The following is a 57,671-nucleotide window of genomic DNA, read 5'->3' as shown; positions in this document are numbered from 1 at the left end:
AACCTTTACATGATCCCCACCGATGCGTTCAGCGAAGTACTGTAATGGGTAAACCGTTGTATAAATAGACAATGCGCTGTCCGTATCCTTTGAATTATGTTCCTTCTCCTTCTTGTCTCCGCCACATGCAGCCAGCACAAGGGCTACAATTGTCAACAGCAGAAGGGATAAAAGCTTTTTCATCTTATTCACCTCTTAATTGTAATTATTACGATTTAAGTTCAACATTGATTATAATACAGGAACGGATAAAAAAAGACAATAAAAAATAGCCTTCGAAATTATTTTTTTTTCGAAGGCCATTCTTCAGGCACAGGATCAAACCCGCCAGGATGAAGTGGCTGGCATTTTAAAATACGGATTGTTGTTAAAATGATACCTTTTATTGCGCCATGTTTTTGGAATGCTTCCAATCCATAGCTTGAGCAAGTCGGATGGAAACGGCAAGACGGCGGAGTCATCGGAGAGATATATTGACGATAGAAACGGATCAGCCAGATAAATGGATATTTCATTATTTATCTTCCTCCTTCTGATAAGTCTGCTCCGGTAGCGGATCAACGGTCTGCTTTATAGAAAAGTTATTTTGTTTGGCTGCTAAAAAGATCGCAATAGCAAAAATCAAAACGATTGTTAAGATGATAATTAAAATTAATGGCAAACTCAACTTTCTCACCTCATTGTCTATTATAAAGGTTTTCAAGAGTTTTTGTTCTATAATATCTTGAACAGGTGATAGACCTTTAAAAAATTCTACAACTATTCATTTTAAGAGTTGGAAAAGTGGGTATAATACCTATGATAATTAATTAAATTATCCACTAACTTAATGAGGTGATTGTATGGCTAAAAAATCATTAAACGAACAATTAAACGAATTGGTAGCGACATGGTCTGTGCTTTACACGAAGCTACATAACTATCACTGGTATGTAAATGGACCATCCTTCTTTACATTACACGCAAAATTTGAAGAATTATATAACGAGGTAACATTGTCGCTGGATGAAGTTGCCGAACGTATTTTATCAAAAGGCGGCAAGCCGGTGGCAACTATGAAAGAGCATCTTGAACTTTCATTAGTGAAGGAAGCAACAGGCTCAGAATCGGCTGAGGAAATGGTACAGTCGATTATTAATGACTTTGATGTATTAAAGAAAGCACTGAAAGAAGCAATGGAAACGGCATCTGAAGAAGGCGATGACAGAACAGAAGACTTGTTAAATGCTAAAGTTCAAAGTCTTGAAAAACATTCATGGATGCTGTCTGCATTCCTTGGCAACTAATCAGCTTATTCATATCGAGTATAAAAAATGCGGCCTCTGAAAGGAGGCTGCATTTTGCGTATAATCTATATAGCTGCTACTTATACTAACAGCGAGGTGGTCTATATGGAAAAACAAATATACTATATATCCGTTCCGAATTTAACATGCACAGCTTATCCGGGTATGAGACCATATGATTTTAAAATGGAGCTGGAGCCTCAGAAGGCCCGGGTATTCCAAAAGTTATTTGGTCATATTTATCAGTTGGAAACATCTAATATGGTTCGAGCCCACTTGCCATTTATTCCTTACCATATGGATGAGCTGAATCATGATATCGACCAGCGTTACAAGCAAATATATGCGCTTATTCATGAATATGGTGATGAGCAAACAAGAGAATTTGTTGAGCAGATGCCTTATTTTAGTTGAAGCGCTGACATCCCTTCGCTACACTTGAAATTAGTTAGGAGTTGAAGGGATGTTTACATTTATAGATGAAAACGGGCTGCAGGTAGTTTTGCGATTCGACGAAGGCCCATTTGAAGTAGAGCCGCGACATGTGCTGGCTTTAGTAAAATATGAAGATAAATGGCTCTGTACAGAGCATTATACGAGGGGCATTGAATTTCCTGGAGGAAAACAAGAAGAAGGAGAGACGCTTATGGAAGCGGCAATCCGTGAAGTATATGAAGAAACGCAAGTGAAAGTAAAGGATGCCAGGTGGTTTGCTTATTATGTAGTGTATGACGAAATACCATTTTGTAAGGCTGTTTTTACAGCCAGTGTTGATCAGATAGAAGAATTTGTCGGAGAATATGAAACACTCGCAAGGTACTGGCTGACGGAAGAAGAATTGCTTTCACATCCAAACTTAAGTTTTTATATGCGTGATGACGGAATGAAAAAGATGTTACAGGAAGTGAAGACACATGAAAGACGATGGTAAAATCGCATCCATTCGCAAGTATCCTTCACCAAATTCCCATATCCGGCTGGATGAGATTACATACTGGTCGAATGGGCTTCGAGTAAAGGGGCTGCTGGCAAGACCAAAAGCGGAAAAGCCTGCTGAAGCAATGCTGTATCTGCGGGGGGGCATGCAATCTATCGGCATGGTAAGACCTGCAAGAATCGCTCAATTTGCCATGCAGGGCTTTGTTGTATTTGCTCCTTACTATAGAGGAAACCGCGGCGGTGAAGGAAAGGATGAATTTGCGGGAGATGACCGTTATGATGCTGTTTTCGGTGTTGACGTACTAAAACAGTTTACCGACTGTGAGAACGTTCATGTATACGGCTTTTCCCGTGGAGGGCTGATGGCGTTATGGGCAGCGATTTTAAGAGAGGACATTGCTTCTGTCGTGACGTGGGCAGGGGTATCGGATGCTACAGCGACCTATTGGGAAAGAATTGATATGCGCAGAGGGCTGCGGCGCGTCATTGGAGGAACCCCAAAAAAAGTACCGGAGCGTTATGATGACCGGACACCTTTATTTGAAATAAAAAAAATAAAAGCACCCGTTCTTATCATTCATGGTACGAGTGACCAGCATGTAGATATCGAACACGCTTATCAGCTCGAATACTGTCTTCAGGATGCAGGTAAATTTCATGAAACATGGTATTCCTATGGATTAAAGCACCATTATCCGCCGGCTTTGAATAGAGAAACGGTCCGTGCTCTTTGTGGATGGATGAAAGGTAAGAGAGTAGAAGAAAATAAGTAAAAATTTCAGATGATAAGCAGGGGGGAAGGTGTCTGCATAGTTTTTTTTACAGGGGACGCTCCTCAAAGCTTGAGGCTAGTTTTAGAGAAGCAAAATAGAAGAAAACAAGGAGCAGCCGAAATGGCTGCTCCTTGTTATTTAGAAGAAGACTACTGCAGGGCCGAAAAACAAATCCTGCTTATACTAAAGGGCCGCCTTTTTTTACGATCTCTTCAGAAACATCTTCAAATTTTTTGAAATTATTTTTAAATAGCTCAGCTAGTTCGTTTGCCTTTTTATCATACGCAGCTTTATCCGCCCAAGCTTCACGTGGAGTTAAAACTTCTGTAGGAACACCTTCAACAGCAACAGGAATGTTTAATCCAAATACGCCGTCTTGAATTGTTTCAACGTCGTTTAGCTTGCCATCAATGGCAGCACGAACCATAGTGCGTGTATAAGAAAGCTTCATACGGGAACCTACACCATATTCGCCGCCAGTCCAGCCAGTGTTAACTAGGAACACTTGTGAACCGTGTTCATCAATTTTCTTACCTAACATTTCAGCATAAACTGTTGCCGGAAGAGGTAGGAATGGTGAACCGAAGCATGTTGAGAATACTGGTTCTGGCTCTGTAACACCGCGCTCTGTACCAGCCAATTTTGAAGTAAAGCCGCTTAAGAAGTGGTACATTGCTTGTTCTTTCGTTAATTTTGAGATTGGAGGCAATACGCCAAAAGCATCTGCAGTTAAGAATACGATTGTTTTTGGATGGCCTGCAACAGATGGTGTAACAATATTATCAATGTAATTGATTGGATAAGCGACACGTGTATTTTCAGTTAATGAACCGTCATCATAGTCGCAAACGCGTGTTTCTGGATGTACAGCAACGTTTTCCAGTACGGCACCAAACTTGATAGCATTATAGATTTCAGGCTCTTTTTCAGCGGAAAGGTTAATTGTTTTCGCATAGCATCCGCCTTCAATATTGAACACACCATTGTCAGACCAGCCATGCTCATCGTCACCGATCAGTTTACGGTCGGCATCTGCTGATAAAGTCGTTTTACCAGTACCTGAAAGACCGAAGAATAATGCTACATCGCCTTCCTCACCTACATTGGCTGAACAGTGCATTGGGAAGATCCCCTGTTCTGGTAATAGGTAGTTCATAATACCAAAGATTGATTTTTTCATTTCACCAGCGTACTCTGTGCCGCCGATAAGGATGATTTTCTTTTCCATTGATGTAATGATGAACGTTTCAGAAGCCGTACCATCAACTGCTGGATCAGCTTTAAAAGATGGAGCTGATACAATTGTGAACTGTGCAGCGTGACTAGCTAATTCTTCAGCTGTTGGACGGATAAATAATTGATGACAGAAAAGATTATGCCAAGCATATTCGTTTATTACTTGGATTGATAGCTGAGAGTCTTTGTCAGCTCCTGCAAATCCTTTAAATACGAATAACTCGTCTTTTTCTTTTAAGTAGTTGATCACTTTTACGTAAAGATTGTCGAAAACTTCTGTCGAGATAGGTTTGTTTACTTTACCCCAGTCAATTTTATCTTTTGAAGTTTCTTCTTCAACCATATATTTATCCTTAGGGGAACGGCCAGTATATTTACCTGTTTCAGCTCGTAAAGCGCCGTCTACTGTAAGTGTTGCTTCCCCGCGTGATGTAGCTTTTTCAACTAGTTCTGGTACAGATAGTTGAACGTTAATATTTGCCCCGCTTAATAATTCCTTCAGTTCGTTGTTGATGTCTACTGAATTCATTGATTAAATACCATCCTTTTTTATATAGTTCCCCTATGTGAGGGAGTTAGTGACTAATTCAAAAATAGTATAACACATTGATGCTAATAATCTATACTAATTCTGAATTTATTTTGTGATTTTTTTATATTCCATAAAACCATTATAAATCGTTTGACAAGATGAAACAAATTTCGTACCATTTAAAACTGAACGGATACTCTTATCCCGAGCTGGTGGAGGGTCAGGCCCTATGAAACCCGGCAACCTGCAATACGATTTTCGTAACGTGTTGGTGCCAACCTGATGCAAGGATAATTCCTTGAACGATAAGAGTGAAAGGTAACGAAAACATGACTCCTTTCCTCATAACATGAGTGAAGGGATTTTTTTGTTTTGCATTTGAAAAGAGCAGGCTGAAGTTTCATTTTTTATACCGTCCTCCTGAAGGATGACGTGTAAGCGGGACATGCTTCTCTTCATTACTTTAGGCCTTTCTAAATCCTCGTGTAAAAGTTAGCAGCGGCTTTTTTAATCCGTACGGGTAGACATACATGGGTAATGAGTACCGTATCAAATACGCGCTTTCGCGCAAGGTATTTTTAGGAGGAAGACAAATGACAAACCGTCGACTGTTTACATCAGAAAGTGTAACAGAAGGGCATCCAGATAAGATTTGCGACCAAATTTCTGATGCCATTTTAGATGCTATTTTAGCAGAAGATCCAAATGCACGAGTAGCGTGCGAAACAACTGTCACTACAGGACTTGTATTAGTTTCCGGTGAAGTAACAACATCTACATATGTAGATATTAAAGGAATTGTGCGTGATACAGTAGAGAAAATTGGCTATACACGCGGTAAATATGGCTTTGACGCCGAAAACCTTGCTGTACTTGTAGCTCTTGGGGAGCAATCGCCTGATATTGCCCAAGGTGTAGACCAAGCACTTGAAGCTCGCGAAGGCGCGATGACTGATGAAGAACTAGAAGCAATCGGCGCGGGAGACCAAGGTTTAATGTTTGGGTATGCCTGCAATGAAACACCAGAACTGATGCCGCTACCTATCAGTTTGGCACATAAGCTGGCTCGTCGTCTAACAGAGGCCCGCAAATCAGGGGAACTACCGTACCTACGTCCGGATGGAAAAACACAAGTGACTGTAGAATATGATGAAAACAATCATCCTGTACGTGTTGATACAATCGTTTTATCTACACAGCATGATGAAGACGTCACATTAGAGCAAATCCAAAAAGACATCAAAGAAGTAGTAATCAATAAAGTAGTACCCGCAAACCTAATTGACGTAAACACAAAATATTTCATTAATCCAACAGGCCGCTTTGTAATCGGAGGACCAAAAGGAGATGCAGGTCTTACCGGCCGTAAAATCATCGTAGATACGTATGGTGGATATGCCCGCCACGGCGGTGGTGCCTTCTCTGGAAAAGATGCTACAAAGGTTGACCGCTCAGCGGCTTATGCAGCACGCTATGTTGCCAAAAATATTGTAGCAGCAGGACTGGCGGAACGTGCAGAAGTGCAGCTTGCTTATGCAATTGGTGTAGCCCGCCCGGTATCGATTGCGGTCGATACATTCGGTACTGGCAACGTAGAGGAAAGCAAAATAGTGGAATGGGTACGTGAATTATTTGATTTACGTCCTGCAGGGATCATTAAAATGCTTGACCTGCGCCGCCCGATTTACAAACAAACAGCAGCTTATGGACATTTTGGCCGTACAGACCTGGATGTACCATGGGAAAACACGGACAAGGCTCAGGCGCTTCGTGAAAAAGCTGGCCTATAATGGACTGAAGCCATGCCGGATTGTGAAAAAGGCCGTCACTTACTGTGACGGCTTTTTTAGCGGGTAAGAAAGAAGAAAGGCGCTATAAGAGACACTAGGGGCTTTCACTTTAGCTGTGTACGGATGACATTAGGCACAGAAACCTAGTCAGTTTGATAGCTTAAAAATATTCTCTCGTCTTTCGATAAAAGGATGCTATCTTGCTTACTTTTGTCCCTGAGATGTCGTTTAATATATTATATAATAGAAAAAAGCCCTCAGTATATGGGCTTGCTGGTTATTATTTTTGAAGTGATTTATAATATTTTCCTTTTTCTACATACTCACGAATAATCCGGTCCATATCTGCACGGTCCTCAGGGCTGATGTCACGGATGACCTTTGCCGGGCTGCCCATTGCCAGGGAGTTGGGAGGGATTTTTTTGCCGGGCGGGACAAGGCTGCCAGCTCCGATAAATGCACCTTCTCCAATTTCAGCACCATCAAGGATAATGGAGCCCATACCAATAAGCGCCCGTTTACGGATTACACAGCTATGTAATGTCACCTGATGGCCCACAGTTACTTCATCTTCAATAATAAGAGGATTATTAGGACTTTGGTGAAGGCAGCTTAAATCTTGAATACTGACACGGCTGCCTATAATCGTCGGGGCTACATCCCCCCGGATGACGGTATTAAACCAGACCGTTGTGTCAGCTCCAATAGTAACGTCACCTGTAATGGTAACATAATCTGCAATAAAGACAGATGGATCTATGTTTGGAGTTTGATCTTTATAAGGGTAAATCATATTCTTTCGCCTCATTTCAAGCTAATATATATAATAATCGTACCAAATAGTAAGAAGGAAATAAACAAACTTGTCAAATAACTATGAATGAGAATTTTAGGAGGAAGGCTAATGTGGAAATGGGATGCTGAGGGGCAGCCAAAAGCGGTTGTAGCAATTTTTCATAGTGCTTATGAGCATCACGCCTGGTATGCGTGGCTTATTGAAAAGTTACGCGGCTCAGGATTTCACGTTGTAATGGGAGATTTACCGGGGCATGGGGAGCAGGCGAAAAATCATCGCTACCATGATGAGGATTTTCAGGAATACTATACTTATGCAAAACAGTTAATCCAAGTTGCCCAAACTGAAGATTTACCGGTGTTTATAATAGGAAATGGATTAGGAGCGACAATTGCCGCGCGTGCAATATATCGTAATAAGCTGGACTGTGCAGGTCTTATCATGGTGTCACCTTGGCTTCACCTGAAACTTGAGCCCGGGAAGCTTTCGAAAGCCTTATCAAGCCTTAGCGCCATTACTTCTAACGTCAAACTAAAACATGAAATCACCTATAATACGTTGACACGTAATTTTGAAGTATACGAGGAGATGAAAGATGAAGTACCGTTTAATACTGTTGTGACTGTAAAATGGTACCGGGAATTACAGCATCTGATGAAAATGTGGAAGGATGCCGAGGTAAGGCTGCCGTCATTGCCGGTACTCCTCATGACAGGGGGACGTGATAGTATTACAGATACGGCAGCTTCAAAGCAATGGCTGATGCAGCAAAACCTTACCCACTTTCAATATAAGGAGTGGAAGGACAGTTTGAGTAGTCTCTTTTTCGAGATGGAGCGCGAAGAGATTTTCCAGCTAACAAGAGATTTTATGAATAATAGTTTAAGATCCCTCGGGTATATTATTCCGTAAAGAAAGCGCAGTGAACAGATAGTTCATTGCGCTTTTTATTATTCTTTGATTTGTCGGATATGGAATATTGCAAATATTTTAAAAATTAGTTGAATGAAGGAGTATTTTGTAATATAGTGAACTTCAAAATAATAAAATATTTCAAAACAAAGGGGGGCGTTATATGGGAGATGTTGTTGGTTTTCTGAATAATTTTTTCTGGGGACCTTGGTTCATCTACGGAATCATGTTGATTGGTCTATTTTTCTCTGTTATTACTAGATTCCTTCAGGTTCGCCATATTAAAGAAATGTTCGTATTAATGTTTAAAGGGGAAAAATCGGAAAAAGGTATCTCTTCTTTCCAAGCTTTAGCCATCGCACTTTCGGGGCGTGTGGGTACTGGTAATATTGCGGGAACAGCTACAGCTATCGGGATGGGGGGACCCGGTGCAGTATTCTGGATGTGGCTGATTGCCTTTATCGGAGCTGCCACGGCTTATGTTGAGTCCACGCTAGCTCAAATCTATAAGGAAGAAAAAGAAACGGAGTATCGTGGCGGACCGGCCTTTTATATCGAAAAGGGAATGGGACAAAAATGGTTTGCGGTAATCTTTGCCGTAGCAGCATTGCTGGCAATGCTTATTTTAATGCCTGGTGTTCAATCCAATGCTATTGCTGGTGCAATGAACAATGCATTTGGTATTGATAATTGGATTATTGGTCTTATCATTGCTATTTTACTAGGTGTTATTATTATCGGCGGGGTTAAATCCATCGCAAACGCAGCCCAGGTGATCGTGCCATTCATGGCATTGGCTTATATTTTAATGGCTCTTATTATTATTGTTCTTAATATAGGCGAGGTACCAGGCGTTATTGCCCTGATCTTCTCCAGCGCATTTGGGGCACAGGAGATATTCGGCGGTATCATCGGTTCGGCTATTGCTTGGGGTGTCAAGCGCGGTATTTATTCAAATGAAGCAGGTCAAGGTACAGGTGCCCATCCTGCTGCTGCTGCGGAAGTGTCACACCCGGCAAAACAAGGGCTAGTGCAGGCCGCTTCCGTTTATATCGATACATTATTAATCTGTTCAGCTACGGCATTTATGATTCTATTTACAGGCATGTATAATGTACATGACGAAGGTGCTGATAAAGTACAGGTAATGGTGGATGGCGAGGTGCATAAGGTAGATGGCGAGCCATATGAAATTTATCCTACCATTTTCACTGGTGAATTTGGTAAGGATGAGTATACAGGTGAAGCCCAAGTTTCTTATGCTCAGACAATAAAGGAAGGGGCAGCATATACACAATATGCCGTTGACGAAGCGTTACCAGGCTTCGGAGCTCCATTCGTAGCCATTGCGTTATTCTTCTTTGCCTTTACAACGATTATGGCGTATTACTATATTGCTGAGACAAATGTTGCCTATCTGTTCTCAGGCGGGGCAGAAAAAATAGGAATTTGGATCGCCAAAATCGCTATTATCGTAGCAGCCTTCTATGGTACAGTACGTACGTCTGATCTAGCGTGGGCAATGGGTGATGTCGGTCTTGGTCTCATGGTATGGATTAACGTCATTGCGATTCTTATTATTATGAAACCTGCTATTGTTGCTCTAAAAGATTACGAGAAACAAAAGAAAGAAGGCAAGGATCCAGTATTTGACCCTACTAAGCTAGGTATCAAAGGGGCGACATTCTGGGAAGAACGCAATAAAAAATAGAGAAATAGCAGCTGCTTCGTTTAGAAGCAGCTTTTTTTATGTTGAAGATTAATAGACAAATAATAGGCGTTAATAGACAAATAATAGGCGTTAATAGACAATTTAGGTTAACTAATAGACAAAATAACAGGGTTTATAGACAACATACGCCTATTAATAGACAATAAGGGCCCGATAATAGACAAATGGGAAATACCTCATACATTTTGAACGATTTTGTAAAGAACGCTGTCTAATACATAAAGGGGTAAAGAAGGTGTAGTATGGAGCAACTGGCAAAAAGGGCAATCAGCGGGGATGAACAGGCCATTTTATCTCTTCTTGAGCACTATGAAGAAACATTATACAGGACGGCGTATGCTTATTTACGCAATGAACAGGATGCTCTTGATGCGATGCAGGAGCTTGCGTACCGTGCATTCAAGAAAATCCACCAAGTTAAAGAGCCCGCATATATCAACACGTGGCTCGTGCGGGTACTGATCAATATTTGCCTGGATATAAAAAAGAAGCGAGTGGAATATGTACCTGACTATGCAGAGCCGAGCTACGAACAGAAAACGGACTTTGAAATACTGGATATGATTAGCGGCCTTTCGGAGCAAGAGCAGCAGGTTATATTTCTAAAATATGTGGAGCAGCGAACAAACAAAGAGATTGCAAGCGTGCAAAATATCCCGGAAGGCACGGTGAAATCACGTGTGCATCATGCATTAAAGAAATTAAAGCTGCTTTTCGGACAGGGAGGGACAGATTGATGACTAACCCATTTGATTTAGAAAAGTTAAATAAAGAGTTAAATCAAATCAACGTACCAAAAGAACAATTAGCGAAAACCCGGCATAGAGCCTTCCAGAAAATACAGAAAGAAAAGCAGCGAAGAAACAATTGGCGTTATTATCCGGTACTTGCAGTGACAGTTGCTTTGGCATTCGTTCTGTCTGTCCGTTTTATTCCACCTTTTGCTGAGACAGTGAAGCTTGTCCCGGGCTTTACTGACGTAGTTCCACTCATTACAGATGATCAAGAAGCAGATGAATATGAAAAACTAGATATCAAAGAAACGAAAAATAATTTAACCCTTACAATAAAAGAAGTCATGGTCGATGAAACAGGGATAAAAATCCGTTATTCAATTGAAGCCCCATATAATATTGCAGAACTCTTTATACGGAAGGTAACAATTTTACAGAATGGAAAAGAAATAGAAGGGGCATCCAGTTACGGCTGGGCGAAAGATGGAACGGTGAAAAAATATATAGAAGATACCATCTTTTACAATGTTGAAGGCAAAAACTTGCCTAATAAGAAAAACTTTGAACTTCAAATAACGTTTGATGATAAAGAGAAAACAACATTTGAAATTCCTTTTACGATCAAAAATGACGTAGTAAAAAAGCAAATATATGAGATTGATCAAACGATTTCTTATGAAGGGCAAAAGCTGATCATAAAAGATATCACGATCGCACCGACATCGACTCGTCTTCGCCTAACGACCGATGAGGGCAATTCAATGCAAATTTTAAATGTTGGTCATGTACGGATTTTCAATGAGCAAGGCGAGCGAATAAATACACCGGAGAATGGATTAACAGGGTTAAATAATCTTTCATATGGTGAAGTCATTTACTTATTTGAAAGTGATGCAGTCAACTCAGCAGATTCCCTTACAATTGAAATTGAAAATATGGATGTACTGCCGAAAGATGATAATTATGTGGAAGTGGATTTCAGCAAGCATATAGTTCTCAAGCAGCCTTCGATAGGAAAAGCGAAGTTTAAAATAAGCCAGGGAGGCATTATTACGATTGAAGAAGAGGAGGGGGCAGAGGTTCGATTAAGTCATGCGATTGATGCAGATGGGAAACGCTTTGACATGAAATCCTTCTCCAGCACATGGAATCAAGTGGAGTATACGTATCCAACAGAAATGAAAGCTCCTGTAAAAATTTATTTTTACGACTATCCAAATACAATCTTTTTTAAAGAAAAAATTACTGTGGATAAATAAAACAAGGATGAGGGCTAGCCCTCATCCTTTTGTTTATAATTCCTGGCGCAATGCCTGGATCACTTCGATTTTCGTTGCTTTACGTGCGGGACGCCAACCGGATAAGATTGCTACTACCAGGCTGATGCCTCCTGCAATCAGCACAAGGCTGAATGGAATTGTAGAAAACGTTAGTTCATAGCCTGTTAATTCTTCCTCCGATAAAGCATAGGCGAGTACGTGCGGTAAAATAGCGTTTGCCCCAAAACTGATGGCGTACGAAAGAATAATCGCCAAGCCTGTACCTAACAGGCCGATAAATGCGCTTTCCATTAAGAACAGACGCTGAATCAATGCTGGAGAGGCACCGATTGCCTTTAACACACCGATTTCACGTGTACGCTCTGTCACAGCCATCGTCATTGTATTGAAAATACCGATAGAGGCGATTAATACAGCAATCGTTCCAATGAAAATAAGTCCAATTTTGAAAATCAGGAAGAATAAATCCATTTCCTCCAATTGCTCGATAACCGAATACACTTGGTAGCCCTGTTCTTTTAGGTGATCTAATACAGGGATGACATTTTCAAGTGAGTCTACAAAAATAGTTGTTGTAGGGTATGTTTCTAAAGATGGGAATAACGTTTGTACACCCTGTCCAAAGAGAATGGAGGAATCAATATACCAATCATAGGAAGGCTTCTTTAATATACCCACAATAGTGAATTCTCCGGATTGTGTCTCTTGATCACCTTCATTATTTTCAAACTTGAGCGTTACTGTCTTTCCGATGATATCTCCTTTATAGCCTTCTTCCTCACCGTTATACCATGTTCCATTTGCTTCTGCTTCTCTTGACTTACGGTCTATTTCTGTTTGGTCTGCTTCATTTAATAAGCTTTGAGCGTAATGATAACCAACAACTATTTCATTTGGTTTCTTTGGTAAACGTCCTTTGCTTAAGTTCGAAGGCAGTTTTGATTGCGCCTCCATATCAACTATTGCAGCCTGTGAATAGCCTGTACGGTCTTCAAATGACGATAAGACGGAAGCTCCGACGTCCCATTTTTTTAACACAACATTGACATGCTCTACGTTGTTTATCCGCTTTTCGTCCTCGGCAGTTAGGCTTTCATCACCCCAAAGCTCGATTTCCGTAATTTTTTCTTGATTTAAAATTTCGTTGCGCATCGTCTCCTGAATCCCAAACCCGATTGAAGCCAGGACAATTAAAAAGGCACAGCCGATCATCGCGGCCAGTACGGTAGTTGTGACGCGCAGCTTATTCTTTTTCATATGCTGCCGGACAAATTGTAATTGATCTTTAAATAACATGCTGCATTTCCTCCGTTAACAATCCATCAGTCATGCGTAAAATACGGTCTGCAATCGAAGCTACTTCCTCATCATGTGTAATGATGATAAAGGTTACATTGCTTTCTCTATTCAACTGCTGCATGAGCTGGAGGATTTCTTGTTCTGTCTGCATATCCAAACTTCCGGTCGGCTCGTCCGCCAACACGATAGGAGGGTCGGTAATCATTGCGCGGGCAATCGATACACGCTGCTGCTGGCCGCCTGATAGTTCATTTGGATAATGGTCTGCCACTTCTGTCAAACCAACTCTTTTCAGCATATCCTGGACTTTTTTCTGGCGGATTACAGGACTGACCCCTTTAAGTTTGAGGGGAAGCTCGATATTCTCCACAACATTTTGCCCGGGGAGAAGCTGGAAATTTTGAAAGATGAAACCGAAGTGATCTAAACGAAAGGCAGCGCTTTGCTTTTCCGTAAAAGCGGCAGTCTCTGTCCCATTTACATAAACAGAGCCGGCGTTTGGCTTTAGGAAACCCGCGATGACCTGTAAGAGGGTAGATTTTCCGGAACCGCTCTTTCCAACGATAGAAACAATTTCACCCTGTTGTACATCGAAATTAATGCCTTTTAATACATCCACCTTCTTTTCTTTGCCTTTTTTTCCGATCAGGAAGGCGTGGTGTAGTGATTGAACTGTAATCATATGCTCATTCCTTTTTATGTTGATAAATTAAGTGTAAAAGGCAAATCTGAAGATATAGGGTCTGTGTTTCTGAAGATTTTCTTAAGAAAAGGAAACTGCCTGAACGTTTAGGAAAATAAAAGAGCTGAGGATACGTTCCTCAGCTCTCAAATGGATATTCTTTCACCTTTTCTAGTGCAATAACAAAGGGAGGGTCATTTTTCTGATTTAAAAATTCATAGCGCAGGACATGGATAGATTTCTGTGGAAGCGCGCTTACAAAGCGGATTACTTCATCCCGCTCTTCCTTCCCGCCTTCATGGCCGTGATAAATGACAAGAACGACGATACCTCCAATTTTCAAGAGCTGCAGCAGGCTTTCTAAGGCCTGGATTGTCGTGTTTGGACGGGTAATCACTTCATGATCGCTGCCCGGCAAGTAGCCCAAGTTAAAAATGGCGCCTGAAACAGGCTTGTCTACATATTTTGCCACATTTTCATGGCCATCATTCAGTACAATGGCCCTGTGTTCAAGCGCATGGTCAAGGAGACGGTGAAGTGTTGCATCAACTGCCTGCTTCTGGACATCAAATGCATAGACAAAACCGTCATCGCCGACAAGTTCGGCTAAAAATAGTGTATCGTGTCCATTGCCTGCTGTTGCATCGACTGCAATATCACCGTTGCCGACTGCTGATTGTAATAATGTTTGTGCGTATTGTAACACTCGCTCCAGCCTCATTTTGTCACTTCCGCCACATAGTGCTTACCTTGCCAAGATCCACGCCGTTCAAGCTCTGCATCAATTCCATTCAGCACTTCCCATTTATTCACCGACCACATAGGGCCGATCATGAGATCAATCGGGCCATCTCCTGTAATACGGTGCACGATCATTTCAGGCGGCAGTACTTCCAACTGGTCGGCTACAAGGTTGATGTATGCGTCTTTTTCCATAAATTCGAGCATTCCTTTTTCATACTGCTTTACAAGAGGTGTCCCTTTTAATAAATGCAATAAATGAATCTTGATGCCTTGGACATCCAGCTTCGCCACTTCCCGTGCTGTTTCCATCATCATATCGTAGTCTTCCAGCGGCAGACCGTTGATAATATGTGTGACGATCCGGATATTGTGCTTGCGTAATTTTTCTACGCCTTCAACATATGTTTGATAGTCGTGGGCACGGTTGATTAAGTTCGCTGTTTTTTCATGAACAGTCTGGAGCCCAAGCTCCACCCAAAGATAGGTGCGTTCATTCAGCTCTGCCAAATATTCGACAACATCATCCGGCAGGCAGTCAGGTCGTGTGGCAATGCTAAGCCCCATTACCCCTTCACAAGCAAGAGCTGCTTCAAACTTTTCCTTTAATACTTCAAGCGGGGCATGTGTATTTGTATAAGCTTGAAAATAGGCCATTGTCAGGCCGTCTTTCCATTTATTCTCCATTTTTGCTTTGATTTTTTCAAACTGGATGGGAATCGGATCAACCTTATCACCAGCAAAATCTCCAGAACCGGCTGCTGAGCAGAACGTACAGCCCCCGAATGCTACGGTACCATCCCGGTTAGGACAATCAAAGCCAGCATCCAGCGCGACTTTGTATACCTTTTTTCCAAATTCATTCCGCAAATAGCGGTTCCATGTATAATAACGTTTTCCGTCTGACGGGAAAGGGAAATTTACTTCTGTCATATATGTCACTCCTCTAACGCCCTATTTTAACACGCATATGACACTCTGACATAACAGAAAATCTTTTTCTTGTACATTTTGCGAATTACGCATAGACTTACTGTTTGGAGTTTGAAATTAATGGAGGATACTTTATGCCGAAAAGTGTTTGGTTTTTAGTTGTAGGGATGTTCGTAAATACAGTGGGAAGCTCGTTTTTATGGCCTTTGAATAGTATTTATATCCATGATTATTTAGGGAAATCACTTACCATTGCAGGGGTTGTATTAATGCTGAATTCGTTAGCAGGTGTATTTGGCAACCTGCTTGGCGGTTATTTGTTTGATAGATTGGGAGGATATAAGACAATTGTTTTTGGGGTTGTATGCAATTTAGTGACATTAGCCTTTTTGACAGTATGGCACGAATGGCCGCAGTATGTCATTCTACTGACAATGGTAGGGTTCAGCGGGGGAATTGTCTTTCCTGCTATGTATGCTCTCATTGGAAGCGCCTGGCCGGAAGGAGGAAGAAAAGCCTTCAACACATTATTCCTGGCAAATAACGTAGGAGTGGCGATTGGTCCTGCATTAGCCGGAGTAATCGCAGATATTAATTTTGAATATGTTTTCATCACGAATTTGGCGACATATGCCGTGTTCTTCTTCATCGCTGTTTTTGCATTCAAACGATTTGAGCAGGGAAGCATTGCACCGAAAAATGTAATAGCAGAAGGGGCAGGCCCCCAATCAAAAGCGCCGTTATTTGCTATATTAATACTATGTATCTCCCTTGTATTATGCTGGATGTCGTATTCACAGTGGAGCGCGACGATCTCTTCCTATACACAGGAGCTGGGAATGAGCCTTTCTCAATATAGTTTATTATGGACGATTAATGGATTATTAATAGTAGCATTGCAGCCATTTATTCGACCGATTGTCCGGATGTGGGAAGAGAAACTGAAGAATCAGCTAGTATTAGGACTAGTATTAATGTCTGCATCAATCGGTATGGTGTCGATTGCAGGAGATTTTAAGATGTTTGTCGCTGCTATGGCTGTTCTGACATTAGGGGAAGTATTCTTTACGCCGGTTATTCCGTTGGTAGCAAACAAACTGGCACCAGAAGGAAAGCAAGGTTTCTATCAGGGCATCGTGAATAGTGCAACGACAATCGGCCGTATGGTAGGGCCGCTAATTGGCGGTATTATGGTAGATGTGTATGGTATGCAGGTACTTGCCATCTTCCTTGCTATCGTACTTATTGTCGCCATCATTCCGTGTTTATTGTATAATCTGCCATTGAAACGGATGAAGTATGAATAAACACTTGTGCTTTTCCATTGTTTCCATTAAAATAAATGAAAATATTAAGAACGACTGTGATGAGGAATAGTAGGTCCGGTAATCTTCAAGAGAGCCTGCGGTTGGTGAGAGCCGGCAGATGAACAGACTGAACTCGCCTCGGAGTATGCTTTTGGTGAAAATAGTAGCCGGAAGCCGTGTTTTCGCGTTAAGAAATCTAAGCTGAGTGCTGTGTCACTAATGTGGGTGGTACCGCGGGAGTTGAAATCCTCTCGTCCCTTTCTATTACGAAAAGGGGCGAGTTTTTTTGTTTTTTAAAAATTCCGTCAATTCTGCTTAAATATGTGAAAACAGGTCGACAATGAAACTTTAAGGAGGAAATACCATGAGCTTCAATCACCAGGAAATCGAAAAAAAATGGCAGAATTATTGGGCCGAAAACAACACGTTTAAAACAGGAGATGACGAGTCAAAACCTAAATTTTATGCGCTGGATATGTTTCCTTACCCGTCAGGTGCAGGTCTGCATGTAGGGCATCCGGAAGGCTATACGGCAACCGATATTTTATCCCGCTACAAGCGCATGCAAGGGTTTAATGTTCTTCATCCGATGGGATGGGATGCATTTGGTCTTCCGGCAGAACAGTATGCTTTAGATACAGGGAACGACCCGGCTGAGTTTACAGAGAAAAATATTGCGACGTTTAAGCGTCAAATCCAGGAACTTGGCTTCTCCTACGACTGGGAGCGGGAAATCAATACAACAGACCCGAAATACTACAAATGGACACAATGGATTTTTACAAAATTAGTAGATATGGGCTTGGCGTATGTAGACGAAATCCCTGTAAACTGGTGCCCGGCATTAGGTACAGTGCTGGCAAATGAAGAAGTGATTGATGGCAAATCAGAGCGTGGCGGCCACCCGGTAGAGCGCCGTCCAATGAAGCAATGGATGCTGAAGATTACAGCATATGCCGACCGTCTGCTTGATGATCTGGAAGAGTTGGATTGGCCAGAATCCCTTAAAGATATGCAGCGCAACTGGATCGGCCGTTCTGAAGGAGCACAGGTGAAATTTACTGTTGATGGCACTGATGCGTCATTTGAAGTATTCACTACACGTCCGGATACATTATTCGGTGCGACATACTGCGTTCTTGCACCGGAGCACAAATTAGTAGCCGACATTACAACACCAGAGCAAAATGCTGCAGTGGAAGCATACTTGGAGAAAGTAAAGCTGAAATCAGATTTAGAGCGCACAGATTTAGCAAAAGAAAAAACAGGTGTTTTCACAGGCGCATATGCGGTTAATCCAATCAACGGAGAAAAAATGCCAATCTGGATTGCTGATTATGTTCTTGCAACATATGGCACAGGAGCGATCATGGCAGTGCCGGCGCACGATGAGCGCGACTATGAGTTTGCAAAGGAATTCGGCTTAAATATTAAGCCTGTTCTTGAAGGCGGCGACATTGAGAAAGAAGCATTCGTTGGAGATGGAGCGCATATTAACTCTGATTTCCTAGATGGCTTAAATAAAGAAGACGGTATCAAGGCAGCAATTGAATGGTTGGAGGAAAATGGTGTAGGGGAGAAGAAGATTTCCTATCGTCTACGTGACTGGCTGTTCTCTCGCCAACGCTATTGGGGGGAGCCAATCCCAGTAATCCATTGGGAAGATGGCACAATGACGACAGTGCCGGAAGACCAGCTGCCATTGGAGTTGCCGAAGACGTCCGATATTCATCCATCCGGTACAGGGGAATCACCGCTTGCCAATATCGATGAGTGGGTGAATGTAGTGGACCCAGAAACAGGGAAAAAAGGTCGACGCGAGACGAATACAATGCCGCAATGGGCAGGTTCCAGCTGGTACTTCATTCGCTACATCGATCCGCATAACGAGGAAGCAATCGCTGATCAGGAATTATTGAAACGCTGGCTGCCTGTAGATATTTATATTGGCGGGGCAGAGCATGCAGTACTTCACCTGCTATATGCGCGCTTCTGGCATAAAGTACTTTACGATTTAGGCGTAGTGCCGACGAAAGAGCCATTCCAAAAGCTATTCAACCAAGGAATGATTCTAGGCGAAGGCAATGAAAAAATGTCTAAATCAAAAGGGAATGTTGTAAACCCTGATGAAATTGTTGCCTCTCATGGTGCTGATACACTGCGTTTATATGAAATGTTCATGGGACCGCTTGAAGCTTCTGTAGCTTGGTCTACAAACGGATTAGACGGCGCTCGCCGCTTCCTGGATCGTGTTTGGCGCCTGTTCGTAACAGAAGAGGGCACGCTAGCCGAAAAGGTTCAGCAATCAGAAGATAAAACATTGGAGAAATCCTACCACCAGACAGTGAAAAAAGTAACGGAAGATATTGAAGGCATTCGTTTCAACACGGCTATTTCACAAATGATGGTATTTATAAATGATTGCTATAAAGCAGAGGTTGTACCGACACAATTTGCTGAAGGATTTGTGAAGCTTCTTGCCCCGATTACACCGCACGTAGCAGAAGAGCTATGGAATGTCTTGGGCCATGAAGGAACAATTACGTATGAGGCGTGGCCGACATACGATGAATCAAAGCTTGTAGATGATGAAGTAGAAGTTGTTGTACAAGTGAATGGCAAAGTCCGTGCCAAAGTAAAAGTAGCAAAAGATGCTTCGAAGGAAGAACTGGAGCAAATTGCTGTTAATGATGAAAAAGTAAAAGAATTTATGGATGGAAAAGAATTAGTGAAGCTAATCGCTATTCCAGGTAAATTGGTAAACATTGTAGTGAAATAAACATACATTATATAGAAAAAAGCTGCGTATGGAGAGAAATCTTCATACGCAGTTTTTTTATAAAAAAAGAAGCTATTGATGAATGAAGAACTTTTTTGAAATGTAAAAAAACTTTTAAAACATAGTTGACTAATAGGTATTATATGTTTATAGTGGTTTTAATATTTCCTTCTACATTCTAGGGTATAGCCATTAGGAGTTGAAATAACATAGAAAGGGAACGGCGGATCTGCGATCATGAGGAAAAGCTGGAAAGTCGGCTTGCGCTATTTAAAGTTTCCCTGCCTATAAAAGATGTATAAACGAGCTCAAAAAAAAAGAAATCTACACTTTAGCAAGTCATCTTACTAAATAAAAAGTGCTATTTTCATATAAATAAGATGACGAACTTTTGAGATGAAGAAATGTCCGGCATTTACACAAAATAAACAGAATAATGCGATTATATATGGTGCAAGCATCATGGAGAAATGCCATTTAGTGCTTGTCATACTAAAAGAGTAAAAGTGTTTTTCTTAACATATATGAAGGAGGAGCTGTGATGGGGAAAGTATATATTGTAGGAGCTGGACCCGGTGATCCAGATCTGATTACTGTCAAAGGACTGCGGGCGATTAAGGAAGCTGATGTCATTTTGTATGACCGCCTGATTAATAAAGAGCTTCTTACTTATGCAAAGCCGGATGCTGAACTGATTTTTGTTGGAAAAATGCCGAATTATCATGGGGTCATACAGGATCGCATTAACACATTGCTTGTACAGCATGGAAAAAAAGGCAAGGTAGTGGCACGTCTAAAAGGGGGAGACCCGTTTGTATTTGGCCGGGGGGCAGAAGAAGCGGAAGTGCTGGCTGAAGCGGGAATTCCATTTGAAATTGTCCCGGGTATTACCTCTGGAATCGCTGCACCAGCTTATGCAGGCATACCTGTCACACATCGTGATTACGGTTCAAGCTTTGCCATCGTAACGGGTCATATGCGCGAAGGGAAGGATGACTCTATTAAATGGGAAAGTTTAGCGACAGGAATTGATACGCTGGCTATTTATATGGGAGTAGGAAATCTCCCGTATATTTGCCAGCAGTTAACGAAGCATGGAAAATCGGGAGATACACCTGTAGCCCTTATCCATTGGGGGACTACGGATGTGCAAAAAACAGTAACGGGAACACTAAATACGATTGTGGAGCTTGTACAACAGGAAAACATAGAAAATCCAAGCATGATTATTGTCGGTGAGGTTGTGAAAGTAAGGGGGAAAATCCAGTGGTTTGAAAAAGAACAATATTTACAAAAGCTGCGTCAGGAAATTTCAGTGTAAGTAGGTGTCATCAATGCAAGCAGTATTATATGTCGCACATGGAAGCCGCGTGAGGGAAGGTGTTAATGAAGCCCTTGCCTTTATTAAGGGAGTAATACCACATATTAATGCACAGATTCAGCAAGAGAGCTTTCTAGAGCTGGCAGAGCCGACAATTATGCAGGGCGTCGCTGCATGTGTAGAACAAGGCGCGACAGAAATTGCTGTAGCACCTATCTTGTTGTTAACGGCAAATCATTTGAACGAAGATATTCCCCGGGAGATTCAAGAAGCTAAAAGAAAGTTCCCGGAAGTAACGTTTTCCATCGGTCAGGCACTAGGAATTGATGACAGGCTGGTGAATGTACTTGAGCAAAGACTAAATGAATCAGGCGAGAGTTATACAGGAGCCAATGTTCTACTAGTTGGCAGGGGAAGCAGCGACCCTGCGGTAAAAAGGGATTTGACCCAGATTGGGGGCTTACTTCAGAAAAAGGCAGGGCTGAATAAAGTATCGACCTGTTTTCTATATGGAAAAGGCGTTTCTTTTGAGGATGCTCTGCAACAGCTGGTAACAGAAGATAAAAAAACATTTATTATACCCTATTTACTATTTACAGGTTTATTAAAACAGCATATCAGAGAGAAAATTGCTAATATTCAGAATTTTAATCAAGCTGTTCATTTATGTGATTGTCTGGGGTATGACGAGCAGGTCCAACATGTCTTTATCAATCGAATCACACAGTTGATGAAAAGGGGAGATGAGCAATGAGTACACGTAAAGACAACCTTGAAACAGCATTGGAAAATGTGAAGAAGATAGTTAGTTCCATGAAATATGGCTCTGTTACACTCATTATCCAGGATAACTATATTGTACAGATAGAGAAAAACGAAAAAATTCGTTTGAAATAATTTGAATGAGGGGCGAACAAATTGACACTACAAGTAATTAATAGTCCGTTTACTGAAAAACAAGTAAAAGTTTTAAATGAGTTATTACCACATTTAACAACTCAGCAAAAAATTTGGCTGACAGGCTATTTAACAGCCACATCGGCAGAAGAGCCGGCTGCAGGGCGGGAGCCGGTTCAAGCTCCTCAGCAAATAAAGGAAATCACAATTCTTTTTGCTTCGCAAACAGGGAACAGCGAAAAGGTAGCAAAAAAACTCGGCAAAGCATTAGAAGATCCTAATCATCAAGTAACGATTACATCGATGGCTGATTATAAGGTGAACAATTTAAAAAAATTGGATCATTTATTTATCATAGCAAGCACACACGGCGAAGGTGAGCCGCCTGATAATGCAATCAGCTTTTATGATTACTTACATAGCAAACGGGCTCCGAAGCTTGATGGCGTAAAATATGCTGTACTCTCTTTAGGAGATAGCTCCTATGAATTTTTCTGTAAGACAGGGATTGATTTTGATGAGCGGTTAGCGGAACTTGGAGCGACGAGCATCGTACCACGTGTAGACTGTGATGTGGATTTTGAAACAGATGCAGCCGGGTGGATCCAGCAGGTAAAAGATACATTGGCAATAAGCACTTCGGCTTCTCCAGCAGTTCAGAACGTCCAAGTGCCGGCTGGGACGGCTGAGTATTCAAGAAGTAATCCCTTCTATGCAGAAGTACTTGAAAAGATCAACCTGAACGGCCGTGGCTCTAATAAGGAAACCCTTCACTTAGAGTTATCACTTGAAGGTTCCGGGCTTACTTATACACCAGGAGACGTATTAGCAATTGTACCGGAAAATAGCGATCACCTTATTGCCTTGCTATTAACCGCGCTGGGCTTTGATGGCACACAAAAGGTAACGGTAGATGGCACGGAGACAGCATTGCAGGATGTTTTAAAGAATCTTGATATTACAGCATTATCAAAAACACTGTTAAATAAGTTAGCCCCTTTTACACAAAACGCAGAATTAGCGGCGCTTATTGATAATCGGGATGCATTGAATGCGTATGTGTATGGCCGGGATGTTATTGATATTGTTGAAACATATGGTCCATGGACTTGGACTCCGCAGCAATTCATCGAGCAATTGCGTAAAATCCCGGCACGTGAATATTCCATTTCAAGCAGCTATACTGCTTACCCGGAAGAGGTCCATCTGACAATCGGCAAAGTATTTCATGAAACTGCCGGTCGTTACCGTGAAGGTATTGTTTCGGGGAATATTGCATCAAATGTGGAAATCGGTGACAAATTGGCCGTCTATATTAAACAAAACCCGAATTTTAAATTACCAGCCGATACTAGGCCAATCATTATGATCGGTGCCGGAACAGGAATTGCACCATTCCGTTCCTTCCTGCAAGAACGGGAAGAGCAGGGAACAGAGGGGAAAAGCTGGCTGTTTTTCGGTGACCAGCATTTCGTCACGGACTTCTTGTATCAAGTAGAATGGCAGCGCTGGCTGAAAGAAGGGACATTAACTAACATGAATATTGCCTTTTCCCGTGATCAGCAGGAAAAGATTTATGTGCAGCATCGATTGCTTGAGAATGCCAAAGAAGTATTCGAATGGATCGAGCAAGGGGCTAACATCTACTTATGCGGTGATGAAAAGACGCTGGGACATAGTGTAAACGAGGCGCTAATTACAATTTTTGAACAGCAGAAACAAATATCACGCGATGAGGCGGCCGATTATTTAAAGGAATTACAAAAACAGCAGCGTTATCAACGTGACGTGTATTAAGGGGGAAGTAAAATGACAGACAAAATCGTACTGCCACCACAGGAAGGGCCATTTAGTGATGTAGAGAGAATTAAAGAAGAAAGCAATTATCTACGTGGAACGCTTGAAGAAACTATGAAATATCCAATCAGTTCAGGTATTCCGGATGATGATAACCGTCTTATGAAATTCCACGGAAGTTATTTGCAGGATGACCGTGATCTGCGTAACGAACGCGCCAAGCAAAAGCTTGAATCGGCTTATCAATTCATGGTACGTGTACGTACACCAGGTGGCGTAGCAACACCGGAACAATGGCTGACAATGGACCAATTATCTGATGAAGTCGGGAACGGTACACTGAAATTGACAACGCGTCAGGCATTTCAGCTGCACGGAATTTTAAAATGGAATGTCAAAAGCTTTATGCAAGGCATCAATGAAGTACTGCTTGATTCACTGGCTGCATGCGGGGACGTAAACCGGAATGTAATGTGTAATGCCAACCCTTATCAATCAAAGCTTCATGCCGAAGTTTTCGATTGGTCAGCAAAATTAAGTGAGCATCTCCTGCCGCGCACAACGGCTTATCACGAGCTATGGCTGAACGGTGAAAAAGTAGTAGATACGCAGGAAAAGGAGATCGAACCGATTTATGGGTCATTGTATCTTCCGCGTAAATTTAAAATCGGTATTGCAATTCCACCTCATAATGATGCGGATATTTATTCACAGGATATCGGATTTATTGCGATCGTGGAAGATGGCAAGCTGGCAGGCTTCAATATACTCGTTGGCGGCGGAATGGGTATGACGCATGGTGATGATGCGACATATCCGCAGCTTGGTCGTTTGCTTGGCTTTATCACACCAGATAAACTGCTTGAAACAGCTGAAAAAATCATGACGATTCAGCGCGATTATGGAAATCGGAAAGAGCGTAAAAACGCGCGCTTTAAATATACAATTGATAAATACGGTCTTGATTGGTTCAAAGAAGAGCTGCACCGCCGTCTAGGCTGGAAAGTACAGGATGCCCGTCCATTCCAATTTGACCACACAGGTGATCGTTATGGATGGATTCAAGGTGAGGACGGCAATTGGCATTATACATTGTTTATCCAAAACGGGCGTGTTAAAGATTTCGAAGGCTATCCATTAAAAACAGGCCTGCGTGAAATTGCAAAGGTGCATACAGGAGAGTTTCGATTGACAGGTAACCAGAACCTTGTAATCGGCAACGTATCACCGCAAAAAAAGGAAAAAATTGATGAGTTAATCAAACAGTACAATATTACGGCAGGCGAGTTCTACTCGGCTCTGCGCCGTAATTCGATTGCGTGTGTGTCATTGCCGACATGCGGCCTGGCAATGGCAGAGGCAGAGCGCTATTTGCCTTCATTAATCGATAAAATTGAAGTGATTCTAGATGAGGTCGGCCTGCGTGATGAAGAAATTGTCATTCGTATGAGCGGATGTCCAAATGGCTGCTCCCGTGCAGCCATGGGGGAAATCGGTTTTATCGGTAAAGGTCCAGGCAAGTACAATATGTACCTGGGCGGCGGCTTTACAGGAGATCGTTTAAATAAAATATACCGTGAAAACATCGGGGAAGAGGAAATCTTAAAAGAGCTCCGTCCAATACTGACACGCTACGCAGCGGAGCGTTTAGAAGGAGAGCGCTTTGGTGACTTTGTCATCCGGACAGGGTATGTAAAGGCTACAACAGACGGTACAAACTTCCATACAGTCTAGGAGAAAGTTATGCTCCCTATAACAATCAATCTTAAAAAGCGTAAGTGTATTATCGTGGGCGGTGGAAAAATTGCCTATCGAAGAACGAAAACACTGCTGGCGGAAGGAGCGCATCTTGTTGTTATCAGTCCGGAACTGCTTCCGGAGTTAGCTGTACTTGTTGAGAAAAAACGGGTAGACTGGTTACCACGCACGTTTGAAAAACAGGATACCCGTGATGCGTTTTTAGTTGTTGCAGCAACGAATAAACGTGAGGTGAATGCAGCTGTGGCACAAAGCTGCAGCCCTAATCAATTGATTAATATTGCAGACGATCCGGAAAATAGTTCATTCTATTTTCCGGCAGTCGGCAGGCGCGGGCTGCTGTCAGTTGCTGTAGGGACAGACGGGGCAAGCCCGATCCTTGCTAAAAATATTCGGAATGAGATCATGTCACAATTTGATGAAACATATGAATTATATTTCGCCTTTGTGAAAATTTCCCGGGAAAAGATACTACATCTGCAAATTGAGGAAACAGAAAAACGGCAATTATTGACGGAAATTGTAGATAAAAAATATTTAGATATCCGGCTGCAGAGAGCCTTTTTGGAGCAGCTGAAGAAAAAACAACGGTAGGGAATCATGACGGTTCCCCTGCCGTTTTTTATTTCTTATTTTTCATGTAAGCTATACATAACTATAACTAGAGGAGTAAACCGATGATTTATTATGAAGCAAACTGCATGTATTGTAAAAAGCCGTTTAAATTGCTTGAAGGTACAAGGAAATACCAACAGTACAAACAGAACAGAAACGGGAAGTTTGCCTGCGATGGTTGTGAACGGCGCATTGAGGCAGATGCGCGGAAGTATTTGTTTGACCGTGATTAGAGATGCGTCCTGTTTGTAACTATTTGTCTGGTTCCGTTAACGTAACGGAACCAGACGTTTTTTATGGATTTTATATTTATTTGGGGAAATGAAACCGATATGTAAAAAAATGCGACTATAAGATAAAGGGGTGAAATGATGAACAGCAAGCTGCAGGAAGCAATGGAACAATACGGTGAATACTGTATCCGTGTTGCCTATTTATATGTAAAGGAGTGGACGGCTGCCGAAGAAATTGTGCAGGATGTCTTTTTGGCCTACCATTTCCAGCAAGAGCGTTTTAGGAATGATTCATCCTTGAAAACATATTTAGTGAAAATAACGATACATAAAAGCTATGACTATCTGCGTAGCTGGAGTGCAAAAAAGCGTCAGTTCGTCGAATCGTTTCACCTTAGGACTGCAGAACGTTCCAGCGAGTATTTGGTCATGATAGAAAATGAGCGGCAAATACTTGTTGATGCATTGTGGAAGCTGCCGTTGAAATATCGGGAAGTATTAATCCTTCATTATTATGATGACTATAAAATAAAAGAAATAGCAGAAATCATAGGAAGTAGTGAAAATACAGTAAAAACAAGAATAAGCCGTGGACGATCAAAATTAAAGGAGCTTTTGGGACCGGAACAGTGGGAGGTGCTGCTGCATGACTAGGTGGAAGGAACAGATTGACCAGGAGATAGGTTCAGAATCGAAATTCACTTTGGCAACAAAAGAGAAAATTATGCAAAAGGCTGCAGCCCATGAGCCAAAAAGGGACTGGAGAGCGGGAATGGCCATTGCAGGAATTCTCTTCATCGCATTACTGCTTGTTTTAAGTAGTCCTTATGGGCATGAACAGCAAATTCAGCCAGGTAAAGATCTGGAGCAGGTACTCGAGGAGACGGAAGTGAAAGAGTTTTTTATTAGCGGTCTACCATTCAATGAAGAAAAATTCACTGCAAAGGATTCGGAATTTTATATCGGAAATAAAAAATATGATAAACAAGAAGATGTACAATTCATACAGTCACTCCTTAAGAGTGTAAGCGTCTATGAAGGGGATGAATTTTCTGAAGGAAAAGATATTCTTATAAATATGGAAAACGGTGATCAGCTGAAACTGAAATTATATCCTTACGATTCATTGACTAATATGGGTTTGAAGGATATGGAAACCGGTTTATTTTATACAGTAACAAATGATGATATATGGAAATTTTATTTTGATTATCGGCCAAAGTTTGTTAATATAGCAGGTTTGTATATTTTAGCAATTCTATTAGCAGGTCTTAAATTATTCGTGGAACGTTCTTTACTAAAACGTAATAACCTTCAAAAGAGAAGAAAGCGATTTATGAATAAAAGGCATATGATTATAATGGTGATTCTAACTGTCTCCATCTTGTGTACTGGAGCAAGTATTCTCTTGACAGGATGGATGGCTGTTCATAAAGGTGGTATTTTAGCTGGGCTGCTGTTGATTCCGAGTGTTAACTATGCATTTGAAAGAAAATATGAATTGAATCCAACTTATCGGAAAATCGACCTTTTTCACTACTTGGCTACGGCGGGTATAACAGCTTTAATGATTTTATGGCTATAGAAATGTAGGTATAAAATAGTATAGGTCGTATCTCAAAACTACTGAACTTTAAAGTATGAAAGGCGAAAATAACTATTTTCGAATCGAAGGTTTTTAGGTAAACTGTAGGTGAAGTGAAAGAAAATAGTAGAAAGTTGGCATAAAAATGGCACAAGCATCACACACAGTAACCGTTCCGACGAATATTGAAAACGTATGGGAATTCGTAAGTAAAATTGAACAATGGGCTACACTCGTACCGGCATATAAAGAGCATGAGCAGATTGACGAAACAAAATCGATCTGGACATTTGAAGGAAGCATGAAAGGTCTGAAAAAGACGGTGAAAATGGAGCTGGTTATTATCGAATTTAATGGACCGAATAACATTAAATTCACGCTAAAAGGCCTGACAGATAACTTTACAGGCAGCGGCCAGTTCCAAGCGGAGGAAACAGCAGGCGGCACAGAAATGACAGGAACAGTGGAAGTGAACGCCGGCGGGATTTCCGGTGCTGTCCTAACACCGATGATTAAAATGGTGCTGCCGAAAGTAACGACACGCCTTACTGAAAAAATTGCACGTACAATCCAAAGTACAGTCCCAACGGCATAAATGAGAAGGAACTTGGTCCAAACCGGGCCAAGTTTTTTTTATCTAAGTGAAACTTTTTGTAGATAAGTTCTGTCTAACGGCTAGCTAGAAAAAAGGAGGGAGATTGTGGAATCTGAGGAGCGAGAACAGAGATTAATAGAAACGATGGATCTGTACGGTGATGATATCGTAAAGCTTTGCTATACATATGTACGAAATTGGCAGACAGCCGAGGATTTAACGCAGGAGAGCTTTCTCAAGTTTTTTCGTTCCCTGCATACATTTCGTGGGGAAGCAAGCGTTAAGACATACTTATACCGTATCGCGATCAATGTCTGCCATGATTACTTATCAAGCTGGAAATATAAAAAAGTGACGATAACCAATGCTTTTCATAAAATTTTGCGTACGGAAAGGTCGACAGAACAGGTCGTCATGGAGCTGGATGATTCAAAAAGGCTTGTGCTGGCAATCGAGCAGCTGCCTCCAAAATATAAGGATGTTATTATCGTTTTTCATTTTGGTGAAATGTCACTGGAGGAAACAGGGAGTATTTTAAAGCTGCCGATTAATACCGTAAAGACAAGGTTAAGGAGAGCAAGACAAATGCTGGGGATATCTTTACAGGAGGGAGTGGAGTAGTATGGATCCGATTCGTAAAGCATTGAATGAGGTGTATGATGAAAAGCATTTTTCCATTCATAAAAAGCAGGATACAGTGAAGCTGGCGAGAAATGTCAACAGGAAAAAGAGGGGAGCTGCTGTAACTGTAGCAGTGACAGTTATGGCGGCGATTATGTTATTTCTTTTAGTCCAACCAGCCGAACAGCATGTTTCCGTCAGTACAGAGAAGGCTCCTGAAACAGTGGAAGAAGCATACATGGAACGGTTCGCTGCTGCTATGGTGACGGATGATAAAGAGGCGGTAATGACGTACTTATCAGAAAGTGATTGGTTGCTGCAGTGTGCTATTGAAAGTGGGGATAGCGCCTTTTACCGTTCACCGGAGCTGACAGCAAAGGAGCGGAAAAACTTATCCGCACTGCTGTATTATATGTATTTATGGAGAATAGAAGTATGGGGAGCAAAGCCGCCTATTCCCAACGTAGCAAGCTTTGATGAACTTCGCAGGCAGTCTGCTTCATTTGTGGAAACTTATGAAGAGTTTTTTCCTGATAAGCCTTTCATCTCAAGTAAAGAGGAGCATGGCTTGCTTTCAAATACGTATTTCGGCACGATGTCAAAGAACAATCAATGGGGTTTAATAGGAATGATGGCCATATTCGGTATACTTTTCATCCTCAATATCAAAGTGAGGGGCAATCTTTTTTTCAAGGCAATTCCACTAGTTATTATTTGCATATGTTTAGTGCCGTTCGTTATGCCTGCTGCGGAAAAATACGCCTATGATGAAACATCCATTATGGAGGCTGTTTTAAATGAAGAGGAACTGAAAGGGGCACATTTGACGGATGCCGCCACTTTTGGGGACAACCGTTATGCCCTAATCACGACAGCAGAAGGAATTCATTATTTTGCCCATTTCTTAAAAAATGAGAACGGTTACGTCTTGTGGTACACGAAAACAGGGAAAGAATATATGATGGATGCTTCACAACCTCAGTGGAGACGCCAGGTTGTCGCTGTTCATGAAGGACATGATATGTCGAAAATTGAACTGGTGGGAGAGTACGAAAGTGAAGGGACAGTTATTCCTGTGGATTTAGAGGCAGGCAAACCGACGATACGTGCTATTGTGAAGCCGGAATTCTTCAAGTCGTTTCATTATGAATACTATAATGCCAACGGAGAGAAAATGTATTGAAAAAGAGCGGCTTGCTGTCATAGGCAAGCCGCTCTTTTTAATTAGTAAACGCACCAGCACTCATCCCGGCAATTCGGCCTGTTACAAGGGCAGAGGTAATATTATAGCCGCCTGTATAACCGTGGATATCAAGTATTTCTCCACAGAAATAGAGACCTTTTTTCATTTTGGAAGCCATTGTTTTTGGGTCGATTTCCTTCACGGAAACGCCTCCCCCAGTAACAAAAGCTTTTTCGATTGATTGCGTCCCGTGCACATCCATTGTAAAGCCGACGAGTTCCCGTGCGAATGCCCGTAGCTTTTCCTGAGAGAGCTCAATGCCTGTCAAGGAGGTATCGATGCCTGCCCGTTTCAATAAGAAGAGCAGCCATCGTTCTGGAACAAGAGATTTCCATAAGTTTTTTACAGCCTTTTTAGGCTCAGCCTTAATGGATTTATTCAACATTTGTAAACATGTCTCTTCATTATAATCAACTAACGATTGAATTCGTACTTGGACAGGGGCACCACCATTTTTCTTTCTTTCCTTCACAATAAATTGGCTGCAGCGTAAAATAGCAGGACCGCTCAAGCCGAAGTGTGTAAAGAGCATGTCCATTTGATGGGTAATGATCGGCTTGCCTTTTTTATTCAGCACAGAAACGGCCACATCCCGCAGTGCAAGCCCCTGCAGCTCCCGTGATTGGATAAAGGGTTCCTTTGAAGTGACAGGCACCTCTGTAGGATATAATTCTGTGACCGTATGGCCGGCGCGTTCTGCCCATGGGTAACCATCGCCTGTAGAGCCTGTCTGCGGCACGGCTTTTCCACCGACTGCCACCACAACCGCTTTAGCCCGTATTTCCGTCCCATCTTCTAAGCGGACACCGTAAATTTTCTCATCATCCATCAACAGTTTACTGACAGAAGTGTGAAGACGTACATCCACCTTTAGACGCTTCATTTCATGGATTAAAGCGTCGACCACATCCTGTGCACGGTTGGATACCGGGAACATCCGGCCATGATCCTCTTCTTTTAATTTCACACCTAGACCTTCAAAAAATGCGATAATATTTTCGTTATTATAAATAGTAAATGGGCTATATAAAAAACGGCCATTTCCTGGGATATGCTTGACGATTTCTTCCGCGGACAGACGGTTGGTGACATTGCACCTGCCTCCGCCGGAAATAGCCAGCTTCTTCCCGACTTTTCCTCCTTTTTCTAACAGCATTACTTGTTTATTTTGCTCGGCAGCAGCAATAGCAGCCATCAAGCCAGATGGACCTCCACCGATTACAATTACGTCTATCATAAGTATGGCTCACTTTCCTTGTCGATTTGTGTAATTATTATTATACATGAATAGAAGAAATGAATTGAGTAAATGTGTTCATACATGTAAACTAACAGATGGATTGTTTTTTTACAAAATAGTAACTCCATATAGATTGGAAGGATTTTATGTCTTCATTGATGAAAGGCACGGCCATTTTAACAGTCGGCCTATTTTTATCGAAAGTATTAGGCCTTGTTTATATTTTTCCGTTTTATGCCATAGTGGGAGAGGAAAATATAGGGCTGTACCAATATGCTTATATTCCTTATAACATTATGTTGTCGATTGCTCTTTCGGGACTTCCGCTCGCTGTTTCCAAGTTCGTCTCAAAGTACAATGCACTAGGTGACTATGAAACGGGGAGAAGATTACTTCGTTCTAGTACAAAAATGATGATTTTAACCGGGATTGGCGGATTTTTACTGCTGAATTTACTATCAACCCCAATTGCCCATATTGTTATTAGTGACGATGAGCAAATCTATAGTGTTGGGGAAGTAGCCGACGTGATCCAGTGGGTCAGCTTTGCCTTGCTTGTTGTTCCGTTTATGAGTTTAATCCGCGGATTTTTCCAGGGATACGGCCATTACCTGCCAACTTCTGTATCGCAGCTTATTGAACAGATCGCCCGCATCGTCATTTTGCTGGGAGGCGCCTTCATCGTTATCGTTCTTCTAAAAGGTACGCCGGCAACAGCCATTAATTTTGCTGTATTTGCAGCGTTCATTGGAGCGATCGCCAGTCTTTTTGTGCTGCAGTATTACTGGAAAAAGCACAAGCCGGAGTTTGACAATAAGCTTGCTGTAAGTGTTGCTTCGGAGGAAAGGGTACCGTTGTCGAGTTTGTACAAGGAACTGCTGAAATATTCGATTCCTATCGTCTTTGTCGGGTTGGCTAACCCTTTGTTCCAACTGGTCGACATGCTAACATTTAACAGCACAATGACATCGATTGGTCTTGCAAAAGTGACGGATACATACTTCACGATGCTGAACTTTTTAACCCACAAAATTGTCATTATTCCTGTCATGCTGGCAACAGGCTTTTCAATGGCATTGATTCCGACCATTACAGAATATTATACACTTGGAAAATTAGGCTCCTTACGAAATGCCATGGATAAGACTTATCAAGTACTGCTATTCATCACGGTCCCTGCTACGGTCGGTATCATGATTTTGGCCCCGTATATTTACCAAATTTTATATGAGCAAAGTGAGATGGGGACACGTGTTCTTGTCCATTATGCACCGGTTGCCATTTTGTTCGCACTGTTTACAGTGACAGCTGCACTTCTACAAGGTATCGATTATCAAAAATGGATCGTATTCAGTTTATTGACTGGTGTATTGGTGAAGCTTGTACTGAATATCCCATTGATTAAATGGCTTGAAGTGGACGGAGCAATAGCAGCAACGGCTCTTGGATACGGGGTAACAATTGCTATTAATATTGTCGTCATTCATAAAACATTGAATTACAAATCAACAATGGTGAAGCGCCGAATTTTGCTTATTTTTATTCTATCGGGCATTATGGCAGCAGGCGTTGCCGGAGTGACGGCTTTGTTGAATACTTTCTTAACTGCTGATTCAAAAATGACGGCCCTTATCTACTGTTTAGTAGGTGCGGGTGTTGGAACAGCCATTTACGGGCTTATTTCACTCCGGCTGGGGCTTGCGCAAAAGCTGCTCGGTGCGAAGGTGCTGAAAATTGCCAATAAATTAGGGTTCAAATAGGAGGCTGCGGTATGCGTTTAGATAAATTATTAGCAAATATGGGCTACGGTTCACGGAAGGAAGTCAAACAGCTGTTAAAAGAGAAAGCTGTTACGGTAGATGGAACCGTTGTAAAAGATGCTGCGATGAAGGTAAATCCCGAGCAGCAGGATGTTTCGGTATACGGTGAGCGGGTTATTTATACCGAGTTTATTTATCTTATGATGAACAAGCCGCCAGGGGTCATTTCGGCAACTGAGGATCGTTATGACGAAACGGTTATAGACTTGCTTGATCCATTGGCACAGCATTTCAAGCCGTTTCCAGTTGGACGCCTGGATAAGGATACGGAAGGGCTATTGCTTATTACGAATGACGGCAACTTATCCCATAACCTTCTTTCACCGAAAAAACACGTGCCGAAAACATATTATGCAACAATAGACGGGATCGTAACAGAAGCGGATATTGAAGCTTTTCGGCAAGGTGTGGAATTGGATGATGGCTATGTGACAAAGCCCGGGGAATTAGTTATTTTACAATCCGGCGATATATCAGAGATTGAATTAACCATTCAGGAAGGGAAATTCCACCAGGTAAAGCGGATGTTTGAGACAGTCGGTAAAAAGGTGACATATTTAAAACGGCTTTCGATGGGACCGCTTGTGCTTGATGAGGAACTGGCACTTGGGGATTACCGGGAATTAACGGAAGAAGAGCTTGCGTTGTTAACTGCACATAAAGAATCATAGTAAAAAGAATGCTCCCCGACGAAAGGAGCATTCTTTTTTATTTCATGGTTGTGTTTTCTTATGAAGTTAGCTTTACTTTTTTATTCGTCGTTGTCCATTTGCCTCGACTCGGGCTCATTACCAAGTCATTAAAGGCTAACACATTCAAATCTCTTTGAATGGTGCGAGGAGTGATGTTGAACTCTTCGACTAAATCCTGTGTAGACACTTCTCCTTTAGTAAGAATAAACATGTACACGTCTTTAATACGATTAAGCATTCTGTCAGTAGTTGGTTTCATCATTAATGAACCACTCCTTCATCTTAGTTCTCATGCCAAAGACTAGCGGACGACAAGTTGCGTTTGGGTACGCAAAGGCTTTAGATTTCTGCCTTAGACAGCCCCTTTTCATAAAGATTTATTTCAGAACAAATATTCTGATACCAACATTATAGCGAAAAATCAATAAAATTTCTATATATAGTATGTAAAGATTAAGAATTTTCATTTGATAACACAAGTTTAGAACAACTATTTGATAAACAGAATATAAAGAGAATATTAGCGGATAAAGGTTGTATTTTCGCTGAATAGGAGTAAAATAGCGATATTAGTAAAAGAGGTGTTAGAAATGGATTGGTACACATTAGCGAAAAATCGAGAAAAAGAGTTGATTGAAGAGCTTCGCGAATTGCTGCAGATTGAAAGTGTGCTGGACGAAGAGAAAGCGACTGCAGACGCGCCATTTGGCCCTGGTCCTCTAGCTGCTCTAACGTTTATGTTGCAAAAGGGCGAGGAGCAAAACATGACGGTGAAAACTGTCGATAACATGGCGGGACATATTGAAATGGGACAAGGAGAGGAACTGCTTGGCATTTTGTGTCATGTAGATGTAGTGCCGGCGGGAGATCCTGCGACTTGGACTTATCCTCCGTTCAAAGGTGAAATAGTCGATGGAAAATTGTACGCACGGGGTGCAATTGATGATAAAGGGCCGACAATGGCAGCATGGCTTGCGATGAAGCTGGTGAAGGATGCAGGTGTACAACTGAACAAACGTGTAAGACTGATTGTAGGCTCTGATGAAGAGAGTGGATTCCGCTGTGTAGACCGCTACTTTGAAAAAGAAGAGATGCCGACAATTGGTTTTGCGCCTGATGCCGATTTCCCGCTTATTAATGCAGAAAAAGGGATTGCCCATCTAGTCTTTTCGCAAAAACAACCACGTGAAGTAGAAGAAAACCTATTATCTTTTACGGCTGGAAAACGGATTAACATGGTGCCTGAAACAGCGACAGCTGTACTTAAGCAAGCATCAACAGATACGGGATTGAAATTTCAGAAATTTCTATCGGAAAATAACGCAGAAGGTACTTTAAACTTAGAAGGTGACCGCTATATAATAAGTATTAAGGGAAGATCTGCTCATGCGATGGAGCCTGAAAAAGGACGGAATGCAGCTGTACTTCTTGCTAAGTTTTTAACAACGGAGCTAAAGACAGGGACAGGTGCACAATTTGTTCGATTCGTGACTGAAGTGTTTGAAGGGGATCATACAGGCAAGGCATTAGGCTTTGATTATTATGATGATATGTCTGGGGAAACAACATTAAACCCTGGCCTTGTAGTGTTTGGAGAAAATGGCGGTACGATTGAAGTGAGCATGCGCTATTCTGTAACATACCCATTTGAAGAGAAAATAACGGGCGTACAGCAGCAGATGACTGAAAAGCCTTTTATGTTGGATGTGGCAGGCAATTCGAAACCGCATTATGTGCCGGAAGATGATGCACTAGTCCAAACACTGCTTTCAATATATCAAAAGCATACAAACGACTTTTCAAAAGTCCTCTCAACAGGGGGAGGCACTTATGCCCGAGTAATGAAAAAAGGTGTAGCATTCGGCATGCTGTATCCAGGGGAGCCGGATGTTGCGCACCAGGCAGATGAATATGTGGTCGTAGAAAACTTAGTAAAAGCAGCTGCTATTTATGCAGAAGCAATTGTAAAATTAGCAGGTAAATAAATTCAATCAGAAAAGGATGATTACAGTTGGGCTATAGTTTATGGAATGACCGTATCGTAGCGGACAATGAAGTAGTAGTAGATAAAGAGGACCGTGGTTACCAGTTTGGTGACGGCGTGTATGAAGTTGTTAAAGTGTATAATGGTCAATTATTCACTATGGAAGAGCACGTAGATCGCTTCTACGCGAGTGCAGAAAAAATCAAAATTACCATTCCTTATACAAAGGACAAATTATATACACTGCTTCATCAATTAGTAGAAGCAAACGAAATTAATACAGGCCACATTTATTTCCAAATTACGCGCGGTGCCTGCCCGCGTAATCATATCTTCCCTTGCGATGATGTACAGCCGGTATTAACGGGGAATGCAAAGGAAAACCCGCGTCCGATCGCTAACTTTGAAAACGGTGTGAAAGCAACGTTTGTGGAGGACATCCGATGGCTTCGCTGTGATATTAAATCACTGAATCTATTAGGGGCGGTACTTGCAAAACAGGAAGCACATGAGAAAGGCTGCTATGAAGCGATTTTACACCGCGGCGAAACTGTAACAGAAGGCTCCTCTTCAAATATTTACGGAGTAAAGGACGGCGTTTTATATACGCATCCAGCTGATAATTTAATTTTGAACGGAATCACACGCCAGGTAATTTTAAAGTGTGCAGAAGAAATTGGTATGCCGGTAAAAGAAGAAACATTTACGAAAGAGCAAATGCTTGCGATGGATGAAGTCATCGTATCTTCTACAACTTCAGAAGTAACGCCAATCGTTGATATTGACGGCGCGGTAATTAGCGGAGGAAAACCGGGGGAATGGACGCGCAAACTTCAGGCGCAGTTCGAGACAAAAATTCCACAACCAATCAATGCATAATGAATAGGGGTGGCTCTGCTGGCCGCCCCTCTTTTTTATGCCATTAGAGAGCTCCGCTTATCATTGTTATAGAAGCAAGTTTAGCAGATTCATATTATTTTCGTGCGAGCTTGGTTTTTCTAATGTACAATAAGCACAATAACAACTAGAAAAAAATGGAGAGTGTGTATATGGCTCAATTAGTGAAGCTGCAGGATTATATTTCACGCTATCAAATTGACCTGACCCGGTATCCAACTCAATTTGTCCGCTTGAAGAAAAATCAATGGGAACGTGTCAAACATCAATGGGAATCGGGAGAAGAAATCCAAAAATGGGAGCATATTGAGACAGAGGTTGCCGAAGAAACGATCGGCAAGCAGCGTTTTTCTTTCTTAAAACGATTCCTGCCAAACCAGCGTCAGCAGGAGGTAGAAGAGGAGCAGGATGTTGAAAGCATAGATGTATCGAATGAACTTGATGAGGACTATATTCCTGAGGAAGACACAATGCTTGAATTTGAGCCGAATATTGTCTATAACCCACAAACATTGGAAGAATTAAAACGGATGTTTATAGATCAGTTTTTCCATTTCCAGTTAAAATGGGCAAGCTCGACAGTGCGTGAAAAATCGTATGTTGATCCAAAATACGTTCGGGACTCTTTATTGCGTACATTGTTGCAAGGACTTCCAGACAGCTATCTTGTGTTTTATCTGCCTATTTTACGAATTAAAAAAGCACCGATTGAGCTGGATATTCTCATCCTGACACCAACGGATTGCTATATCGTAAAAGTACTGGAAGAGGAAAACCTTGCTGTGTATGTAGGAAGCGGTGACCGCTTCTGGACAAAAAAAGTAGGAAAGAAAGAAAAGAAAACCCTCAGTCCTATGATAGATTTAACTCGTACGGAGTCCATTGTGACACAGCTGTTCCAGCAGGAAGGGATTGAGATGCCGATACGTAAGGTCATTTTATCAAGAAATGGCTATATTGATTACCCTGGCTCTGGATACGGTGTACAGCTTGTAGATAAACGCAAGTTCCCGGAATGGATGCAACAGTTGAAGCGTTCTGTTTCCCCGATGAAGCATATCCAGATCCGTGCTGCCCAGTCTATTTTGAAATCGGCAGAAACGACCTCATTTAATCGGGATATTTGGAGTGTGGAGGAATCAAAAGAATAGTGAAGCTAGTATTCATCCTAAATAAAACGGCGGGTAATGGAAAAGGGCTGCGTATGTGGGAAGCGATAAAGGAGAAATTGACAGTACCATATGACCTGTATGTAACCGGCTATCCGGAACATGCCTATAGGCTAACTTGCCAGCTGGCTGAACAGGCAGCAAAAGAAAAGCAGTATGTTTTGCTCATTGTCATTGGCGGGGACGGGACAATCCATGAAGTCGTCAATGGATGTGCGGATTGTGAATTTCTTCTGCTTAGTAGTATACCTGCTGGATCCGGTAATGATTTTGCACGTGGATTCCAGGCATTCCGTCAAGTAACGGAAATCGAAGCTTACTTGCAAAATCCTGAAATAGAACATGTAGATTTAGGGCAAGTCGAATATACAGGTAAACAATCCTTCATCAATAATTGCGGCGTTGGCTTCGACGCATTTGTCGGGGTGAAGGCGAATCATTCGGAAATAAAAAAATGGCTTAATCAGTTAGGGATTGGGAAGCTTGCCTATGTATACTATGCCATTTTAGGACTGGCAAGCTTCAAGCCTTTTTCCTTATCTGTCAGTTGCGATGAAAAAATATATAAGTTCGACCGTGTATGGCTCGCTACCATAAGCAATCAGCCCTATTTCGGCGGTGGTATGAAAATTTCACCTTCCTCCTCTACGAACGATGGAAAATTAGAAGTAACAATTGTACATAATCTATCAAGAATAAAATTTCTTCTTATGTTTTTAAGCGTCTTTTGGGGAGGCCATACGCGGATTAAGGGAGTGGAGCAGATGACGGGGGAACGTTTTACACTTCGTTATGATCGTGCTTTACCATGTCATGCAGACGGCGAAGATTTATCCAATCATACGTTGCAGCTGCACGCAATAGTTCAGAATGCATCGTTGAAAATAGCAAAAATAGTGCCGTGTTGAAGCAAAATAGAGAGAATTACGCTATAATAGCGTATATATGTATTTTATAGAAATGAGGAACATGAAGTGAGATTAAGAAATAAACCTTGGGCAACGGAATATATAGAGGCACATCCAGATGTCATCATTCCCAATCCTGAGGATTATAAAGGCAAGTGGCACGAAGTTTTCGGCAATCCCAACCCTGTTCATATTGAGGTAGGTACAGGGAAAGGCCAGTTCGTTTTAGGCATGGCTAAACAAAATCCTGATATTAACTATATCGGTATAGAGTTATTTGACAGTGTCATCGTTTCTGCGTTGGAACGGGTTGTAGAGGCTGAAAAACCAGCAAACTTACGTCTATTGAAAGTAAATGGGGCGAAGTTACAAGAATATTTCACAAAGAACGATGTAAGTCGTGTATATTTGAATTTCTCGGATCCTTGGCCGAAAAAACGACATGCAAAACGTCGTTTGACGCATGAAGGTTTCCTGAAATTATATGAGTCGATTTTAATCGATAAGGGGGAAATCCATTTCAAGACGGATAACCGTGGGCTTTTTGAGTATTCATTAGTGAGCATGAATCATTACGGCATGCGCTTGAACTATGTATCACTGGATCTGCATGCGGAAATGCCTGAGGATAATATTATGACGGAATATGAAGAAAAGTTTTCCGCAAAAGGGCAGCCTATCTACCGGCTGGAGTGTCAATTCACGGCAAAATGACGACTCTTGAAAAAGGGGCTAATCATGTTTATGCCAAAATCCGATACCAGCCTATCGATTAAAATCGTATCTTCACATTAACGAAAAGAGCAGGGGGATTTTAAGATGGATGAACTTTTATTTCACAACATGAAACTTACGTGGCTTAACGGGGGTGTAACGGCTTTAGATGGGGGAGCCATGTTTGGCGTTGTTCCAAAGCCGTTATGGTCGCGTAAGTATCCGGTAAACGAAAAAAACCAAATTGAATTAGCGTGTGAACCGATTTTGATTCAGTATGAAGGAAAAAATTACTTGATTGATACAGGAGTAGGCTTTGGTAAGCTGAATGAAAAACAGCTTCGTAACTTTGGTGTATCGGAAGAATCAACTATTTTTGAAAGCTTGAAAGAAGTAGGCCTTTCAGCGGGTGATATCGACGCTGTATTAATGACGCATCTGCATTTCGACCACGCAGGCGGCTTAACTTACTGGGAAGGAGAGCGGCTCGTCCCGGCTTTCCCGAATGCTGATATTTATGTAACACAGATTGAATGGGATGAAATGCGTAATCCGAATATTCGTTCACGCAATACTTACTGGAAAGAAAACTGGGAGCCTGTACAGCATCTTGTAAAACCTTTTGAAGGTGAGCTGGAAGTGGTCCCTGGTATAAAAATGATGCACACAGGCGGACATAGTGAAGGGCATGCCATTATTAAGCTGGAGCAAAACGGGGAAGTACTGTTGCACATGGCGGATATCATGCCGACACATGCACATCAAAACCCATTGTGGGTGCTTGCTTATGATGACTATCCAATGACAAGTGTATTTGCCAAAGAACGCATCATGAAAGAAGCGCTTGAAAACGGCTATAAATTCATTTTCTACCATGATGCCTACTATCGCATGATTCAGTGGGATACAAGTGGAAAAGAGATCACTGACAGCCTAAAGCGCTCAAACGAAGCATTGATTCAATTTAATTAAGAAAAAGAGATGGGGCATAATTGTGTCCCATCTCTTATTAAAGGGTAAGTTGTCAAAGACGACTTACCCTTTGAATTTTTATGAAAAAACGAGGAGATTACAACCTTCACAGTGTGTACTTTCTTGCGTTGCGGCTATAAATATATGTAAAATTCATTTCATTTTTAGACTTAATTGCCGTGTACAGGAAATCGCATGAAGCCTACATTCCTATTCATACATGTTAAGCTGTCGCACAAACCTTTTCTTGTAAGTCCATTTCTACATGGAATGGTCAAATTAATGAATGCTCTTTTTTTTTATTGTAAAACTTTTAGTAGAAATAGATGAAAGTTGTTTGTAGTGGAGGACGTGACTATTACGGGAACAGCACGAGAGATCCATTTTCACGCGTCTTTGAGGAAAAATCAGCTGGAATCGTGCCCGAAAAAAGCCTCAGCCGGAACGGAGAACAACATTTTCCTAGAAAACAAAAGGCAACCATGATGGAAAAATCATGATTGCCTTTTCTTATTCAGCTTGGGTTTTGTCCCAGCCTCTTTTTTACTGTCTAGCGACAGATAGGTTATGATTAGCCTACTAATTGTAAATCAACAACGGCACCAGTTCGTGCGTCGGCTGCAAATTCGTATGTTTCCATTTCGCCATTTTTCAGACGGGAGATTCCTCCACGGTAAACAGGAACTTCAGTAAAGCCGTTCGAGAAGTTTTCGGTTTTCATGTAAATCCAAGAACCGTCAATTGGTGAATCCTTTTTGAAATCCGCCTTAATATTTTCCAATATTTCATTTGCGGATTTGTAAGGCGACACTTTCTCTGTTACTTCTTTAATGATGACTGCTGCAGCCAAACCTGTTACTACACCCAACATAAAATCACGTAATTTCATCTTAAGTCCCTCCTTTATTTCTCTTATTTACTTTATCACACATAAAAAAACTTGTAAAAAGCAAGAAGGTTTCCCCAGTCTCTTTCATTGTCGTATGAGGTATCTTTTTTCGGAATACGAAATATTCTGGAATCATGCTATAATAAAAAAGCCATACTATCAATAAGGAGTTGGATCTACATGAATCAAGAGACGTTACAGCTGTTTCAAACGTTGACAGAGCTGCCGGGTGCACCAGGCAATGAGCGGGCAGTCCGTAATTTTATGCGGACAGAGCTAGAAAAATACTCGGATGAAATCATCCAAGATAATTTGGGCGGCATTTTCGGTGTCCGCTACGCAGAAGATAAAAATGCGCCAAAAATTTTAGTGGCAGGCCATATGGATGAAGTAGCGTTTATGGTTACCTCTATTACAGAAAATGGGATGCTTCGATTCCAGACACTGGGCGGTTGGTGGAATCAGGTCATGCTTGCTCAACGCGTTACGGTATATGCAGGAGAGCAGGAAATCCCAGGGGTCATTGCTTCCATTCCCCCTCATCTATTAACAGATGCAGAGCGTTCAAAACCGATGGATATTAAAAATATGCTTATTGATATCGGAGCAGATGATAAAGAAGATGCAATGAAGATGGGTGTTCGACCTGGCCAATCAATCATTCCTATTTGTCCGTTTACACCAATGGCCAATCCAAAGAAAATTATGGCAAAAGCCTGGGATAACCGTTATGGATGCGGCCTTGCCATTGAGCTGCTTAAAGAGCTGAAAGGCGAGAAGGTAGCAAGTCATCTTTATTCAGGTGCTAACGTAATGGAAGAAGTGGGCCTTCGTGGTGCACAGGTTTCTGCCAATATGATTCAGCCTGATTTATTCTTTGCGCTTGATGCTTCTCCTGCCAATGATACTTCCGGTGATAAAACACAATTCGGACAGTTAGGAAAGGGCCCGCTTCTCCGTATATTTGACCGGACGATGGTGACGCATCGGGGTATGCGTGAGTTCATCCTCGATACGGCGGAAACAAATAACATCCCGTATCAATATTTTGTTTCTCCGGGAGGAACAGATGCAGGGCGCGTCCATACGGCAAATGATGGTATTCCTTCGGCCGTTATCGGAATCTGTTCCCGTTATATCCATACAGCCGCTTCCATTATTCATGTAGATGATTATGCGGCAGCAAAAGAATTACTTGTGAAGCTGGTACAAACTGCAGATAAATCTACCATCGATTCAATCCGTGCGAACGTATAGGTAGGAAGAAAAGGTGCTCACTAAGAGTACCTTTTTCTATTTCACACCTCTATTAAAAGGTGATATAATTTAAAATTGGATAAAATTTAATATTGCTAACAGCAAAGCTTATCTCAATCGTAAGCGGGCGAGATCATGCTGCGAACCGATGGCTGTATGCTGTTAAAAAGAAAAGCAAGTGGAGGTAATTACGTCTAGACGTAATAGATTGGAGTTGAATGGTTTGCAAATCGCAATAGGAACAAAAAACAAAGCAAAAATAGCTGCTGTGGAAGAAACGGCAAAGCACTACTTTGAAAATCTAGCTTTTGAATATATTAGTGTACCGTCTGGTGTATCAGAGCAGCCTTTTTCTGATGTGGAAACGCGTCAAGGTGCTATTAACCGTGCTATTAATACAAGAAATGCAACAGGTGCAGATTTAAGCTTTGGCCTTGAGGGCGGTGTGTATGAATTAGACGGGGCAATTTACTGCTGCAACTGGGGAGCGGTAGCTATGAAGGATGGCCCTGTTATCGCAAGTTCAGGCGCGTCGTTTGTTTTACCAGAGGAAATAGCAGAACAGTTGCGTGCTGGAAAAGAGCTTGGTCCTGTAATGGATGCATTTACAAAATCAAAGGATATTCGTCAGCATGTAGGAGCAATCGGCATATTCACGGATGGAGTGGTTGACCGCAAGAAAATGTTTGAGCACATCGTGGCATTGCTCGTCGGACAAGTACGCTATCGGCTGAACCAATAGCAACATAGCGTGATGGGAAATGAAACAGAAATCTCCAATGGGTACAACGAGAAAAGCATCTCTAATATAAAAAGAAAATGAAAGTGAGGAAATGGAATGAACCGCAATTGGATTCATGTAGTTCTTGCCGCAGCATTAGGGCTGATGCTCGCAGGATGTGGTAAAACAATTGAAGAACAGATTACAGAGGGCGTGGCATCTGCGGCTACTACATTTGAATCAAAAGCACCGGCTCCGACGACAGAGGTCGGCAAAATTAAAGTGTATCTTCCTCCTGCCTATCATGTGGAGGAAGGGGCAAATGAAATGAATTATATTTTCACCAAAGGCAGAGATTCCTTTATTTTATTTGTCAATACGATAGAAGCAGAGGATAGCCGGTTGTATTATGACAATCTGATTAATGATACAAGTTTAAATATTATAGAAAAAGAGACATTTGAATTTAAAGAGGCATTTGGCTTTACGGCAGTTATTGAACATAGCGAAAAGGAATATGAGCTGATTGTATCGAGCGGCGGCGTGAAGATGACAACCATTGCCGAAGATAAGAAAATCGATGAGAAATTGACCGAAATGATGGAAGTTGTGCGCTCAGTCCAAGTGCAAAAATAATACAACGCGGCAATTTTTTGATACAATACGTGTAAACACAACGGTTCACAGTAGTGAACCGTTATTTCTATGTAAGGAAGTGATCTCAATGAAATCACCACAGCTAGTAGAAGAGCTGAAAAAAAGACTCGGTGAAGACCGATTTGATTGGGCGTTTGATAAGGAAAAGGATAAGGTACGTCTGGAGCATAAGGTACTAGGACGGGGTATGGATATTTCACTGCCGGAAATCCTGGCTAAATATACACAGAAGAAAGAAGCTGCAATCGAAGAGGTAGTATACACAATCGAGCAGACCTTCCAGGCGATGGAGCGTGAACAGCAGGAAGGTTTTGGCGGATTGGCACAAGTGTATCCTATCATCCGTTCTACCTCCTTCCCGCAGACATCTAAAGAGGGGTATTCGTTTGTTACGACAGATCATACAGCTGAAACCCGTATTTTTTATGCATTAGACCTAGGTACGACATATCGTTTAGTTGATGAGTCTATGCTGCCGAAGTTAAATGTTACTGCAGAGCAGGTGCGGGAAGCAGCACGGTTTTCCGTGAAAAAACTGCCAACTGACTATAAAAAAGATGAAGTAGCAGGCAGCATCTTCTATTTTATTAACCATAATGATGGCTATGATGCAAGCCGTATATTGAATGAAGGCTTCCTAAAAGATATGCGTGCAAAAATTGAAGGGGATATGACAGTTTCTGTACCTCACCAGGATGTACTGATTATAGGTGATATTCGTTCGGAAGTAGGTTATGATGTATTAGCACAGCTTACAATGCATTATTTTGCTGTAGGCACTGTGCCGATCACGTCTCTGTCTTTTGTTTATGAGGATGGGGAGCTTGAGCCGATTTTCATTTTAGCAAAAAACAAAGTGTCAAAGGAGCAAGAAAAACAATGAACGCAGCGTATAACAAAGAGCATGTTGGAGATGTACTATTAATCCAACTAACAACAACGGCAATCGAAAAGACAGTTGTAGAGAAAAAAGGAGACTTCGCCTTACTAAAAGAAGAAGCAACAGGTGAAGTAAAAGGATTTAACTTATTTAATGCAAGCAAATATATCAGTCTGGATGTACAGGGAAATGTAGAAATAACGCCTGAATTAGTAGACAAATTACAAGTGGCATTGAAAGAAAATAATGTAGAGTTGGCGCTAGATGTAGACTTTTCTCCAAAGTTTGTAATCGGGTACGTTGAGGAAAAAGAAAAACATCCAAACGCAGATAAATTAAGTATTTGTAAAGTAAACGTCGGCGATGAGACATTGCAAATTGTCTGCGGCGCTCCAAATGTTGAGGCAGGCCAAAAAGTAGTAGTGGCCAAAATCGGCGCGGTTATGCCTTCAGGTCTATTAATTAAAGAAGGAAATTTACGTGGGGTTGATTCGTTCGGAATGCTTTGCTCAGCTCGTGAATTAGCTATTCCAAACGCACCTCAGGAAAAGGGAATTCTTGTATTGGAAGACAATGCTGAAGTAGGGTCAGCCTTCCAAGTTCCAGCGCAATAACAAGGACAAACCAGCAGAGGAGGATTTTTACTCCTTGCTGGTTTTTTTCATTTTTTAGAGCAGGCTTTCATTCTGTTGAGGAAGAAAAACAGGAATGGTGTATGGCATCGAGCGGCGATGATTGGCTGATTAATATATTCTAAAGCCGAGCGTTATGTTGGATAAACTCCATGGATGCCGCAGTCTCATAGAAATATATTAGGTATGATATGCTTATGGTTACAAAATTTGTTTAAAATATATGTGTATTGGATTAAGCAATACTATGTATTTTTTCGTAAACGCAGTTTTTATGAGGTGTGAACACGAAATTTATTTTATAATAAAAGAGCTATGCCTTTAGTAGAAAGAAGTGAGACGAAATGAACTGGTTTAAAAAGAAAATTAATGAATTATTTCATAACGATAATGAACAATATGATGCATATGAGGAATATGAAGAGGAAAATTTTGAAGAATATGAAGAGGAGCAGCCAACGGAGAGAAAATCTTCTTTCCGCTTCCCATTAATTGCGGATGAAGAAATTATTCCTTCCGCTATGCAACAATCCCATAAAACAAAAACAGCACCGGCAGGATCCGGTGAGGAAAAGCCGCTTGAGCTGCCAAAACATCTACAGTACGCTAGCTCGAAAGTATACGATGTAGAAGTGCAGGGGATTCGGGATTTACTGGAGCAAAGACAGCAGCGTACAGGTCATTCGAATGTGCTGCGTAGTCCGGCGAAAAGCGCTCGGAAGCTGTCAGTTAGGAAAGAAGAGCCGGAACTTCCTCCGAAAAAGCCTGTCTTGAAGGAAAAAGAGGTCGACCGGGAATTTATCAATCCATTAGAAAATCGGAAGCGCTTTGTCCCAACAGAGGTCCCATCGCCGGTGTATGGCTTTAAAAAGCCGAAGCCGATTGAACAGCTTATGGCAAAAAAGCAGGCTGAAACAGCCAGTGTGACAGAGGAAACGCCTATTGTGCATGAGGATAAGGACAACGTAGAACTGACTCAGCCGTTAAGTGAAAGAGAAGAATATACGCAGTTAAGTAGTGAAAGGGAACAGGCTGTAATTTCTGTAGAAACGAAAATGTACGAAGAAAAAGCATCGATCGAAGCAGCTGCAGCGATTTTGGATGAACCTTACGCAAAAACGATTAATTTAACGATGGAAGAAACAGAAGAAGATACACCGGTCGAAGCAGACTCAGCCATTTATGAAGAAAATGATTCTTTGATAGTGTTGGAAACTATCGAGGATACTGTAACTCACCAATCAGAGGAAGAACCAATTCAAGCGCCGGTTACGGAAGTTCAAACCCATGAAGCAGAAGAAGGTACAGATGCATTATCAGAGGTACAGGTAAAGCATGTTAAAATTGAAAACTCCACTATTCATATCGGTCAATTGAATGTAGAGCAAGCACAGCAAAATGAATTTGTGCAAATGAAAAATGAGGAGCAGAAACCAGCTTCACCAGGCAGCCGCTTGCCTTTCAATGTATTGATGCTGAAATCGGATAAAGAAAAACTGCTGGCAAAAGAAATTTTACAAGAGCAGCTTCGAACGAAAGAGCAGGAAATACAAAAAATAGACAACGCACCAAGTGAACCGACCGTGAGAAGCGCTCCTCAAGTCCAAGAGGAGAAGAGTTCTGTCCAGCTAAGCAGCATGGACAAGGAAATCGCTCTGGAATCAGCTTCAAACACAGTGGCAGTTTTAGAAAGAGAAGAGCCAGCTCCAGAAGCAGAGCATATTGTAGAGATAACTGAAAAAGAGAAACAGTCAACTGATGAATTAAGTAAGGGGCAAATAGAAGAACCCGAAAAGATGATGGAGGCACCGTCAGCAGTTCTTTTAAAAGAAGAGGAGACAGTTCACCACCAAGCGAGAGATGTGAATCGGCTATTGCAGGCAGCAGCTGAGGAGCAGGCGGAAGTGGTGCAAGAGCTACCTGTTAAGGAATCGTCCATACAAAATAGTCAAGAGTTCGTAGAGGCAAAGGCGGCTGTAGTACCGGAAGAGCAGCCAGAGCCAAAATTCAGCCGTCATTATGAAAAACCTCCTTTATCCTTCCTAGCTCCTCCTGAGGAAAAAACAGAGGATTGGGCATGGATGGATGAACAGGGAGAAAGGCTTATTATGGCTCTTTCTTATTTCCATATTGATGCAGAAATTGTGTCCATTGTCCAGGGGCCGGCTGTTACTCAATTTGAAATTACCGTTGCCCACGGAACGAAGGTAAGTAAGGTGCGCGGTCTGGCGGATGATATTAAGCTGGCGCTTGCAGCAAGGGATATCCGGATTGATGCACCAATTCCAGGCAAACACTCGATTGGAATAGAAATTCCGAACCGCGTATCGCGGGCTGTACGATTGTCAGAAGTAACGGATAGTGAGGGCTTCCAGACTTCCGAATCACCGCTTGAGGCAGCGCTTGGTCTTGATTTAACAGGACAGCCGGTGACAATTGATCTTCGGAAAATGCCCCATGGCCTGATTGCCGGAGCGACGGGCTCAGGAAAGTCAGTTTGTATCAACTCGATTCTTGTCAGCCTTCTTTATAAAGCTGATCCACATGAGCTCAAACTCATGCTTATCGATCCGAAAATGGTAGAGTTAGCACCATTCAATCATATTCCGCATCTTGTCAGTCCTGTCATTACGGATGTAAAGGCTGCCACAGCTGCTTTGAAATGGGCCGTTGAAGAAATGGAAAGACGCTATCAGCTTTTCATGCATGCAGGAGTAAGGGATATTACACGGTTCAACCAGCAGGCAGAAAAGACAGGGCAGTACGCTCAAAAAATGCCATATATTTTAATTGTCATTGACGAATTGGCTGATCTTATGATGATGTCGCCTGCGGATGTGGAGGAAGCCATCTGTCGTATTGCCCAAAAGGCACGTGCATGTGGTATCCATTTGATCGTTGCAACACAGCGCCCTTCTGTTGATGTCATAACAGGCTTAATTAAATCGAATATTCCAACCCGTATCGCATTTGCGGTATCTTCTTCTGTCGATTCGCGTACAATTTTAGATATGCAGGGGGCAGAAAGATTACTTGGCCGCGGAGATATGCTTTACTTAGGAAATGGCATGCCTGCGCCGGTCCGTTTGCAAGGTACGTTCGTGACAGATGATGAAATAGAGGATATTATTGCCTATGTTCGTGACCAAGGTGAACCGGAATACATGTTTGAACATGATGAGCTATTAAAAAAGGCGGAAGTCATTGAGGAGCAGGATGAATTATTCGAAGAGGTGTGCCGCTATGTGTTTGAGCAAGGTACGGCATCTACTTCATCCATCCAGCGCCGTTACAAAATTGGTTACAATCGTGCAGCAAGGCTTGTCGATATGCTGGAGCGACATGGATTTGTATCTGAACAAAAAGGCAGTAAGCCACGCGATGTGTTTATTACTGAATCAGATATCATTTCAATGTTTGAGTAAAGGAATTAAGAAAAGTTAGAAAAGTCCCACAAGTAGCGTTCTTCATTAGAAGTGCTATAATAGAACAGTCATTTTAGTAAAAAGGAAATAAAAAAAATTTCATTTAGGGTAAGATGTGTAAAGAGTGATAAACCTGGAGTAATGAAACAGACGGTGGGCTGGCAGGGACTGGTTCCTCGTCTGTTCTATCACTTGAGCAGGAATAAAGCTCTTTACTAACTTGCCTAATATTTAACGGGAGTACAGAACTCCTAGGAGGTTTCAACATGACACTTTACCATTTTACAGGTATTAAAGGCTCAGGAATGAGTCCGTTAGCACAGATTTTATTTGATGCTGGAGAGCAAGTCCAAGGCTCAGATGTGGAGACATATTATTTCACTGAACAGCCATTACGTGATCGAAATATAACAATTAAACCATTTGATGAAAATAATATTAAACCAGGCATGACAGTAATTGCTGGAAATGCATTCCCGGATGACCATCCTGAGCTGGTGAGAGCACGTGAGCTGGGCGTAGAGGTTATTCGTTATCATAAGTTCTTAGGGGAGTATATTGGCAAATATACGTCTATCGCTATTACAGGAGCCCATGGCAAAACATCGACAACAGGTTTGATGAGCCACGTAATCGGCGGGTATATGCCTACTTCTTTCCTAATAGGAGACGGCACAGGTGCAGGGAAAAAGGATGCGTCTTATTTTGTAATGGAGGCATGTGAATATCGCCGACATTTTTTAGCCTATCATCCAGACTATGCGGTTATGACAAATATAGACTTTGATCATCCGGACTATTTTAAAAATATCGAGGATGTATACAACGCATTTGAGGAGCTTGCTCTCCAAGTGAAAAAAGCAATCATTGCCTGTGGTGATGACGAGCATCTACAGCGTATCCAGGCAAATGTTCCGGTTGTTTACTATGGATTTGGAGCGGAAAATGACTTCGCTGCACGAAATATTGTAAAAACAACAGAAGGTACAGAATTTGAGGTATATGTACGTAATGAATCCTACCATAAGTTCTTTATCCCGCTTTATGGAGACCATGCAGTGCTGAATGCGCTTGCGGTCATTTCTTTATGCCATTATGAGGGAGTCCCGGCAGAACTTGTCCAGGAGCGTTTAAATACGTATGGCGGCGTAAAAAGACGTTTTACTGAAACAAGAATTGGGAACAATGTATTGGTAGATGATTATGCACATCATCCAACAGAAATTTCGGCAACACTACAGGCAGCTCGTCAAAAATATCCAGACAGAGAGATTGTAGCTGTTTTCCAGCCGCATACATTCTCCCGTACACAGGCATTTTTGCAAAACTTCGCAGATAGCCTCTCAAAGGCCGATGCGGTGTACCTATGTGATATTTTTGGTTCCGCACGTGAACAGGCTGGCGAATTGACAATCGATGATTTAGCGGCCCTAATTGAGGGAAGTGTAATCTTGAGAACAGATGCTATTGATGTGTTGCAAAAGCACAAAGATGCAGCATTCCTATTTATGGGCGCAGGCGACGTACATAAATTCCAGAATGCGTTTGAACAGCTTTTACAAGGGTGAAACAAAATATAAATGTTGTGCATATCTCATCAAGCTGTTTGAAACCCCTCACAGTAAGGTAAGTATGTAACAAACAGCTTGAACAGCTTATTCTTTCTTGGAGGATGAGCTGTTTTTTCTTAAAAGGATGCAGGATTTTTTTATATTTTGTCGAACATAAAAATTAACTATGCATAGGAGGTCTTCACATGGAAGTAGTATTGTATATCGCAGCATTGATCGCTGCAATCGGTTTTTTAGTGTTATGTATCAGCGTTGGTATGACACTCTTCTCACTAAAAAATACATTAAATAACATGGCATCAACAGTAGCCGGAATTGAAGGGCAGATGGAAGGGATTACGCGTGAAACAACAACCCTTCTCACAAAAACAAATTCATTAGCGGATGATATTTCAGAAAAATCCGAGAAGCTAAATTCAGTAGTCCAAGCCGTTAAAGGAATCGGTGATTCTGTAAACGGATTAAATAATTCGGTACAACGTATTACAACAGCCGTATCAAAAGAAGTGGGGCGCAATGAGGAAAAAATTGCCCAGGTGGTACAATGGAGTAATGTGGCAATGGGGATTGCAGATAAATGGAAACAACGTAAAACTATTGATCAGGAAGTAACGGTAGTGGATACTATGTCTCCCGCTGCAGATAAACAAAAATAAAACAAAGAGGGTGTAATGTATGGCAAACAAAGGGTCATCAAATAATTTACCGCAAGTATATTATGTAGATAGCAACCGAACAATTTATGGTAATGATGAATCGGTAAATTTCAAGGATTTCGTAATTGGCGCCTTAGTAGGCGGTATCGTTGGTGCTGCAGCGGGATTATTACTGGCGCCTAAGGCCGGCCGGGAGCTACGTGGAGATGTAGCAACACAGGCAGTAAACTTGAAGGACAAGAGTGTGGAACTTTCTTCGACAGCAAAAGAGAAAACAACACAATTATCACAGCAATTGAAGGAACAATCGACTCAATTGGTCGATAAGGTGAAATCAAAATCATCAAAAACGCCAACTGTTTTTGATGATGGGACTGTTTCCTCAGAAGGGGAAGAACCGCTTGATGAAACAACAGTAGGAAAGATGACAGGCAGTAAAGAAGAAGCGGCGGTAAATCGTCATTCGGAAGAAGGGTTATTAGAAGATGCTCTAGAAGGCAATGAAATTTCGAATTCGGCCCGCCCATCATCGATTTAGCTTTTTGGCAGACCTTTAACCGGCTGCCAACCGAAGTGAAAATACCTGAAGATACGGGAGAGTATGCTGCTTCTGTAGCTTTGGGCAAATAGAAAACTGGGTTAGCGAACTATTGCTAACCCAGTTTTTTTAGGCAGTTTATTATATTATTCCATAAGTTTAATTTCTAATTGGTCTCCACCAAAGATTTCCGCATCAAAGCTAGAAGGTTCCCCGTTGCGCAATATAGTAAAATGTCCCTTAAAATCAGCAGGCAGCTGCCAATCAGAAAATCGGAACACATCCTGATAAATCCATTTGTTTACATCGTGGGTATTAAAATGAACGACAGCGCCATTTTTCACCGTCGCACTTGGCTCTACCGCAGTTCCCTCTACTATCATTTGGCGTGTTACTTTTGAAAGTTCCACCTGCTTATACTGAAAAATAACAATGATCCGGTCCTCAAGAGCTATATTCAGCGAATTGGCGACTTCCTGCGCAGTTGGTAAAGATACGTGTGAAAAGGCAATAGCATCGCCATGTTGGACACGGTAGTTCAGCTTGGCAGGTTTTCCGTTCAGTGTAAGGATGGATGAATATTCAGGAAGCATCGTTGGATTTCCCTCTACATAAATGAGGTAGGGTCCGAGCTTATGTAAATCTGCAGTATTATGTGTGTAATGGAACACATCTTCAATCGTCTCTGCTATTTCAAATACTAGAATATCACGATCCTCCAATGGCTGGCTCAATGAAGCCGGCTGCCCGTTAATAGAAATTTTCGGCCCCAGTTGATAAGGGAGGCCTTGGACTGTTACTGACATTGTCGTCGCATTGTCAATAATATCCTGGACGTTTGCAATAGCTGGATCGCCATCCTTTCCTTCTACAAGCTCAATTCGATCACCGTTTTTGATGACTGTTTTTGTGGAGGCGGGAGCACCATTTACGAAGATGGCTGCTGGTTCACCGTGTCCACCTGGAATGAAAATATCCTGGCCATTTACCGTAAGAGACAGGCCGTGCCCAGGTTTTCCGTAAAGTTGTCTGGCACGAATATTTGCTGCTAGGAACGCATCGGCTACCGTCATCTCTTTTAGTTCAAACAATCGAACAACCTGCTCATTTACCGTCACCGACATATACTGTATCGGTGCTTTTTTTGCTGCAATGGCAATGCCGATTGGTGTCACTAGCTCCGGTGTCACAGGGATGGACTCTTCCCTCGTAAGATTTTGAATGGCATCGATTCCGCGGACTGCCACACGATTGGCAGGTAAGTTAAGCACTTTACAGAGTTCTTCCGGCAAGTTTGGTGTCAAGCTTCCTCCACCGACAAGCATGACAGCCTTTGGTGAAACATTGTTATTTAGCCTCAATATTTCTTTGCCGATAGCATTCGCCAAGTTTTCGATTGCCGGCATGATTGCGGCAAGTACTTGTTCGCGTGGGTGATATTCATCGAATCCTAAAATATCCTGGATGGCGATTTGCTCCGCCGTATGCAATTGCCGCTTTGCAATCTCAGCAACAGGGAAATCCAGCAGATAATGATCACTTAATGCCTCTGTAATTTCATCCCCCGCTGTTGGTACCATTCCATAGGCGATCACCGTACTTTTATCTGTAATGGCGATATCGGATGTCCCGGCGCCAATATCTACAAGTGCTACATTCAATCTGCGCATTGTAGGCGGGATCAGGACGTTAATAGCAGCAATTGGCTCCAGTGTCAGAGCTTCCATCTCAAGATCAGCTCTTTTCAATGCGGCAAGGAGAGATTCCACTACGACACGCGGCAGGAATGTCGCAATTACTTCTACTGTTGCTTCATCTCCCTGCTGGTCTAATAGGCTGCCGATTTCTTCTCCATCCAAACGATAGAAGAGAACAGAATAGCCTACGCAATAATAATGGCTTGTCTTGCTATCTTCCTTTTGCTGCAAAAGTTGTGCCTGTGCCTGCTGAACTGCTTGGAGCTCCAGACGGGCGATATCTTCTTCCGTAAAGATAGGACGATTTTTTATGTTTACCGTTATACTTGCCTGTTCTGTCTTTAACGCTCTTCCCGCCGCAGCTACATTGACTTTTTGAAGAGGTCCGTGTCTGTGTTCCAGTTCCTCCTTTATCTCGCTGATTAAATCCGCTACATAAAGGACATTATGTATTTGACCATCTACCATTGCGCGTTCTTTATGTTCTTTGACTAATATGTCTGCAACATGAAACCGCTCTTCCGCAGCTTCTAAAATAATACCTACAACTGATCTTGTACCAATATCCAGCGCAAAAAGTTTTTCTGGCAATGAAACCGCTTCCTTTCTTGCTATTACTTCATTTACTTTAGTGAGTTGAAGCGCTAAATTAAAAAGACGTGACATTCTCACATTTGTTGATTATAATAGTGTTATTATTTTAAAATGTATCATACATTTCAGCGTTCTGAAAGAGCAGGGTACAGGGGAGAGGAGATCAATCATGAGTCATAACGAGTTAGAAGGTCTACGCAGTCGCATTGATGAATTAAATCTTGAAATTTTACGCTTGGTCAATGAGCGTGCAGAAGTAGTAAATGAAATCGGCAAGATTAAAGAAAAGCAAGGTGTAAACCGTTATGATCCTCTACGTGAACGCCATATGCTTGACCTAATTAAAAAACATAATACCGGCCCATTGAATCAAATGACAGTGGATTATATTTTCAAGCAAATCTTCAAGACAGCGCTGAAACAGTTAGAAGCAGAGAAGAAGAAAGAATTGCTTGTTTCCCGAAAGGAAAAATCAGAAGATACTGTAATTAATGTAAATGGTGAACTAATTGGTTCAGGAGCGCCTTCTTTTGTATTCGGTCCATGTGCTGTGGAGTCATACGAGCAGGTTGCAGCAGTAGCGGCCTCCATTCAGGAAAAAGGATTAAAGCTGATCCGGGGTGGAGCGTACAAGCCACGTACATCTCCGTATGACTTCCAGGGACTCGGATTGGAAGGGTTAAAAATTTTAAAACAAGTTTCTAATGAATACGGGCTTGGTGTCATTACCGAGATTGTAACACCGGCAGATTTAGATACGGCACTTGACTACATTGATGTCATTCAGATTGGTGCACGTAACATGCAGAACTTCGAACTGTTGAAAGCTGCAGGCTCTACGAATAAGCCTGTTTTATTAAAACGGGGGCTTGCTGCGACAATTGATGAGTTCATTCATGCTGCAGAATATATCATGTCAAAAGGAAATGAAAATATCATCCTATGTGAACGCGGTATTCGTACGTACGAAAAAGCAACTCGAAATACATTGGACATTTCGGCTGTACCAATCTTAAAGCAGGAGACACATCTACCGGTTATGGTCGATGTTACACATTCAACGGGGCGTCGTGATCTGCTGCTGCCATGTGCGAAGGCAGCTATCGCAATTGGTGCTGATGGCGTTATGGCAGAAGTTCACCCAGATCCATCCGTTGCTTTGTCAGATCAGCAGCAGCAAATGGATATTCCAACATTCGATGCGTTTTACGAAGAAGTATTGAAATTCATGAAGCAGTATGAAGTAAGAGCATAAAATCTAGGCTCGTTTCGCTGATCAGCGGAGCGGGCTGTTATTTTTGCAAAAAAACCTAGTGAAATACTTATTATTTAATCGAAAACTTTCTTTTTATTGAAAACAGACGGAAAATTATCGTATGATGGATTTAAAAAGAGTTTTGAAGGGGGCAAATGCATTGACTGTTACTATTTATGATGTAGCGCGGGAAGCGAATGTATCGATGGCGACTGTGTCCCGTGTTGTGAACGGTAATCAAAATGTCAAACCGGCGACGCGTAAAAAAGTGCTTGAAGTAATTGAGCGGCTTGAATACAGGCCAAACGCGGTGGCTCGTGGTCTGGCGAGTAAAAAAACAACAACAGTGGGTGTCATCATTCCCGATATTTCCAATAATTTATATGCAGAGTTGGCACGTGGAATTGAAGATATTGCTACCATGTACCGTTATAATATCATTTTGGCGAATTCAGACCAAAATGAAGGAAAAGAACTGACCCTTCTAGATACAATGCTTGGCAAGCAAGTAGATGGCATCGTCATGATGACAGATAAAGTTACTGAAAAGATTCAGGCTTCGATAGAACATTCTCCCGTACCTATCGTATTAGCTGGATCAGTCGACGAGTCAAATGAGATTGCTTCTGTCAATATTGATTACTTTAAGGCGGCATATGAGGCTGTCAAAGTATTAATCGGTAACGGTCATAAAAGAATTGCCTGTGTATTAGGCCCCGATACTTTTACAGTTAATCAATATAAACTAGACGCCTATAAAAAAGTACTGGAGGATGAAGGGCTTCAAGTAGATGAAGCGCTCATCGTATCTGACGAAGGTACATATGATAGTGGTATTACTGCTTATGAAGAGCTTAGTGTGCTGGAAGAGGCGCCCACAGCGTTTTTTGCAGGCAGTGACGAGCTGGCTATCGGTATTATTCACGGAGCACAGGATACTGGCAAGCATGTGCCGGATGATATTGAAGTAATCAGTTTTGAAAATTCAAAATTAGCCCGTATGGTAAGGCCTCAGTTGTCAAGTGTTGTTCTTCCGTTATACGATATTGGAGCAGTTGCCATGCGTTTACTGACAAAGCTGATGAACAAAGAGTCCGTAGAGCAGCAGAGCGTTATTTTACCTCACCGTATAGAAATGCGCAATTCAGTGAAACGCTGAAATCTGGCTGATCTATGATCCCCACGATGCATTGGCTGCGGGATGCCCAATGCTGTGAAAATCCTCTTAAAGAATGTAGTTTCAGCATATAAAAAACACAGCCCCTTCTATTATGAATGAAGGGGCTGTAGTTATTTAATTCTTTTTAATAGTATAATCATCCTTCCAATCCATAGCTCCTCGCTCTGTAGCTTTCATCATAGTTAATAAATTTGTAGAAGAGGGAGTGAATGTTTTCATAATTCGTTTATAACTTAACTTCTCCCTATAATAAGCCCCTTATCAGGTCTGTACTATAATGAAAAATTATCGCTACCTTTTAAAGAGAAATCGTGATTGAATTTATCAACAAAAACAGAAAAGAGAAGATGTATTTCTGTTTTTATTCTTAAATGTCATTTACTTTTGGTATGATGGTAAAAAATACAAGGAGATGAGTGTGTGAGTAAAAATTGGAAGCTTGCCGGTCTTATCGCAATTGTTGCTATTGCTATCGGATTTGGTGTAGTGAAATATAACAGCCCAAATGCTTCTGATAATCCAAAAGTCTACACCATGCAAGAGGTTTTATCAGATAGTTTATTTACTGCTGATTTCAATGTAAAAGAAAAATCCTTAGATATAAGGGATGTAAATTCTTTAAAAGAATCAAAAAGTCTCGCTATTTCAGAGGAAGATGAACAAGAACTTATCAATGCGATGGAACAATGGACACTAACCGAATATAATCCATCAGAATCCAATGAATCCATGGTGCCTACCTATCGCCTTTACCTAACAATAAATACAGGTTATAGCTTGTATTTGTCATCAGAACAAAAACGCCTATACGTTATGAGTCAAGACATTGAAGCAAGCTACAATATTCAAAATGGTGATGAATTCTTTACTCTATTAGAAAAGGCAATACAAAAAAACACTCACTATG

Annotated in this window: 56 protein-coding genes, 1 riboswitch and 1 other annotated feature (1 of these 58 running past the window's edge); of the genes, 43 read left to right on the top strand and 13 right to left on the bottom strand. The window is 41.7% G+C overall.

Annotated features, from left to right (window positions below; translation table 11 throughout):
• From BOD01S_RS21180 to BOD01S_RS23460, 3 genes are all read right to left on the bottom strand, one after another.
• Positions 1–183, bottom strand: partial view of a metal ABC transporter solute-binding protein, Zn/Mn family gene (locus BOD01S_RS21180; protein ID WP_036151017.1) — the start only. 813 nt of this gene lie to the left of the window's left edge; the window shows 183 of its 996 coding nt (coding positions 1–183); its start codon is at positions 181–183; its stop codon lies off the left edge, out of view.
• A gap of 98 nt (positions 184–281) precedes the next feature.
• Positions 282–515 (bottom strand): membrane protein insertion efficiency factor YidD, encoded by a 234-nt coding sequence (gene yidD, locus BOD01S_RS21175; protein ID WP_036151019.1) that lies wholly within the window; start codon positions 513–515, stop codon positions 282–284.
• Positions 515–667, bottom strand: a complete 153-nt coding sequence (locus BOD01S_RS23460; RefSeq protein ID WP_169745600.1) for a hypothetical protein — start codon at positions 665–667, stop codon at positions 515–517. Before BOD01S_RS23460 ends, yidD begins: the two co-directional genes overlap by 1 nt.
• Positions 668–842: 175 nt before the next feature.
• On the opposite strand from BOD01S_RS23460, the gene BOD01S_RS21170 reads away from it, so the two are divergent.
• From BOD01S_RS21170 to BOD01S_RS21155, 4 genes are all read left to right on the top strand, one after another.
• The gene (locus BOD01S_RS21170; protein ID WP_036151022.1) at positions 843–1,286 is read left to right on the top strand and encodes a Dps family protein; all 444 of its coding nucleotides are present in this window, start codon (positions 843–845) and stop codon (positions 1,284–1,286) included.
• 105 nt (positions 1,287–1,391) lie between these two features.
• Positions 1,392–1,700, top strand: a complete 309-nt coding sequence (locus tag BOD01S_RS21165; RefSeq protein WP_036151113.1) for a hypothetical protein — start codon at positions 1,392–1,394, stop codon at positions 1,698–1,700.
• A gap of 49 nt (positions 1,701–1,749) precedes the next feature.
• On the top strand, positions 1,750–2,217 hold the full coding sequence (locus tag BOD01S_RS21160) for an NUDIX domain-containing protein (RefSeq protein ID WP_036151023.1): 468 nt from the start codon (positions 1,750–1,752) through the stop codon (positions 2,215–2,217).
• A complete protein-coding gene (locus BOD01S_RS21155) occupies positions 2,201–2,998 on the top strand; it encodes an alpha/beta hydrolase family protein (protein ID WP_036151026.1) in 798 nt (265 codons plus the stop codon). Before BOD01S_RS21160 ends, BOD01S_RS21155 begins: the two co-directional genes overlap by 17 nt.
• 178 nt (positions 2,999–3,176) lie before the next feature.
• Here BOD01S_RS21155 and pckA read toward each other — a convergent pair whose 3' ends face one another.
• Positions 3,177–4,763: a phosphoenolpyruvate carboxykinase (ATP) gene (gene pckA / locus BOD01S_RS21150; RefSeq protein WP_036151029.1), complete on the bottom strand. Its 1,587-nt coding sequence runs from the start codon at positions 4,761–4,763 to the stop codon at positions 3,177–3,179.
• A gap of 199 nt (positions 4,764–4,962) precedes the next feature.
• Positions 4,963–5,078, top strand: a riboswitch (SAM riboswitch).
• Between the two features lie 281 nt (positions 5,079–5,359).
• Here pckA and metK point away from each other — a divergent pair.
• Positions 5,360–6,556, top strand: a complete 1,197-nt coding sequence (gene metK / locus BOD01S_RS21145; RefSeq protein ID WP_036151030.1) for a methionine adenosyltransferase — start codon at positions 5,360–5,362, stop codon at positions 6,554–6,556.
• 280 nt (positions 6,557–6,836) lie between these two features.
• On the opposite strand, the gene BOD01S_RS21140 is transcribed toward metK, so the two are convergent.
• Positions 6,837–7,349, bottom strand: coding sequence for a gamma carbonic anhydrase (locus tag BOD01S_RS21140; RefSeq protein WP_036151032.1), 513 nt, complete (start codon positions 7,347–7,349; stop codon positions 6,837–6,839).
• A gap of 111 nt (positions 7,350–7,460) precedes the next feature.
• On the opposite strand from BOD01S_RS21140, the gene BOD01S_RS21135 reads away from it, so the two are divergent.
• The 4 genes from BOD01S_RS21135 to BOD01S_RS21120 all read left to right on the top strand — a co-directional run bounded on the left by BOD01S_RS21135 (position 7,461) and on the right by BOD01S_RS21120 (position 11,989).
• Positions 7,461–8,264 carry an alpha/beta hydrolase gene (locus BOD01S_RS21135; RefSeq protein ID WP_036151034.1) on the top strand — a complete coding sequence of 268 codons (804 nt, stop codon included), beginning with the start codon at positions 7,461–7,463 and terminating at the stop codon, positions 8,262–8,264.
• A gap of 163 nt (positions 8,265–8,427) precedes the next feature.
• Positions 8,428–9,975 (top strand): alanine/glycine:cation symporter family protein, encoded by a 1,548-nt coding sequence (locus BOD01S_RS21130; protein ID WP_036151037.1) that lies wholly within the window; start codon positions 8,428–8,430, stop codon positions 9,973–9,975.
• Positions 9,976–10,238: 263 nt separating this feature from the next.
• Entirely contained in the window at positions 10,239–10,733 is a 495-nt protein-coding gene (locus BOD01S_RS21125) for a sigma-70 family RNA polymerase sigma factor (protein WP_036151039.1), read from the top strand.
• Positions 10,733–11,989 (top strand): DUF4179 domain-containing protein, encoded by a 1,257-nt coding sequence (locus BOD01S_RS21120; RefSeq protein WP_036151041.1) that lies wholly within the window; start codon positions 10,733–10,735, stop codon positions 11,987–11,989. The genes BOD01S_RS21125 and BOD01S_RS21120 overlap by 1 nt, the downstream gene beginning before the upstream one ends.
• Positions 11,990–12,022: 33 nt before the next feature.
• Here BOD01S_RS21120 and BOD01S_RS21115 read toward each other — a convergent pair whose 3' ends face one another.
• The 4 genes from BOD01S_RS21115 to BOD01S_RS21100 form a co-directional block, all read right to left on the bottom strand.
• A complete protein-coding gene (locus BOD01S_RS21115) occupies positions 12,023–13,306 on the bottom strand; it encodes an ABC transporter permease (RefSeq protein ID WP_036151043.1) in 1,284 nt (427 codons plus the stop codon).
• Positions 13,296–13,991, bottom strand: a complete 696-nt coding sequence (locus BOD01S_RS21110) for an ABC transporter ATP-binding protein (RefSeq protein WP_036151044.1) — start codon at positions 13,989–13,991, stop codon at positions 13,296–13,298. The genes BOD01S_RS21115 and BOD01S_RS21110 overlap by 11 nt, the downstream gene beginning before the upstream one ends.
• 139 nt (positions 13,992–14,130) lie before the next feature.
• Positions 14,131–14,712 (bottom strand): tRNA (mnm(5)s(2)U34)-methyltransferase, encoded by a 582-nt coding sequence (locus tag BOD01S_RS21105; protein ID WP_036151045.1) that lies wholly within the window; start codon positions 14,710–14,712, stop codon positions 14,131–14,133.
• The gene (locus tag BOD01S_RS21100; protein WP_036151046.1) at positions 14,709–15,665 is read right to left on the bottom strand and encodes a TIGR01212 family radical SAM protein; all 957 of its coding nucleotides are present in this window, start codon (positions 15,663–15,665) and stop codon (positions 14,709–14,711) included. The genes BOD01S_RS21105 and BOD01S_RS21100 overlap by 4 nt, the downstream gene beginning before the upstream one ends.
• Before the next feature lie 134 nt (positions 15,666–15,799).
• Between BOD01S_RS21100 and BOD01S_RS21095 the strand changes: the two genes are divergently transcribed.
• From BOD01S_RS21095 to BOD01S_RS21040, 14 genes are all read left to right on the top strand, one after another.
• Entirely contained in the window at positions 15,800–16,972 is a 1,173-nt protein-coding gene (locus tag BOD01S_RS21095) for an MDR family MFS transporter (protein ID WP_036151047.1), read from the top strand.
• Between the two features lie 47 nt (positions 16,973–17,019).
• Positions 17,020–17,234, top strand: a binding site (T-box leader).
• Positions 17,235–17,336: 102 nt separating this feature from the next.
• Positions 17,337–19,751 carry a leucine--tRNA ligase gene (gene leuS / locus BOD01S_RS21090; protein ID WP_036151049.1) on the top strand — a complete coding sequence of 805 codons (2,415 nt, stop codon included), beginning with the start codon at positions 17,337–17,339 and terminating at the stop codon, positions 19,749–19,751.
• 541 nt (positions 19,752–20,292) lie between these two features.
• Positions 20,293–21,072 (top strand): uroporphyrinogen-III C-methyltransferase, encoded by a 780-nt coding sequence (cobA, locus tag BOD01S_RS21085; protein WP_036151052.1) that lies wholly within the window; start codon positions 20,293–20,295, stop codon positions 21,070–21,072.
• 13 nt (positions 21,073–21,085) lie between these two features.
• On the top strand, positions 21,086–21,826 hold the full coding sequence (locus tag BOD01S_RS21080; protein ID WP_036151054.1) for a sirohydrochlorin chelatase: 741 nt from the start codon (positions 21,086–21,088) through the stop codon (positions 21,824–21,826).
• Positions 21,823–21,969, top strand: coding sequence for a YezD family protein (locus BOD01S_RS22740; protein WP_081977865.1), 147 nt, complete (start codon positions 21,823–21,825; stop codon positions 21,967–21,969). The genes BOD01S_RS21080 and BOD01S_RS22740 overlap by 4 nt, the downstream gene beginning before the upstream one ends.
• Positions 21,970–21,990: 21 nt before the next feature.
• Positions 21,991–23,766: an assimilatory sulfite reductase (NADPH) flavoprotein subunit gene (locus BOD01S_RS21075; protein WP_036151055.1), complete on the top strand. Its 1,776-nt coding sequence runs from the start codon at positions 21,991–21,993 to the stop codon at positions 23,764–23,766.
• A 12-nt stretch (positions 23,767–23,778) separates the two neighbouring features.
• Positions 23,779–25,500 carry an assimilatory sulfite reductase (NADPH) hemoprotein subunit gene (cysI, locus tag BOD01S_RS21070; RefSeq protein WP_036151056.1) on the top strand — a complete coding sequence of 574 codons (1,722 nt, stop codon included), beginning with the start codon at positions 23,779–23,781 and terminating at the stop codon, positions 25,498–25,500.
• Between the two features lie 9 nt (positions 25,501–25,509).
• Positions 25,510–26,118, top strand: a complete 609-nt coding sequence (locus tag BOD01S_RS21065; protein ID WP_036151058.1) for an NAD(P)-binding protein — start codon at positions 25,510–25,512, stop codon at positions 26,116–26,118.
• An 83-nt stretch (positions 26,119–26,201) separates the two neighbouring features.
• Positions 26,202–26,372 carry a hypothetical protein gene (locus BOD01S_RS23455; RefSeq protein ID WP_169745601.1) on the top strand — a complete coding sequence of 57 codons (171 nt, stop codon included), beginning with the start codon at positions 26,202–26,204 and terminating at the stop codon, positions 26,370–26,372.
• Positions 26,373–26,507: 135 nt separating this feature from the next.
• The gene (locus BOD01S_RS21060; protein ID WP_233153191.1) at positions 26,508–27,026 is read left to right on the top strand and encodes a sigma-70 family RNA polymerase sigma factor; all 519 of its coding nucleotides are present in this window, start codon (positions 26,508–26,510) and stop codon (positions 27,024–27,026) included.
• On the top strand, positions 27,019–27,957 hold the full coding sequence (locus BOD01S_RS21055; RefSeq protein ID WP_036151060.1) for a hypothetical protein: 939 nt from the start codon (positions 27,019–27,021) through the stop codon (positions 27,955–27,957). The genes BOD01S_RS21060 and BOD01S_RS21055 overlap by 8 nt, the downstream gene beginning before the upstream one ends.
• Positions 27,958–28,102: 145 nt before the next feature.
• Positions 28,103–28,552: a CoxG family protein gene (locus BOD01S_RS21050; protein WP_036151061.1), complete on the top strand. Its 450-nt coding sequence runs from the start codon at positions 28,103–28,105 to the stop codon at positions 28,550–28,552.
• 105 nt (positions 28,553–28,657) lie between these two features.
• Positions 28,658–29,173 carry a sigma-70 family RNA polymerase sigma factor gene (locus BOD01S_RS21045; RefSeq protein ID WP_052124701.1) on the top strand — a complete coding sequence of 172 codons (516 nt, stop codon included), beginning with the start codon at positions 28,658–28,660 and terminating at the stop codon, positions 29,171–29,173.
• Between the two features lies 1 nt (position 29,174).
• Entirely contained in the window at positions 29,175–30,356 is a 1,182-nt protein-coding gene (locus tag BOD01S_RS21040) for a hypothetical protein (protein ID WP_036151065.1), read from the top strand.
• 37 nt (positions 30,357–30,393) lie between these two features.
• Here the strand turns inward: BOD01S_RS21040 and BOD01S_RS21035 are convergent, their stop codons facing one another.
• Positions 30,394–31,653 (bottom strand): BaiN/RdsA family NAD(P)/FAD-dependent oxidoreductase, encoded by a 1,260-nt coding sequence (locus BOD01S_RS21035; RefSeq protein ID WP_036151067.1) that lies wholly within the window; start codon positions 31,651–31,653, stop codon positions 30,394–30,396.
• Between the two features lie 149 nt (positions 31,654–31,802).
• On the opposite strand from BOD01S_RS21035, the gene BOD01S_RS21030 reads away from it, so the two are divergent.
• Together BOD01S_RS21030 and BOD01S_RS21025 are read left to right on the top strand one after the other, a co-directional pair.
• Positions 31,803–33,416 (top strand): putative polysaccharide biosynthesis protein, encoded by a 1,614-nt coding sequence (locus tag BOD01S_RS21030; protein WP_036151071.1) that lies wholly within the window; start codon positions 31,803–31,805, stop codon positions 33,414–33,416.
• Positions 33,417–33,427: 11 nt separating this feature from the next.
• Entirely contained in the window at positions 33,428–34,147 is a 720-nt protein-coding gene (locus BOD01S_RS21025) for a pseudouridine synthase (protein ID WP_036151073.1), read from the top strand.
• Positions 34,148–34,205: 58 nt separating this feature from the next.
• On the opposite strand, the gene BOD01S_RS21020 is transcribed toward BOD01S_RS21025, so the two are convergent.
• Positions 34,206–34,427, bottom strand: a complete 222-nt coding sequence (locus BOD01S_RS21020; RefSeq protein ID WP_036151116.1) for a DeoR family transcriptional regulator — start codon at positions 34,425–34,427, stop codon at positions 34,206–34,208.
• A gap of 331 nt (positions 34,428–34,758) precedes the next feature.
• On the opposite strand from BOD01S_RS21020, the gene pepV reads away from it, so the two are divergent.
• The 6 genes from pepV to BOD01S_RS20990 all read left to right on the top strand — a co-directional run bounded on the left by pepV (position 34,759) and on the right by BOD01S_RS20990 (position 40,812).
• Positions 34,759–36,153 carry a dipeptidase PepV gene (gene pepV / locus BOD01S_RS21015; RefSeq protein WP_036151076.1) on the top strand — a complete coding sequence of 465 codons (1,395 nt, stop codon included), beginning with the start codon at positions 34,759–34,761 and terminating at the stop codon, positions 36,151–36,153.
• A 26-nt stretch (positions 36,154–36,179) separates the two neighbouring features.
• Complete coding sequence (gene dat, locus BOD01S_RS21010) at positions 36,180–37,031, top strand: D-amino-acid transaminase (protein WP_036151078.1); 852 nt, start codon at positions 36,180–36,182, stop codon at positions 37,029–37,031.
• Between the two features lie 170 nt (positions 37,032–37,201).
• The gene (locus tag BOD01S_RS21005; RefSeq protein ID WP_036151080.1) at positions 37,202–38,200 is read left to right on the top strand and encodes a nuclease-related domain-containing protein; all 999 of its coding nucleotides are present in this window, start codon (positions 37,202–37,204) and stop codon (positions 38,198–38,200) included.
• Complete coding sequence (locus BOD01S_RS21000) at positions 38,200–39,126, top strand: diacylglycerol/lipid kinase family protein (RefSeq protein ID WP_036151081.1); 927 nt, start codon at positions 38,200–38,202, stop codon at positions 39,124–39,126. The genes BOD01S_RS21005 and BOD01S_RS21000 overlap by 1 nt, the downstream gene beginning before the upstream one ends.
• Before the next feature lie 66 nt (positions 39,127–39,192).
• Positions 39,193–39,840: a tRNA (guanosine(46)-N7)-methyltransferase TrmB gene (gene trmB / locus BOD01S_RS20995; protein WP_036151082.1), complete on the top strand. Its 648-nt coding sequence runs from the start codon at positions 39,193–39,195 to the stop codon at positions 39,838–39,840.
• Positions 39,841–39,945: 105 nt separating this feature from the next.
• Positions 39,946–40,812: a YtnP family quorum-quenching lactonase gene (locus tag BOD01S_RS20990; RefSeq protein WP_036151083.1), complete on the top strand. Its 867-nt coding sequence runs from the start codon at positions 39,946–39,948 to the stop codon at positions 40,810–40,812.
• Between the two features lie 571 nt (positions 40,813–41,383).
• On the opposite strand, the gene BOD01S_RS20985 is transcribed toward BOD01S_RS20990, so the two are convergent.
• The gene (locus BOD01S_RS20985; RefSeq protein WP_036151084.1) at positions 41,384–41,701 is read right to left on the bottom strand and encodes a PepSY domain-containing protein; all 318 of its coding nucleotides are present in this window, start codon (positions 41,699–41,701) and stop codon (positions 41,384–41,386) included.
• Between the two features lie 180 nt (positions 41,702–41,881).
• Here BOD01S_RS20985 and BOD01S_RS20980 point away from each other — a divergent pair, with 180 nt between their 5' ends.
• The 9 genes from BOD01S_RS20980 (at position 41,882) to BOD01S_RS20940 (ending at position 52,038) form a co-directional block, all read left to right on the top strand.
• Positions 41,882–42,958 (top strand): M42 family metallopeptidase, encoded by a 1,077-nt coding sequence (locus tag BOD01S_RS20980; RefSeq protein WP_036151085.1) that lies wholly within the window; start codon positions 41,882–41,884, stop codon positions 42,956–42,958.
• A gap of 223 nt (positions 42,959–43,181) precedes the next feature.
• Complete coding sequence (locus BOD01S_RS20975) at positions 43,182–43,700, top strand: DUF84 family protein (RefSeq protein WP_036151087.1); 519 nt, start codon at positions 43,182–43,184, stop codon at positions 43,698–43,700.
• 96 nt (positions 43,701–43,796) lie between these two features.
• Entirely contained in the window at positions 43,797–44,315 is a 519-nt protein-coding gene (locus BOD01S_RS20970) for a hypothetical protein (RefSeq protein WP_036151089.1), read from the top strand.
• Positions 44,316–44,403: 88 nt separating this feature from the next.
• Positions 44,404–45,219, top strand: coding sequence for a DUF1444 domain-containing protein (locus BOD01S_RS20965; RefSeq protein ID WP_036151091.1), 816 nt, complete (start codon positions 44,404–44,406; stop codon positions 45,217–45,219).
• A complete protein-coding gene (ytpR, locus tag BOD01S_RS20960; RefSeq protein ID WP_036151092.1) occupies positions 45,216–45,830 on the top strand; it encodes a YtpR family tRNA-binding protein in 615 nt (204 codons plus the stop codon). The genes BOD01S_RS20965 and ytpR overlap by 4 nt, the downstream gene beginning before the upstream one ends.
• Positions 45,831–46,192: 362 nt before the next feature.
• Positions 46,193–49,273: a DNA translocase FtsK gene (locus BOD01S_RS20955; RefSeq protein WP_036151094.1), complete on the top strand. Its 3,081-nt coding sequence runs from the start codon at positions 46,193–46,195 to the stop codon at positions 49,271–49,273.
• A 266-nt stretch (positions 49,274–49,539) separates the two neighbouring features.
• The gene (gene murC / locus BOD01S_RS20950; RefSeq protein WP_036151096.1) at positions 49,540–50,841 is read left to right on the top strand and encodes a UDP-N-acetylmuramate--L-alanine ligase; all 1,302 of its coding nucleotides are present in this window, start codon (positions 49,540–49,542) and stop codon (positions 50,839–50,841) included.
• 188 nt (positions 50,842–51,029) lie between these two features.
• Complete coding sequence (locus tag BOD01S_RS20945) at positions 51,030–51,500, top strand: DUF948 domain-containing protein (RefSeq protein WP_036151098.1); 471 nt, start codon at positions 51,030–51,032, stop codon at positions 51,498–51,500.
• Positions 51,501–51,519: 19 nt separating this feature from the next.
• Complete coding sequence (locus tag BOD01S_RS20940; RefSeq protein ID WP_081977867.1) at positions 51,520–52,038, top strand: YtxH domain-containing protein; 519 nt, start codon at positions 51,520–51,522, stop codon at positions 52,036–52,038.
• A 146-nt stretch (positions 52,039–52,184) separates the two neighbouring features.
• On the opposite strand, the gene BOD01S_RS20935 is transcribed toward BOD01S_RS20940, so the two are convergent.
• Positions 52,185–54,326 (bottom strand): cell division FtsA domain-containing protein, encoded by a 2,142-nt coding sequence (locus BOD01S_RS20935; RefSeq protein ID WP_036151100.1) that lies wholly within the window; start codon positions 54,324–54,326, stop codon positions 52,185–52,187.
• A gap of 172 nt (positions 54,327–54,498) precedes the next feature.
• Here BOD01S_RS20935 and BOD01S_RS20930 point away from each other — a divergent pair, with 172 nt between their 5' ends.
• The 3 genes from BOD01S_RS20930 to BOD01S_RS20920 form a co-directional block, all read left to right on the top strand.
• Positions 54,499–55,584 carry a bifunctional 3-deoxy-7-phosphoheptulonate synthase/chorismate mutase gene (locus BOD01S_RS20930; RefSeq protein WP_036151102.1) on the top strand — a complete coding sequence of 362 codons (1,086 nt, stop codon included), beginning with the start codon at positions 54,499–54,501 and terminating at the stop codon, positions 55,582–55,584.
• A gap of 160 nt (positions 55,585–55,744) precedes the next feature.
• Positions 55,745–56,743, top strand: coding sequence for a catabolite control protein A (gene ccpA / locus BOD01S_RS20925; protein ID WP_036151104.1), 999 nt, complete (start codon positions 55,745–55,747; stop codon positions 56,741–56,743).
• 441 nt (positions 56,744–57,184) lie between these two features.
• The coding region (locus tag BOD01S_RS20920) for a hypothetical protein (protein ID WP_063180403.1) at positions 57,185–57,671 on the top strand (487 nt) is incomplete at its 3' end.

This window comes from Lysinibacillus odysseyi 34hs-1 = NBRC 100172 (assembly GCF_001591965.1).
Lineage (GTDB): Bacteria > Bacillota > Bacilli > Bacillales_A > Planococcaceae > Lysinibacillus_B > Lysinibacillus_B odysseyi.
The sequence above is the reverse complement of the archived record's forward strand: the minus strand, read 5'-3'. Positions and strand labels throughout refer to the sequence as shown.

Bases quoted from the DNA above. Each gene is read 5' to 3' on its own strand.
- cysI (WP_036151056.1), top strand. From the start codon at position 23,779: ATGACAGACAAAATCGTACTGCCACCACAGGAAGGGCCATTTAGTGAT.
- BOD01S_RS21120 (WP_036151041.1), top strand. From the start codon at position 10,733: ATGACTAACCCATTTGATTTAGAAAAGTTAAATAAAGAGTTAAATCAA.
- BOD01S_RS21050 (WP_036151061.1), top strand. From the start codon at position 28,103: ATGGCACAAGCATCACACACAGTAACCGTTCCGACGAATATTGAAAAC.
- BOD01S_RS21100 (WP_036151046.1), bottom strand. From the start codon at position 15,665: ATGACAGAAGTAAATTTCCCTTTCCCGTCAGACGGAAAACGTTATTAT.
- BOD01S_RS23455 (WP_169745601.1), top strand. From the start codon at position 26,202: ATGATTTATTATGAAGCAAACTGCATGTATTGTAAAAAGCCGTTTAAA.
- BOD01S_RS20990 (WP_036151083.1), top strand. From the start codon at position 39,946: ATGGATGAACTTTTATTTCACAACATGAAACTTACGTGGCTTAACGGG.
- BOD01S_RS21055 (WP_036151060.1), top strand. From the start codon at position 27,019: ATGACTAGGTGGAAGGAACAGATTGACCAGGAGATAGGTTCAGAATCG.
- BOD01S_RS21020 (WP_036151116.1), bottom strand. From the start codon at position 34,427: ATGAAACCAACTACTGACAGAATGCTTAATCGTATTAAAGACGTGTAC.
- ytpR (WP_036151092.1), top strand. From the start codon at position 45,216: ATGAACGCAGCGTATAACAAAGAGCATGTTGGAGATGTACTATTAATC.
- BOD01S_RS20945 (WP_036151098.1), top strand. From the start codon at position 51,030: ATGGAAGTAGTATTGTATATCGCAGCATTGATCGCTGCAATCGGTTTT.
- pepV (WP_036151076.1), top strand. From the start codon at position 34,759: ATGGATTGGTACACATTAGCGAAAAATCGAGAAAAAGAGTTGATTGAA.
- BOD01S_RS21165 (WP_036151113.1), top strand. From the start codon at position 1,392: ATGGAAAAACAAATATACTATATATCCGTTCCGAATTTAACATGCACA.
- BOD01S_RS21135 (WP_036151034.1), top strand. From the start codon at position 7,461: ATGTGGAAATGGGATGCTGAGGGGCAGCCAAAAGCGGTTGTAGCAATT.
- BOD01S_RS21060 (WP_233153191.1), top strand. From the start codon at position 26,508: ATGATGAACAGCAAGCTGCAGGAAGCAATGGAACAATACGGTGAATAC.
- BOD01S_RS20965 (WP_036151091.1), top strand. From the start codon at position 44,404: ATGAAATCACCACAGCTAGTAGAAGAGCTGAAAAAAAGACTCGGTGAA.
- BOD01S_RS20980 (WP_036151085.1), top strand. From the start codon at position 41,882: ATGAATCAAGAGACGTTACAGCTGTTTCAAACGTTGACAGAGCTGCCG.
- yidD (WP_036151019.1), bottom strand. From the start codon at position 515: ATGAAATATCCATTTATCTGGCTGATCCGTTTCTATCGTCAATATATC.
- pckA (WP_036151029.1), bottom strand. From the start codon at position 4,763: ATGAATTCAGTAGACATCAACAACGAACTGAAGGAATTATTAAGCGGG.
- BOD01S_RS22740 (WP_081977865.1), top strand. From the start codon at position 21,823: ATGAGTACACGTAAAGACAACCTTGAAACAGCATTGGAAAATGTGAAG.
- metK (WP_036151030.1), top strand. From the start codon at position 5,360: ATGACAAACCGTCGACTGTTTACATCAGAAAGTGTAACAGAAGGGCAT.
- BOD01S_RS21095 (WP_036151047.1), top strand. From the start codon at position 15,800: ATGCCGAAAAGTGTTTGGTTTTTAGTTGTAGGGATGTTCGTAAATACA.
- BOD01S_RS21040 (WP_036151065.1), top strand. From the start codon at position 29,175: ATGGATCCGATTCGTAAAGCATTGAATGAGGTGTATGATGAAAAGCAT.
- BOD01S_RS21035 (WP_036151067.1), bottom strand. From the start codon at position 31,653: ATGATAGACGTAATTGTAATCGGTGGAGGTCCATCTGGCTTGATGGCT.
- BOD01S_RS21170 (WP_036151022.1), top strand. From the start codon at position 843: ATGGCTAAAAAATCATTAAACGAACAATTAAACGAATTGGTAGCGACA.
- BOD01S_RS21155 (WP_036151026.1), top strand. From the start codon at position 2,201: ATGAAAGACGATGGTAAAATCGCATCCATTCGCAAGTATCCTTCACCA.
- BOD01S_RS21025 (WP_036151073.1), top strand. From the start codon at position 33,428: ATGCGTTTAGATAAATTATTAGCAAATATGGGCTACGGTTCACGGAAG.
- BOD01S_RS21140 (WP_036151032.1), bottom strand. From the start codon at position 7,349: ATGATTTACCCTTATAAAGATCAAACTCCAAACATAGATCCATCTGTC.
- BOD01S_RS21115 (WP_036151043.1), bottom strand. From the start codon at position 13,306: ATGTTATTTAAAGATCAATTACAATTTGTCCGGCAGCATATGAAAAAG.
- BOD01S_RS20970 (WP_036151089.1), top strand. From the start codon at position 43,797: ATGAACCGCAATTGGATTCATGTAGTTCTTGCCGCAGCATTAGGGCTG.
- murC (WP_036151096.1), top strand. From the start codon at position 49,540: ATGACACTTTACCATTTTACAGGTATTAAAGGCTCAGGAATGAGTCCG.
- BOD01S_RS20955 (WP_036151094.1), top strand. From the start codon at position 46,193: ATGAACTGGTTTAAAAAGAAAATTAATGAATTATTTCATAACGATAAT.
- BOD01S_RS21005 (WP_036151080.1), top strand. From the start codon at position 37,202: ATGGCTCAATTAGTGAAGCTGCAGGATTATATTTCACGCTATCAAATT.
- BOD01S_RS21130 (WP_036151037.1), top strand. From the start codon at position 8,428: ATGGGAGATGTTGTTGGTTTTCTGAATAATTTTTTCTGGGGACCTTGG.
- BOD01S_RS20985 (WP_036151084.1), bottom strand. From the start codon at position 41,701: ATGAAATTACGTGATTTTATGTTGGGTGTAGTAACAGGTTTGGCTGCA.
- BOD01S_RS21065 (WP_036151058.1), top strand. From the start codon at position 25,510: ATGCTCCCTATAACAATCAATCTTAAAAAGCGTAAGTGTATTATCGTG.
- BOD01S_RS21080 (WP_036151054.1), top strand. From the start codon at position 21,086: ATGCAAGCAGTATTATATGTCGCACATGGAAGCCGCGTGAGGGAAGGT.
- BOD01S_RS21160 (WP_036151023.1), top strand. From the start codon at position 1,750: ATGTTTACATTTATAGATGAAAACGGGCTGCAGGTAGTTTTGCGATTC.
- BOD01S_RS20940 (WP_081977867.1), top strand. From the start codon at position 51,520: ATGGCAAACAAAGGGTCATCAAATAATTTACCGCAAGTATATTATGTA.
- BOD01S_RS21110 (WP_036151044.1), bottom strand. From the start codon at position 13,991: ATGATTACAGTTCAATCACTACACCACGCCTTCCTGATCGGAAAAAAA.
- cobA (WP_036151052.1), top strand. From the start codon at position 20,293: ATGGGGAAAGTATATATTGTAGGAGCTGGACCCGGTGATCCAGATCTG.
- BOD01S_RS21105 (WP_036151045.1), bottom strand. From the start codon at position 14,712: ATGAGGCTGGAGCGAGTGTTACAATACGCACAAACATTATTACAATCA.
- BOD01S_RS21125 (WP_036151039.1), top strand. From the start codon at position 10,239: ATGGAGCAACTGGCAAAAAGGGCAATCAGCGGGGATGAACAGGCCATT.
- BOD01S_RS20930 (WP_036151102.1), top strand. From the start codon at position 54,499: ATGAGTCATAACGAGTTAGAAGGTCTACGCAGTCGCATTGATGAATTA.
- BOD01S_RS21030 (WP_036151071.1), top strand. From the start codon at position 31,803: ATGTCTTCATTGATGAAAGGCACGGCCATTTTAACAGTCGGCCTATTT.
- leuS (WP_036151049.1), top strand. From the start codon at position 17,337: ATGAGCTTCAATCACCAGGAAATCGAAAAAAAATGGCAGAATTATTGG.